At 73.6% G+C, this 57,065-nt stretch carries 48 protein-coding genes and 1 riboswitch (1 of these 49 cut by a window edge); of the genes, 15 read left to right on the top strand and 33 right to left on the bottom strand.

Annotated features, from left to right (window positions below; all coding sequences use genetic code 11):
* Together ACIPYS_RS23045 and ACIPYS_RS23040 are read left to right on the top strand one after the other, a co-directional pair.
* Positions 1-714, top strand: partial view of a FadR/GntR family transcriptional regulator gene (locus ACIPYS_RS23045; RefSeq protein WP_093861293.1) — the 3' portion only. It extends 27 nt beyond the left edge of the window; 714 of the gene's 741 nt are visible here — the last part of the coding sequence; the start codon falls outside the window, past its left edge; its stop codon occupies positions 712-714.
* Positions 715-791: 77 nt separating this feature from the next.
* Positions 792-2,138, top strand: a complete 1,347-nt coding sequence (locus tag ACIPYS_RS23040; protein ID WP_400748889.1) for a CynX/NimT family MFS transporter — start codon at positions 792-794, stop codon at positions 2,136-2,138.
* 143 nt (positions 2,139-2,281) lie between these two features.
* Here the strand turns inward: ACIPYS_RS23040 and ACIPYS_RS23035 are convergent, their stop codons facing one another.
* The 6 genes from ACIPYS_RS23035 to ACIPYS_RS23010 all read right to left on the bottom strand — a co-directional run bounded on the left by ACIPYS_RS23035 (position 2,282) and on the right by ACIPYS_RS23010 (position 7,948).
* Complete coding sequence (locus tag ACIPYS_RS23035) at positions 2,282-2,998, bottom strand: ABC transporter permease (RefSeq protein ID WP_400748886.1); 717 nt, start codon at positions 2,996-2,998, stop codon at positions 2,282-2,284.
* 84 nt (positions 2,999-3,082) lie between these two features.
* Positions 3,083-4,000 (bottom strand): ABC transporter ATP-binding protein, encoded by a 918-nt coding sequence (locus ACIPYS_RS23030; protein WP_093861290.1) that lies wholly within the window; start codon positions 3,998-4,000, stop codon positions 3,083-3,085.
* An 11-nt stretch (positions 4,001-4,011) separates the two neighbouring features.
* The gene (locus ACIPYS_RS23025) at positions 4,012-4,923 is read right to left on the bottom strand and encodes an ABC-2 transporter permease (RefSeq protein WP_093861289.1); all 912 of its coding nucleotides are present in this window, start codon (positions 4,921-4,923) and stop codon (positions 4,012-4,014) included.
* Positions 4,907-5,983, bottom strand: a complete 1,077-nt coding sequence (locus tag ACIPYS_RS23020) for an ABC transporter ATP-binding protein (RefSeq protein WP_400748881.1) — start codon at positions 5,981-5,983, stop codon at positions 4,907-4,909. The genes ACIPYS_RS23025 and ACIPYS_RS23020 overlap by 17 nt, the downstream gene beginning before the upstream one ends.
* 107 nt (positions 5,984-6,090) lie before the next feature.
* A complete protein-coding gene (locus ACIPYS_RS23015; RefSeq protein WP_093861287.1) occupies positions 6,091-6,978 on the bottom strand; it encodes an LLM class flavin-dependent oxidoreductase in 888 nt (295 codons plus the stop codon).
* A 58-nt stretch (positions 6,979-7,036) separates the two neighbouring features.
* Positions 7,037-7,948 (bottom strand): serine/threonine-protein kinase, encoded by a 912-nt coding sequence (locus tag ACIPYS_RS23010; RefSeq protein ID WP_093861286.1) that lies wholly within the window; start codon positions 7,946-7,948, stop codon positions 7,037-7,039.
* A gap of 97 nt (positions 7,949-8,045) precedes the next feature.
* Here ACIPYS_RS23010 and ACIPYS_RS23005 point away from each other — a divergent pair, with 97 nt between their 5' ends.
* The 3 genes from ACIPYS_RS23005 (at position 8,046) to ACIPYS_RS22995 (ending at position 10,248) form a co-directional block, all read left to right on the top strand.
* The gene (locus ACIPYS_RS23005; protein WP_400748876.1) at positions 8,046-8,591 is read left to right on the top strand and encodes an RNA polymerase sigma factor; all 546 of its coding nucleotides are present in this window, start codon (positions 8,046-8,048) and stop codon (positions 8,589-8,591) included.
* Positions 8,588-9,400 carry a hypothetical protein gene (locus tag ACIPYS_RS23000; protein ID WP_400748873.1) on the top strand — a complete coding sequence of 271 codons (813 nt, stop codon included), beginning with the start codon at positions 8,588-8,590 and terminating at the stop codon, positions 9,398-9,400. Before ACIPYS_RS23005 ends, ACIPYS_RS23000 begins: the two co-directional genes overlap by 4 nt.
* Before the next feature lie 95 nt (positions 9,401-9,495).
* Positions 9,496-10,248 carry a hypothetical protein gene (locus ACIPYS_RS22995; RefSeq protein ID WP_400748870.1) on the top strand — a complete coding sequence of 251 codons (753 nt, stop codon included), beginning with the start codon at positions 9,496-9,498 and terminating at the stop codon, positions 10,246-10,248.
* A gap of 444 nt (positions 10,249-10,692) precedes the next feature.
* On the opposite strand, the gene ACIPYS_RS22990 is transcribed toward ACIPYS_RS22995, so the two are convergent.
* Entirely contained in the window at positions 10,693-10,869 is a 177-nt protein-coding gene (locus ACIPYS_RS22990) for a hypothetical protein (RefSeq protein ID WP_159424953.1), read from the bottom strand.
* A gap of 186 nt (positions 10,870-11,055) precedes the next feature.
* On the opposite strand from ACIPYS_RS22990, the gene ACIPYS_RS22985 reads away from it, so the two are divergent.
* A complete protein-coding gene (locus ACIPYS_RS22985) occupies positions 11,056-11,895 on the top strand; it encodes an HAD family hydrolase (protein WP_400748867.1) in 840 nt (279 codons plus the stop codon).
* Between the two features lie 39 nt (positions 11,896-11,934).
* Here ACIPYS_RS22985 and ACIPYS_RS22980 read toward each other — a convergent pair whose 3' ends face one another.
* From ACIPYS_RS22980 to ACIPYS_RS22905, 16 genes are all read right to left on the bottom strand, one after another.
* Positions 11,935-12,870 (bottom strand): phosphate ABC transporter ATP-binding protein, encoded by a 936-nt coding sequence (locus ACIPYS_RS22980; RefSeq protein ID WP_400748864.1) that lies wholly within the window; start codon positions 12,868-12,870, stop codon positions 11,935-11,937.
* Between the two features lie 38 nt (positions 12,871-12,908).
* A complete protein-coding gene (locus ACIPYS_RS22975; protein ID WP_093861280.1) occupies positions 12,909-13,850 on the bottom strand; it encodes a class E sortase in 942 nt (313 codons plus the stop codon).
* The gene (locus tag ACIPYS_RS22970) at positions 13,847-15,778 is read right to left on the bottom strand and encodes a substrate-binding domain-containing protein (RefSeq protein ID WP_400748860.1); all 1,932 of its coding nucleotides are present in this window, start codon (positions 15,776-15,778) and stop codon (positions 13,847-13,849) included. Before ACIPYS_RS22970 ends, ACIPYS_RS22975 begins: the two co-directional genes overlap by 4 nt.
* A 65-nt stretch (positions 15,779-15,843) precedes the next feature.
* Positions 15,844-17,097, bottom strand: a complete 1,254-nt coding sequence (gene pstA, locus ACIPYS_RS22965; RefSeq protein ID WP_400748857.1) for a phosphate ABC transporter permease PstA — start codon at positions 17,095-17,097, stop codon at positions 15,844-15,846.
* A 58-nt stretch (positions 17,098-17,155) separates the two neighbouring features.
* Entirely contained in the window at positions 17,156-18,175 is a 1,020-nt protein-coding gene (gene pstC / locus ACIPYS_RS22960; RefSeq protein WP_360019201.1) for a phosphate ABC transporter permease subunit PstC, read from the bottom strand.
* A gap of 112 nt (positions 18,176-18,287) precedes the next feature.
* Positions 18,288-21,155, bottom strand: coding sequence for a hypothetical protein (locus ACIPYS_RS22955; RefSeq protein ID WP_400748854.1), 2,868 nt, complete (start codon positions 21,153-21,155; stop codon positions 18,288-18,290).
* A gap of 251 nt (positions 21,156-21,406) precedes the next feature.
* Positions 21,407-21,991, bottom strand: a complete 585-nt coding sequence (locus tag ACIPYS_RS22950; RefSeq protein ID WP_360019203.1) for a hypothetical protein — start codon at positions 21,989-21,991, stop codon at positions 21,407-21,409.
* Between the two features lie 238 nt (positions 21,992-22,229).
* Positions 22,230-23,303: a substrate-binding domain-containing protein gene (locus tag ACIPYS_RS22945; RefSeq protein ID WP_360019204.1), complete on the bottom strand. Its 1,074-nt coding sequence runs from the start codon at positions 23,301-23,303 to the stop codon at positions 22,230-22,232.
* A 376-nt stretch (positions 23,304-23,679) separates the two neighbouring features.
* Complete coding sequence (locus ACIPYS_RS22940) at positions 23,680-24,087, bottom strand: hypothetical protein (protein ID WP_400748849.1); 408 nt, start codon at positions 24,085-24,087, stop codon at positions 23,680-23,682.
* Positions 24,077-24,499 carry a DUF1508 domain-containing protein gene (locus ACIPYS_RS22935; RefSeq protein WP_093861274.1) on the bottom strand — a complete coding sequence of 141 codons (423 nt, stop codon included), beginning with the start codon at positions 24,497-24,499 and terminating at the stop codon, positions 24,077-24,079. The genes ACIPYS_RS22940 and ACIPYS_RS22935 overlap by 11 nt, the downstream gene beginning before the upstream one ends.
* 275 nt (positions 24,500-24,774) lie before the next feature.
* Positions 24,775-26,685 (bottom strand): GAF domain-containing protein, encoded by a 1,911-nt coding sequence (locus tag ACIPYS_RS22930; RefSeq protein WP_400748845.1) that lies wholly within the window; start codon positions 26,683-26,685, stop codon positions 24,775-24,777.
* Between the two features lie 102 nt (positions 26,686-26,787).
* Positions 26,788-30,318 (bottom strand): thiol reductant ABC exporter subunit CydD, encoded by a 3,531-nt coding sequence (gene cydD, locus ACIPYS_RS22925; RefSeq protein WP_400748841.1) that lies wholly within the window; start codon positions 30,316-30,318, stop codon positions 26,788-26,790.
* A gap of 4 nt (positions 30,319-30,322) precedes the next feature.
* Positions 30,323-31,348 carry a cytochrome d ubiquinol oxidase subunit II gene (gene cydB / locus ACIPYS_RS22920; protein ID WP_400748838.1) on the bottom strand — a complete coding sequence of 342 codons (1,026 nt, stop codon included), beginning with the start codon at positions 31,346-31,348 and terminating at the stop codon, positions 30,323-30,325.
* Positions 31,349-31,379: 31 nt separating this feature from the next.
* Positions 31,380-32,930, bottom strand: coding sequence for a cytochrome ubiquinol oxidase subunit I (locus ACIPYS_RS22915; RefSeq protein ID WP_093861271.1), 1,551 nt, complete (start codon positions 32,928-32,930; stop codon positions 31,380-31,382).
* 460 nt (positions 32,931-33,390) lie between these two features.
* Positions 33,391-34,782, bottom strand: coding sequence for an oxygenase MpaB family protein (locus ACIPYS_RS22910; protein WP_400748834.1), 1,392 nt, complete (start codon positions 34,780-34,782; stop codon positions 33,391-33,393).
* A gap of 122 nt (positions 34,783-34,904) precedes the next feature.
* Positions 34,905-35,852: an oxidoreductase gene (locus tag ACIPYS_RS22905; RefSeq protein WP_400748831.1), complete on the bottom strand. Its 948-nt coding sequence runs from the start codon at positions 35,850-35,852 to the stop codon at positions 34,905-34,907.
* Positions 35,853-35,909: 57 nt separating this feature from the next.
* Between ACIPYS_RS22905 and ACIPYS_RS22900 the strand changes: the two genes are divergently transcribed.
* Positions 35,910-36,593, top strand: a complete 684-nt coding sequence (locus ACIPYS_RS22900; RefSeq protein ID WP_400748828.1) for a DNA-binding response regulator — start codon at positions 35,910-35,912, stop codon at positions 36,591-36,593.
* Here ACIPYS_RS22900 and ACIPYS_RS22895 read toward each other — a convergent pair.
* The 8 genes from ACIPYS_RS22895 to hisC form a co-directional block, all read right to left on the bottom strand.
* Positions 36,571-37,155, bottom strand: coding sequence for a Uma2 family endonuclease (locus ACIPYS_RS22895; protein WP_400748825.1), 585 nt, complete (start codon positions 37,153-37,155; stop codon positions 36,571-36,573). The two genes, ACIPYS_RS22900 and ACIPYS_RS22895, sit on opposite strands and share 23 nt — an antisense overlap.
* 95 nt (positions 37,156-37,250) lie before the next feature.
* Complete coding sequence (locus tag ACIPYS_RS22890) at positions 37,251-38,837, bottom strand: sensor histidine kinase (RefSeq protein ID WP_400748822.1); 1,587 nt, start codon at positions 38,835-38,837, stop codon at positions 37,251-37,253.
* 21 nt (positions 38,838-38,858) lie between these two features.
* Positions 38,859-39,614: a response regulator transcription factor gene (locus ACIPYS_RS22885; protein ID WP_360019216.1), complete on the bottom strand. Its 756-nt coding sequence runs from the start codon at positions 39,612-39,614 to the stop codon at positions 38,859-38,861.
* Between the two features lie 272 nt (positions 39,615-39,886).
* Positions 39,887-40,540, bottom strand: a complete 654-nt coding sequence (locus ACIPYS_RS22880; protein WP_400748818.1) for a hypothetical protein — start codon at positions 40,538-40,540, stop codon at positions 39,887-39,889.
* A gap of 16 nt (positions 40,541-40,556) precedes the next feature.
* On the bottom strand, positions 40,557-41,768 hold the full coding sequence (locus tag ACIPYS_RS22875) for an ABC transporter permease (RefSeq protein ID WP_360019219.1): 1,212 nt from the start codon (positions 41,766-41,768) through the stop codon (positions 40,557-40,559).
* Entirely contained in the window at positions 41,765-42,640 is an 876-nt protein-coding gene (locus ACIPYS_RS22870; protein ID WP_400748814.1) for an ABC transporter ATP-binding protein, read from the bottom strand. Before ACIPYS_RS22870 ends, ACIPYS_RS22875 begins: the two co-directional genes overlap by 4 nt.
* On the bottom strand, positions 42,640-44,124 hold the full coding sequence (locus ACIPYS_RS22865; RefSeq protein ID WP_400748811.1) for an efflux RND transporter periplasmic adaptor subunit: 1,485 nt from the start codon (positions 44,122-44,124) through the stop codon (positions 42,640-42,642). The genes ACIPYS_RS22870 and ACIPYS_RS22865 overlap by 1 nt, the downstream gene beginning before the upstream one ends.
* Before the next feature lie 368 nt (positions 44,125-44,492).
* Positions 44,493-45,563: a histidinol-phosphate transaminase gene (gene hisC, locus ACIPYS_RS22860; RefSeq protein WP_093861262.1), complete on the bottom strand. Its 1,071-nt coding sequence runs from the start codon at positions 45,561-45,563 to the stop codon at positions 44,493-44,495.
* A 333-nt stretch (positions 45,564-45,896) separates the two neighbouring features.
* Between hisC and ACIPYS_RS22855 the strand changes: the two genes are divergently transcribed.
* The 3 genes from ACIPYS_RS22855 (at position 45,897) to ACIPYS_RS22845 (ending at position 49,476) form a co-directional block, all read left to right on the top strand.
* Complete coding sequence (locus ACIPYS_RS22855) at positions 45,897-47,054, top strand: LacI family DNA-binding transcriptional regulator (RefSeq protein WP_078879728.1); 1,158 nt, start codon at positions 45,897-45,899, stop codon at positions 47,052-47,054.
* Positions 47,055-47,202: 148 nt separating this feature from the next.
* Entirely contained in the window at positions 47,203-48,414 is a 1,212-nt protein-coding gene (locus ACIPYS_RS22850) for a metallophosphoesterase (RefSeq protein WP_400748806.1), read from the top strand.
* Between the two features lie 378 nt (positions 48,415-48,792).
* On the top strand, positions 48,793-49,476 hold the full coding sequence (locus ACIPYS_RS22845; RefSeq protein WP_093861260.1) for a hypothetical protein: 684 nt from the start codon (positions 48,793-48,795) through the stop codon (positions 49,474-49,476).
* A 21-nt stretch (positions 49,477-49,497) separates the two neighbouring features.
* Here the strand turns inward: ACIPYS_RS22845 and ACIPYS_RS22840 are convergent, their stop codons facing one another.
* On the bottom strand, positions 49,498-50,415 hold the full coding sequence (locus ACIPYS_RS22840) for a LysR family transcriptional regulator (RefSeq protein ID WP_400748802.1): 918 nt from the start codon (positions 50,413-50,415) through the stop codon (positions 49,498-49,500).
* 123 nt (positions 50,416-50,538) lie between these two features.
* On the opposite strand from ACIPYS_RS22840, the gene ACIPYS_RS22835 reads away from it, so the two are divergent.
* Positions 50,539-50,931, top strand: coding sequence for a VOC family protein (locus ACIPYS_RS22835; RefSeq protein WP_400748799.1), 393 nt, complete (start codon positions 50,539-50,541; stop codon positions 50,929-50,931).
* 105 nt (positions 50,932-51,036) lie between these two features.
* Here ACIPYS_RS22835 and thiC read toward each other — a convergent pair whose 3' ends face one another.
* A complete protein-coding gene (thiC, locus tag ACIPYS_RS22830; protein WP_400749072.1) occupies positions 51,037-52,809 on the bottom strand; it encodes a phosphomethylpyrimidine synthase ThiC in 1,773 nt (590 codons plus the stop codon).
* Between the two features lie 55 nt (positions 52,810-52,864).
* Positions 52,865-52,999, bottom strand: a riboswitch (TPP riboswitch).
* Between the two features lie 218 nt (positions 53,000-53,217).
* Here thiC and ACIPYS_RS22825 point away from each other — a divergent pair.
* The 4 genes from ACIPYS_RS22825 to ACIPYS_RS22810 all read left to right on the top strand — a co-directional run bounded on the left by ACIPYS_RS22825 (position 53,218) and on the right by ACIPYS_RS22810 (position 57,001).
* Entirely contained in the window at positions 53,218-53,424 is a 207-nt protein-coding gene (locus ACIPYS_RS22825; RefSeq protein WP_030392359.1) for a hypothetical protein, read from the top strand.
* Between the two features lie 182 nt (positions 53,425-53,606).
* Positions 53,607-55,169, top strand: a complete 1,563-nt coding sequence (locus tag ACIPYS_RS22820) for an SPFH domain-containing protein (RefSeq protein WP_400748796.1) — start codon at positions 53,607-53,609, stop codon at positions 55,167-55,169.
* A gap of 81 nt (positions 55,170-55,250) precedes the next feature.
* On the top strand, positions 55,251-56,264 hold the full coding sequence (locus tag ACIPYS_RS22815) for a 3-oxoacyl-ACP synthase III family protein (RefSeq protein ID WP_093861256.1): 1,014 nt from the start codon (positions 55,251-55,253) through the stop codon (positions 56,262-56,264).
* Positions 56,261-57,001 (top strand): glycosyltransferase family A protein, encoded by a 741-nt coding sequence (locus tag ACIPYS_RS22810; protein ID WP_400748792.1) that lies wholly within the window; start codon positions 56,261-56,263, stop codon positions 56,999-57,001. The genes ACIPYS_RS22815 and ACIPYS_RS22810 overlap by 4 nt, the downstream gene beginning before the upstream one ends.
* Positions 57,002-57,065 lie beyond the last annotated feature (64 nt).

Below are 57,065 nucleotides of genomic sequence, written 5' to 3'. Positions count from 1 at the left end.
ACGCTGCAGACCGCCGGGCGGCGCTCCCTGGTGGACACCGCGATCGACCAGCTGCGGGAGCAGCTGAGCAGCGGCGTCTGGCCGGTCGGTTCGCGGATCCCGACCGAGCACGAGCTCGCCGAACGCCTCGGGATCGGACGGAACACCGTCCGCGAGGCAATCCGGGTGCTGGTGCACGCGGGGATGCTGGTCTCCCGGCAGGGCGAGGGCACCTTCGTCCGCTCCACCAGCGACCCGGCCGCCGTACTGCGCGGGGTGCAGCGCTCCGGCGTGCGGGACGTCCTGGAGGTCCGGGCCGCGCTGGAGGCCGAGGCCGCCCGGCTGGCGGCGCTGCGGCACACCCCCGAGGACATCGTCCGGATGCGGGCCGCGCTGGCGCGCGAGGCCGAGGTGATCGCCTCGCACCCCGAGCGGGCCGGCCGCGAGGCCACCGTCGAGCACGACCTGGAGTTCCACACCGCCGTCGTCGAGGCCGCGCACAACCCGGCACTGACCGAGGTGTACCGCTACTTCGGCGCCTCGGTGCGCGAGTCGATGCGGACGGCGTTCGGCGACCACGACATGCCCGAGGTGGTCGTGGCGACCCACGCGGCCCTGGTCGACGCGATCGAGAGCGGCGACCCGGACCGGGCCGAGCGGGCCTGTCGCGAGCTGCTCGCCGAACCCACCGCGGCCGTCGAGCAGCTCCTCGCCGCCATCGCCGCCCGGAAGTGAGCGGGCCGAAGGCCCCCCTTCCGTTCCGTCCGCCTGCCCGGACGTTCTCCGAATCCCACGAAAGAGCAGCACCACCCATGGCCGTCACCCGTGCCCAGCAGCCGGTTGTCACCACCGCCGTCCCGTTCCCCGTCCGCTCCCGGCTCGCGCACCCCGCGCTGCTGCTGACCGGCATCCTGCTGGTCGCCCTGAACATGCGCGCCTGCCTGGCGGCGGTGTCGCCGATGGTGGGCGAGATCCAGCGCTCCTTCGGACTCTCCGCCACCGCGAGCGGGCTGATCACCACCGTGCCGGTGCTCTTCCAGGGCGTCGGCGCGCCGCTCACCCCCCGGCTGACCCGGCGCTTCGGCACCGAGAGGGTGGTGCTGGGCGCGGTGCTGGTGCTCGGCGCCGGGGTGCTGCTGCGGGTGCTGCCCTCGGTGGCGGCGCTGTACGCCGGGTGCGTGGTGATCGGGGTCGCGATCGCCGTGCTGAACGTCTCGATGCCCGGCCTGGTCAAGCGCGAGTTCCCGGACCGGGCCGCCGCGATGACCGGCGTCTACTCGACCACCATGCTGGTCGGCGCCACCATGGCGGCCGGTCTGTCGGTGCCGCTGGAGCACGCGCTCGGCGGCGGCTGGCAGGCCTCGCTCGGTGCCTGGTCGCTGCTCGCGCTGGTCGCGGCGGTGGCCTGGCTGCCGCAGGTGCTGCGGGCCCGGGCCGCCCGGGACGGCGCCGGTGTCTCCGGTGTCACCGCCTCCGGTGCCTCTGCCTCCGGTGCCTCTGCCTCCGGTGTCACCGCCTCCGGTGTCACCGCCTCCGGTGTCACCGCCTCCGGTGCCTCCGTCGCGCCGGCCGCCCCGGTCCGGCCGATCCGGGGGATCTGGCGCTCGCCGCTGGCCTGGCAGATCAGCCTGTTCATGGGCATCTCGTCGCTGCTGGTCTACACGCTGGTCGCGTGGATGCCGACCATCCTGGCCGACCACGGGATGGACCGCGGCGAGGCCGGCCTGGTCTTCGCCTTCTCCAACCTGGTCCAGGTGGCCGGCGCCTTCCTGGTGCCGCTGCTCGCCGGGCGGATGACCAACCAGCGGGCGCTCGCCGTCTCGATGGCCCTGCTCAACGCGGTCGGCATCGCCGTCCTGCTGATCGCCCCGGTGCCCGGTGCCTGGGTGGCGGCCGTCATCCTCGGTGTCGCCCAGGGCGGTTCGCTCGGCCTCGGCCTCGCCTTCATCGTGCTGCGGACCGACAGCGCCGCCGGCGCCGCCCAGCTGGGCGGGATGTCGCAGGCGGTCGGCTATCTGGTCGCGGCGGCCGGACCGGTCGGGGCCGGGGCGCTGCGCCAGGCGACCGGCGGCTGGACCACGCCGCTGGCGCTGATGCTGGTCCTGGTCAGCGTGGTCGCCGTCGCGGGCTGGGGCGCCGGGCGCGACCGCACGCTCTGACGGGCACGGCCCGCACGCTCTGACACGCATGGCCCGCACGGCTCGGTGAGCCGTGCGGGCCGTGTCGTTCGTACAGGCCGTGCCGTTCGTACAGGCCGTGCCGGTCGTGCGGGCCGTGCCGTCCTCGCGGTCCGGGACGCGTCCTACTCCTCCGAGGCCAGGGTGAGCCCGGCCAGCTTCACCGAGGCGAGCACGGTCGCCGCCACCGCGACCACCACCAGCAGCACCACGGCCGCGCCGAGCGAGACCACCGAGGTGATCGAGCCCTCGGCCGCCACCGACTCGGCCACCGCCATCCCCCACTGCTGGATGCTCAGCTTGCGGGCGCCCTCGACGAAGTTGCCGATCACCGCCTCCCACACCAGCGCGTACGCCAGCCCGGCCACCACCGCGTGCCGGGTCACCACGCCGAGCAGCAGGAACAGCGCGCTGTAGGCGGCACCGGCGACCATCGCGGCGGCCGTGTAGGCGAGCGCCAGGCCCTCCTTGGTGCCGTACATCAGCAGCCCGGACAGCAGCATCGGCACCGCCGAGAAGGCCCAGGTGATGCCGATCGCCACGGTCAGCTTGGTGGTGACGATCTTCCACCGCGGCAGCGGCTTGGCGAGCAGGTAGACGATCGAGCCGTCGTCGATCTCGGTGGCGATGGCACCGGTGCCGACGACCAGTCCGAGGATCGGCAGCAGGGTCCCCAGACCGAGCTTGCCGAGGATGTCGACGACCAGGTCGTGGTGGTTGCCGCTGGACGCGGCGGCGAACGCCGAGACGAGCAGCAGCAGGACGGGGACCACCAGCAGCAGCAGGCCGCGGCGGCGGCCGAGCAGGCCGCGCAGCGTCAGCCTGGCGACGGTCGGGTTCATGGTGGGTCGGCCTTCCTGGGGTTCCTGGTCCTGGTGAGGGGTGCCGGTCGGCGGTCGATGGCCCTCGCGGGGCCGGTGCCGGGACTACGCGGAGACGAGGTAGGAGAACACGCTCTCCAGCGACTCGTCCGCCGGGGCCACGGTGTACAGCCGGATCCCGGCCCGCTGGGCGACCTGCGGCAGCAGGGTGGTGAAGCCCTGGAAGTTCACCGCCTGGATCCGCAGTGCCTTCTCCTGCCAGTCCAGCTCGATGCCGGCCGTGGACGGGTCCGCGATCAGCGCCGACGCGAGCTTCCGGTCGTCGCTGGAGCGGACCAGGTAGCGGTGCGGGCGGTCGGTCATCAGCCGGCGGATCCTGCGGAAGTCCCCGGAGGCCGCGTGCCGGCCGGCCACCACCACCTCGATGTGCCGGGCCAGCTGTTCGACCTCCTCCAGGATGTGCGAGGAGAACAGCACCGTCCGGCCGTCCTCGCCGAACCGCCGCAGCAGGTCCATCAGCTGGAGCCGCTGGCGCGGGTCCATGCCGTTGAACGGCTCGTCGAGCAGCAGCACCGCCGGGTCGTGGACCAGCGCCGAGGCCATCTTGACCCGCTGCTTCATGCCCTTGGAGTAGGTGCCGGTACGGCGCTCCTGGGCGTACTCCATCTCCACCAGCGCGAGCGCCTTACGGGCGGCGGCGCCCGGGTGGGGCAGGCCGTGCAGCTCGGCGTTGGCGAGCACGAACTCCCAGCCGGTCAGGTAGTCGTACATCGACTCCCGCTCGGGGACCAGGCCGATCTGCCGGTACACCTCCTGGTTGCGCCAGATCGGCGCGCCGTCCAGGGTGACCGTGCCAGTGGACGGTGCCAGGAAACCGCTCATCATGTGGATGAGGGTCGACTTCCCGGCGCCGTTCGGACCGAGCAGGCCCGTGATGCCGGGCCCGATCGCCATGCTGACGTCGTTGACGGCGACCACGTTCCCGAACCAGCGGGAGACCTTGTCGATGGTGATGGTGGCCATGACGCCCTCTCTCAAATGCTCCGGTAGCGGCGCAGCAGCAGCCGGTACGAGCCGGCCACCATCGCGACGGCGACCAGGGTGAACACCAACAGACCGAGCCCGCCCGGCGCGTGCATCCGCTCCGGACCGGAGCCGAGGTCGAACAGCTCGTTGGTCAGGCTCTCCACCAGCCCGTCCGGCGACAGCAGCACGACCCACTGCGGGTAGGTCGGCAGCGGCTCGTCGAAGCCGACCGTGGTGCTGGCCATCCCCACCACGACCCCGACCACCGCGGTGCTCACCGCCAGGTAGCCCATGATCGCGGCCACCCCGAAACCCCGCCGCGGTGTGGTGGCGGCGATCACCACGGCGACCGAGGTCGGCACCAGGGCGTACAGCACGGCGGCCGTCAGACCGTAGAAGAAGTGCGCGGTCTGGTCCCCGAACTTCAGCCCGACCAGCAGCGAGCCGATGTAGAGCACCAGCAGCGGCGCGAGCATCAGCAGCAGCTGGGCGCAGGCCATCGCCCCGAACTTGGCCCGGACGTAGTCGGTGCGGGTGATCGGCCGGGAGAAGTACAGCGGCACGGTGTGGTGGCGCAGGTCCCGTGAGAACAGCACCGGCGCCTGCGAGGCGAGGAAGATCGAGACCACCAGCCCGATCGCGCTCAGGTACTGGGCGTAGTCCACCGGCAGCTTGTCGACCCCGGTCACCACGGCGACCGCGACGATGATCAGGGCCGGCACGGTGGCCACGCCCAGCACCAGCATCGGCAGCACCTTGGACTTGCCGGACCGTCCGAGGCCGTACGCGGCGCGCAGGCTCTGGGTGAACAGCGAGCGGGCGGCGTAACCCCGGCCGAGCCGGGGCCCGGTGTAGCCGCGGTAGCCGATGTCGTGGATGACGCCGGCGTCGGCCGACCGGAACTCAGGAGGAAGCGACATCTGCGGTACTCCCCTCGTTCTCCGTCGTCCGGGCGCGGTCGGCACCGTCGGCGCCCTGCGTCGTGCCCGTGTCCGTGCCCGTGCCCGTGCCCGTGTCCGTGCTCCCGGTGAACAGCTCCGCGACCCGGTGCCGCCGCTGCTCCAGCCGGACCAGACCGAGCCCGAGCCCCGCGACCGCGTCCCGGATGACGTCGTAGGTCTCGTCGCCCGCCAGCCGGACCAGCAGGATCCGCGTCCCCTCCGTCTCCACCGACAGGCCCGCCGCCACCAGCCGCGTGCGCACCGCGGCGCTCGCGTCCAGGCCGTGGTCCTCCGGGTGGTCCGTCACCTCGACCGCCAGGGTGGCCGTCGCGCCGGTGAAGGAGGCGGTCGACGAGGAGCGCAGCAGCTTGCCGCCGTCGATGACCACCAGGTGGTCGCAGGTGCGCTCCAGCTCGCCCAGCAGGTGGGTGGTGACCAGCACCGAGATGCCGAAGTCGCTGTACACCCGGCGGATCAGCGCCAGCATGTCGTCCCGGCCGACCGGGTCCAGACCGTTGGTGGGCTCGTCCAGCAGCACCAGCTTCGGGTCGTGCACCAGCGCCTGCGCCAGCTTCACCCGCTGCTTCATACCGGTCGAGTAGCCGCCCATCGGACGGTACCGCTCCTCGTACAGGCCGACGTGCCGCAGCGTGTCCGCCGTCCGCTCCCGGGCGGCGGCGGCCGGCAGCCCGGCCATCCGCGCCATGTGGACCACGAACTCGGTGGCCGAGACGTCCGGCGGCAGGCAGTCGTGCTCCGGCATGTAGCCGACCTGCTCGCGGATCTCCGACCCCTGGGTGGCGATGTCCAGCCCGAGCACCCGCCCGGTCCCGGAGGTCGCCGGCGAGAGTCCGAGCAGGATCTTGATGAGTGTGGACTTGCCCGCGCCGTTCGCTCCCACCAGGCCGACCACCCCGGGCTCGACCTCAACGGTCAGCTGATCGAGGGCGGTCACCCGGGGGAACCTCTTGGTGAGGCCGTCCGTCTTGATGACAGTGGGCACGGGCCCAACGTAGTGGGCGCGCGGCTCCGTAACCATGAGCTGGGATGACGAGCCCGCATGCTGCTGGGGTATGACGCCGCCCCGCCCGTCCCCTAAGGGATCACGGCGCGGGCGGTCCCGGGACCGCCCGCGCACCGCACCCCTCAGCCCAGCTGGGCGAGACCCTCGGTGGCGATCCGCTCGAAGACGGCGAGGTCGTTGGCGAAGATCGAGTCGGGCACCGGCCAGTGCACCACCAGCTCGGTGATGCCCAGCTCCCGGTACGTCCCGGCCCAGTCCACGAAGGCGTCCAGCGACTGCAGCGGCTTCTCCGCCGTCGACCCCTGGAGCAGCAGCTTCTGCAGCTCGCCGACGTCCCGGCCCCTCTCCTCGCAGGCCGCCGTCAGCTTCGCGATCTGCTGCGCGACCACCCCGGGCGCCTGCTCCACCGGCACGTCCGCCGGGCCCTTCGGGTCCCCGTAGGTCACCCAGCCCTGCCCGTGCTCCGCCGCCAGCCGCAGCCCGCGCGGCCCGGTCGCCGCCACGTAGAACGGCACCCGCGGCGACTGCACGCAGCCCGGGACGTTCCGCGCCTCCACCGCCGAGTAGTACGTCCCCTCACGGGTCGTCGCCTCGCTGCGCAGCAGCTCGTCCAGCAGCGGCAGGAACTCGGCGAACCGGTCCGCCCGCTCCTTCGGCGACCAGGCCTCCTGCCCCATCGCCGTCGCGTCGTACCCCGTCCCACCGGCCCCGATGCCCAGCGTCAGCCGCCCGCCGGACACGTCGTCGAGGGTGATCAGGTCCTTCGCCAGCGTCACCGGATGCCGGAAGTTCGGCGAGGTCACCAGCGTCCCCAGCCGGATCCGCCCGGTCGCGGCGGCCGCCGCCGTCAGGGTGGGGACCGCCCCGAACCACGGCTCGTCCCGGAACGACCGCCACGACAGGTGGTCGTAGGTGTAGGCGGCGTGGAACCCGAGGTCCTCGGCCCGCCGCCAGATCTTCTGCCCCTCGCTCCACCGGTGGATGGGGAGGATCACCGTACTCAGACGCATGGCGTCGACCCTACGGGAGCCGTCGTCGGCCGGTGCCCCGCGACGTGACGGCTCGCCCTCACCGCCCCAGCCAGCTCAGCAGGGCCGTCGCCGCGAACACCGCGCCGGAGGCCAGGGCGACCGCGCGCGGGGTCAGCCGGCGGCGGCCTGCCGGGGGCCGAGGCTGCGGGGCCGGGGCCAGCAGCGCGTCCGCGAAGGCCCGGGCGGTCGGCGGCCGCTCCGCCGGGTCGACGGACATCGCGGCCCGCAGCAGCAGGGCGATGTGCGGCGGGAGTTCCGACCCGGCGGGGAGCTCCGGCAGTGTCGAGGCGGTCGGCGCGTCGGTCATCAGGGCCGTGGCGCGCCCGCCCGGGCCGAACGGCTTCTGACCGGTCAGCAGCTCGTAGGCCACGACGGCCAGCGCGTACACGTCGGCCCTGTTGTCGAACCCGCCGGTCTGGAAGGCCTGTTCCGGTGCCATGTACGCGGGCGTGCCGGTGGTCACCGTCAGCCCGGAGGCGTCGGCCAGCTGCTTGGCGCTGCCGAGATCCGCCACCAGCACCGCGCCGGGCGCGGGGTCGGTGGCGAGCAGCAGGTTGGACGGCTTGACGTCGCGGTGCACCACACCGGCCTCGTGCAGGACCTGGACCGCGTGGCCCGCCTCGGCGGCCAGCCGCAGCGCCTCCTGCGGGTCGCACTGCCCGACCCGGTCCGCCAGGGTGCCGCCGCGGACGAGGTCCATGACGAAGTAGGGCCGCTCCTCCTGCACCCCGACGTCGTGCACCCGGACCACGCGCGGGCTGGCGATCCGGCGCAGCAGCCGCGCCTCCGCCAGGAACCGCTCGCGCACGTCGGCGTTGGCGGCCCAGTTCTCGGCCAGCACCTTCACCGCGACCTCGGTGTCGAGCTCCGGGTCGTAGGCCTTCCAGACCGTGGCGAAGGAGCCGGCGCCGAGCCGCTCCAGGAGGAGGTAACGGCCGAGCTTGCGCATGTGGCAGCATTCTGCCGGAGTCGGGCGGAGCGCGGAACTCCCGTTCGGCGGGCGCGATGCCGGGCGTGGTGCCGGGCTGACGGAACGGGGGATCCGGATGTTCGAGGAAGGCGAGCTGGAACGGCTCGTGGCGGCTGCCCGGGCGGGGGATCCGGGGGCGACGGAGTACCTGTTGGCGAAGCTGCGGCCGGTGGTGCTGCGGCGCTGCTCGCGGTTCCTGCCCCACCACGCCGACGCGGAGGAGGCCGCGCAGGACGCGCTGCTGTCCATCAGCAAGCACCTGGGCGGGTACGACGGCCGGGGCTCCTTCCTGGGCTGGGTGACGGTGATCGCCTCGAACGCCGCCCGGTCCACCTACCGTTCGATGCGCCGGCGCGCCGAGGACAGCCACGCCGAGCTGCCCGAGTCGGTCGACCCGCGCACCACCAGCGTCATCGCCGGGACCAGGCTCGACGTGATGGAGGCGCTGGCGGCGCTGGAGCAGCAGCACCCCGCCCTGGTGGAGTCCTTCGTGCTGCGCGATCTGGGCGACCTGACCTACGCCCAGGTGGCCGAGGAGCTGGACACCCCGATGGGCACGGTCAAGGACCGGATCCAGAAGGCCCGCCGCTTCATGCGCGAGCACCTGGTCGCCGGTCCGTGAGCGGCGCTCCCGCGACCGGCGGGCGCCGCGTCGCCGTCCGGACCCGGTCCGCCGTCGCCGCCCTGGTGGCGGCCGCCGTGCTCGGGCTGGTGACCGGCCGGTTCGTGCTGCCGGCGCCTCCCGGCGACGACGCGCACCCGGCGGGGCGGTCGGCTCCGGCGACGACGCCCGCCTCGGCCTCCGCCTCGCCGACCGGTACGCCCGATGCTTCCGGTGCTCCCGGCGCTCCCGGGCCGGTGACGACCGCGAACCTGCTGGACCCCTTGGCGTTCCGCCCGGAGGTCGCCACCAGCCGGATCCACGTCACCGACCGGTACGGCGACGGGGACTACGCCAACCCGGCCTGCACCGGCGAGAAGACCCTCGTGCAGACCCTGGGCGGGCCCGGCGCCCACTTCCGCGGACTGATGACCAGCCCCCGCACCGACCCGAGCGACCCCACGTGGGCCGCCGACCTGGTCGACCAGGTCGCCCGCGAGGTCGCCGCCGAGGCCCCGAGCCCGTCCCTGGCGGAGGGCTTCGCCGAGCGCCTGCTGCAGGAGCAGGTGTCCTGCCAGCAGCAACCGCCCGGTCACTGGGTCTACGGAAGGACCACGACGGTGCGGTTCGCCCCGGACGTCACCGCGAGCTGGATGGGCCTTTTCGAGGGGCTCCTCAACACCACCGGCAGGGCGCCGGAGGTCGAGGAGCCCTGCGGCGGCGTCGCCGTCCTGCGCAGCGGCAGCCACTACGGGGTGCTGGACGTCCACGCCTGCCTGGGCACGGCCGCGATGGACCGTGTCGTCAGGACCGCTCTGTCACGGCTGTGAAACAGCCCGCCCGGGACTCCGACTTTCTCCTCCCGGGCGGCATCTCCCCGGTTGTACGAGGACGCAACGGGCGTCCCGACCAGCAGGGGGACCAGATGACCGAGAACCGCGCCGTCCAGCAGAAGTCCGTCCGCCGCAACCGGGTCGCCGCCGCGGCCTGCTTCGCCGCCGCACTGATCACGGTCGGCGTGGTCGGCACCCAGTCGGCCAACGCCGACGGGGCCGCCCAGCCGGCCGCGCAGCGCACCGCGGCCGCCGCCGGCCAGGCTCCCGCCGCCCACCCGGGCCCGGTCGCGAGCGCCGCGACCACCACCGCCCCCGCGACCGCCACCGCCGGGCTCGGCTCGGCCGGCCTCGTCCAGAGCGAGGACGCCGTCCGGCAGGGCCTGCACCCGGTCGGCGCGACCGTCGTACTGAGCGGCCGCCAGGCGCTGTCCGCCTGCTCCGGCGAGCAGACGATGCGCGACCTGACCAAGGGCGGGGCCACCGCCTACGCGTCCGTGGCCTGGACCCTCGATGCCGCCGGTCTGCTGAACGAGTCGGCCGCGAGCGCCCCCACCGCGGCCGCGGCCACCGCCTGGGAGCAGCAGCTCGTCGCACTGGTCGAGGACTGCCAGGACGAGCCGGCCGGCCACTGGCGCTACGGCGCGGCCCACACCCTGACCGCCGCCGGCGGCACCGCCCGCTGGTACCCGGCCTACAGCGGCGACGGCGTCCCCGGCGGCGGCGTCGCCGTCCTGCGCAGCGGCACCAGGGTCGCCGTCGTCGAGCTGGCCGGCCGGCCCGCCGGCACCCCGGCCGACGTGGAGGGCATCACCACGGCGGCACTGAAGCGCCTGGCCTCCTGAAGGACGGCCCGCTCCCGCCCGCGCCGGCGGGCGGGAGCGGGCCCACCACCGTCCGAAGCTCCGGAGAGACTCGGGGCCGTTCGCCGCCTCGGCGCTGGCAGGACCGGAGTCACCAGCATCTCCCTGCGTGCGGAGACCTCGGCGGCGATCCGCGAGCGGGCGGGGACGCAAGGTGCCTCCTCGTCCATCGAGGAAGCCGTCCGGCGGCAGTTCCAGCGCGAGGCCGTCGACGAGTACATCGCGGCCGCCGAGGCCGAGCACGGACCGGTCGGCCCGGCCGAGGGGCGGCGAGGGCCGACCGGATCCGTGCGCACCACGCCGCCCTGGACCGCGGCCGTGACCTCGACCGCCCTGCGGTCCACCGCCTGCCGCCACGGCGACCGCCCGAGCCGGTGCGCGCCGGGGCTCGGGGGCGGCCCCGCGCTCAGGGGTGCGGGCCGGACCTCAGGGGTGCGGCCGTTGGGCGGGGAGCCGGAGGGGCTGGGCGGGGGCGGTGCGGCGGGCGAGCTCGGCGAGGGTGTCGAAGAGGATGTCACCGATCAGGACCGGCTCGCGGGACGGCGGCGGGACGTCCTCGGGGTCGGTCGGGGGGCTCTCGTCTCGGACCTGGCGAGTTGGCATGGCTCTTCCTGCCGACGGGGTGGCCGAGGGGAGTCCTGCCCGGTCGGGGGCGGTGGGACACCCCGGGGGCGGGGTGATCGGCCGGAAACCGGTGCGGCCGGGGCCGAAACGTGCCGCAAAGATCGCTCCGGGACCCGGCCGCCCGCCCCGGTGACCGCCCGCCCGTGCGTGGGCGAAGATGGGTCGGTGACCACACCGCGCACCGCTCCCCCGATCCGGCTGATCGCCTCCGACCTGGACGGCACCCTGCTCTGCTCCGGCGGCACCGTCACCGGGCGCACCGCCGCCGCCCTGGCCGCCGCCGAGGCGGCCGGGATCCAGGTGGTGTTCGTGACCGGCCGTCCGCCGCGCTGGATGCAGCAGGTGAGCGCGCACATCGGCGGCCACGGGGTGGCGATCTGTTCGAACGGCGGCGCCGTGGTGGACGTGCACCGCGGCGAGCTGCTGGAGTCGTTCCCGCTGGGGGAGGCGGAGGCGCTCGCCGTGGTCGGGCGGTTGCGGGCCAAGCTGCCGGGCATCGCGTTCGCCTTCGAGTACCCGGCCGGGTTCGCCCGCGAGCCCGGCTACGAGGTCCGGATGTGGGGGCAGGACGAGAACCACCCGGTCGGTCCGGCGGAGCGGCTGCTCGGCGCCGGCGGGCCGGTGCGCGGGCTGTTCAAGCTGCTCGCCAAGCATCCGGACCTGGACCCGGACAAGCTGCTCGGCGAGGCCAGGGAGGCGGCGGGGGATCTCGCCGAGATCACCCGCTCGGCACCGATCCCGCTGCTGGAGATCAGCGCGCCCGGCGTCACCAAGGCCAGCACGCTGGCCCGTTGGTGCGCCGGGCGGGGGATCGACCGGAACGAGGTGGTGGCCTTCGGCGACATGCCGAACGACCTGGAGATGCTGGCCTGGGCGGGTACCGCGTACGCCGTGGCCAACGCCCACCCGCAGGTGCTGGCGGCGGTGGCGCTGCACACGGTGAGCAACGAGCAGGACGGCGTCGCCGCGGTGCTGGAGGAGATCCTCCAGCACCGCGGCGAGTAGTCGGGCGGGCGGGCGGCCCGGCAGCCGGGCCCGGTCCGGTTACCCGAAGCGGCCGTTGACGTAGTCCGAGGTCCGCTGGTCGCGCGGGTGGTGGAAGACCTGCTCGGTCGGCCCGTGCTCGACGATCCGCCCCGGGGTGTCGTGGGTGGCCAGGAAGAACGCGCAGCTCTGCGAGACGCGCTGGGCCTGCTGCATGTTGTGGGTGACGATCACGATGGTGAGCTGCCCGCGCAGCTCCGCGATGGTCTCCTCGACCCGGCGGGTGGAGGTCGGGTCGAGCGCCGAGCACGGCTCGTCCATCAGCAGGATGTCCGGCGAGACGGCCAGCGACCGCGCGATGCACAGCCGCTGCTGCTGGCCGCCGGAGAGCGAGCCGCCCGGGGCCTCCAGCCGGGTGGCCACCTCGTCCCAGAGGCCGGCCTGGCGCAGGCTGGTCTCCACCAGGTGCTCGCGCTCGTCCTTGCCGACCTTGATGCCGGCGAGCTTGAGCCCGCTGGCGACGTTGTCCTTGATGGACATCGCCGGGAACGGGTTGGGCCGCTGGAACACCATGCCGATCCGGCGGCGCACCTCGGCCGGGCGGCGGCCGGGGCGGTAGACGTCGTCGCCGTCCAGCAGCACCTCGCCGGAGAGCGCGGCGCCGCGGACCATCTCGTGCATCCGGTTGAGGATCCGCAGGTAGGTGGACTTGCCGCAGCCGGACGGCCCGATCAGCGCCGTCACCTCGCCGGCCGGCATGGCGAGCGAGACCCGCTCCAGCACCTTGCGGGCGCCGAACCAGGCGGAGACGTCGCGGGTCTCCAGCCCGGCCAGCCGGGGCTCCTCGGCGTAGCCCTGGTAGTGCGCGTCCTGCGGGTAGAGCAGCTGCCCGTCGGGTCCGGCGTGGCTGCCGTCGACGCCGGCCGGGACGGCGGGCAGGGTGATCGTGGTCTCGGCCGGGTCGCCCGGCCCGTGGCCGGTCGGTACGTGGGTCATCGGTGCATCCGTCATCGGTACGGTCCTCCGGGCGCGCGTCAGTAGAGATTGGGCAGCAGGGCGGCGGCGTTCTCGTAGACCGCCCAGAGCAGCGCGCCGACGACCGGTGCGAGGCTCAGGTAGGCGGCCGAGCGGTGCCAGTACCGGGCCAGCACGACGACGGCGACCACCGCGCCGAGCAGTCCCAGCGTCCACAGCTGCAGCGCGGCCAGCGCGCCCTTGTCGGCGGCGAGCGCCTTGTCGTACGGCACGGTGGCGGGACGCCCGCCCGGGTTGACCACCGGGTCCCCGTCCAGCCGCGCCCCGATCATCACCGTCGACTCCGGGATCCAGTCGGAGTCGCTGGTCACCAGCACCAGCCGGTTGCGGACCGGGTCCACGATCGGGTGGTCCTCGTCGCCGTACACGTTGACGGTGTAGGTGAACTTGCCCTGGCCGGTGGTGGCCTCGATCCGGTCCCCGACCCGCAGCTTGTTCAGCTCGCCGAACGGCGCCCCGAAGGTGGCCCCCCGGCCGAACAGCACCGCCACCCCGGTCTGGCCGGGCAGCGCGGTGTCCCGGCGGTGGCCGGGGCCGCGCATGAGGTCCCGGCCGGTGGTGCCCTCCACCACGACCACCTGGTGCAGCCCGATCGCCGGGATGTCCAGCAGCGCGACGGGGGAGCCGTCGGCGGCCTTGCCGGTCGGGGCGACCGCCCGGGCGAGCTGGTCCCGGAAGGACTTGTACGCGGTGGACTGGAAGTGCTTCTGCTGGACGTGCGACAGGGTGAACAGGTAGCCGACGAAGCCCATGGTGATGGCCGCGAGCAGGCTCACCGCCCAGGCCGCCTGCAGGAACCTGACCCGCTTGGCCGTCCGGCCGGAGCCGTCGGACCCGGCCGGAGCGGTCCGCGGCGCCGGGCCGGCGGGCGGGGCCGCGCCCGCCGGGGCGGGCGCGGCCGGCGCCGGACCGGCGGGCTTCTCCAGCGCGGGCGCCGTCATGACCGGCCGCCCGTCTGCGAGCGGCGGCGCAGCAGCCGGCGGCCGAGCAGCGGCGGGACGACGACGACGGCGAGCAGTTCGAGCGCGGTGAGCGTGCTCAGGGTCCAGTCCTCCGGGCGGCCCGCGACCTCGACCACGTCCGCGGTGACCTCGGTGGCGGTGCCGCTGCCGCGGCCGCGTGCGACCACCTGGCCGGTCTGCGGGTCGACGACCTGCTCGGCGGCCTGGTCGTCGGTCCCGTCGACCGCCGCGTTCGGGTCGTCGGCGGCCGGGGCGTTGGGGTCGGCCGCGGCGCCACCGGTGCCGGCGTCACCGCCGGTGCCGCCCGTGCTGCCGGCGCCGCCGGTGGTGGCCGCGCCGCCGGTGGTGCCGGTGCCGGTGGAGCCGGGGGTCTTGGTGGTGGTGGCCTTGCCGGTGCCCCCGGCGCCGCTCGTCGTGGCCGCGCCGCCGGTCGCGCCGCCGGTGGAGCCGGAGCCCCCGGTGGCCGCACCGCCCGCCGCTCCGGCGCCGCCGGTGGCGGCACCGCCCGAGCCGGAACCGCCCGCTGCCGCGCCACCGGTGGTGCCGGAGCCGCCCGAGGTGGTTCCGCCCGTCACCGGCTTGCCGTTCTCGACCTTGCAGTCCAGCGGGGCGCCCTTGGCGTCGCAGGGGCTGGGCTGCGGGGCGTTCTTCAGAACGGTGAGCTCTTCACCGGTGAAGGTCGGGTTGGGGCAGTTGGCGAGCGTGTTGGGGTCGACCGTGCTGGCGTTGCCAGGGATGTGCTGGGTCTGCAGGATGCCGCCGCGGACCAGGTTGCGGGGGATCGGCGAGTACCCGAGCTCGTCGGCCTTGCCCTGGCCGGCGCAGAGCACGTACGAGATGAAGCGGCTGAGCGCGCTGCCCTTGTCGTCGTTGAAGCGCGGCGGCGGCGGGAGCGCGGCGTCCTTGCGCGGGACGATCAGGTAGCTGTAGCTGGAGACCGGGTAGGACCGCGGGTCGTTGTTGACGTAGACGCCGTCGAGGTTCTGCTGCAGGAAGTTCGGGTCGCTCGGCGAGGTGCTGTCGTCGACGCCGCGGATCTTGGCGGCGGTCAGGGCGACGGCGACGTTGGAGGCGGTGGGCAGGGTGTAGTACCCGGCGGGGTTGAGCACCTTGACGACGGGCCAGTTGCTGCCCTTGGCGAAGGCGTACTCGTCGTAGCCGATGGTGCCCTCGCCCGCGGAGCCCATGATGTAGTTGGCGACGACGTCGGAGCCGTTCAGCGCCTTCGTCTGGGCGGTCCTCGGAAAGAACTCCGTGTAGTCGCCGCAGGAGACGTTGTTGATGCTCCGACAGTACTCCTCCCACTCGGCCTGGAAGGTGTGCTGCATCCACCGGGTGAACTGGGCGGTGGCGCCCGAACCGTCCGATCGGACGATCGGGATCATCGGGATCGAGGGCAGCGCCTTGCCGTAGTCGGCGGTGATCCTCGGGTCGTTCCAGTTGGTGATCTTACGGGTGAAGATCTCGACGATGGTCTTGGGCGAGAGCCGCAGGTCGCGGACCTGCTTGCCGGCGACGGTCAGGTTGTACATGAACGCGGTGCCGCCCGCGGTGATCGGGACGTAGGAGTACCCGTACACCGGGTTCTCGACGTTGCCCGAACCGCCCTCGTGGCCGCCCGCGCCGACGCCGGTGTCCGGCTGGGTCCGGAAGGGGACGTCGGAGGCGGTGAAGTCGTTCTGGCCGATCGCCCACTGGTTGCGGCCCGCGGCGGAGCCCGACGGACTGAAGTTGATCTTGATGCCCATCGGATTGACGTCGTTGCGCCACTGGTCGATGGCCGGACCGGCCCAGCTCGACCCGTCGGCGTTCAGCGAGGTGGCCGCGAACGCCGGGACGGCCTGTCCCAGCAGCAGTGCCGCCGCGGTCAGGCACAGGGTGAGCAGCATGGCGGCGGTACGTGCCACGGGTCGGCGAACAGCCTCCCACGACATGGGAACTCCTCTGGTTCGGTGGGTGGTTGTTACGGACATCAGCTCGCTCCTGCCACGGTGGTACCGGAGGTCGTCCGGTGGGCTCCGGCAACAGCGGGTCCGGCGGCCGCGACCGTCCGGCGCTCGTGGGCGGACCGCTCGGCGGCCCGGGCGCCCCGCTCGATCCGGCGGCGCTGGCGACGGGTCAGCTGCCCGGGACGGCGGCCGCCGAGCACGCGCGCGGTGACGAAGAGGATCAGCACCATGAGCATCAGGGCGAGGGCCGCCGCGAAGGCCCGCGCGACCATGTCGGGGTAGGGCTGCTTGACGTAGTTCCAGATGTAGAGCGGCAGCGACACCTGGCGGTCGCTGAACGGGTTGGCGTTGAGCTGGGTGGTGAAGCCCGCGGTCAGCAGGACCGGCGAGGTCTCGCCGACACCGCGCGCCATGCCGAGCACCACCGCGGTCACCAGACCGGGCCGGGCGGTCGGCAGCACGACGTTCCACACCGTGCGCCACTGGCTGGCGCCGAGGGCGAAGGAGGCTTCCCGCAGCGTGCCCGGCACCAGCCGGATCACCACCTCGGCGGCGCGGGTGACGATCGGCATCATCATCACCGTCAGGGCCAGCGAGGCGGCGAAGCCGCTCTTCTCGAATCCCAGGGTGATGATCACGACGCCGAGGATGAAGAGGCCGGCCACGATGGACGGCAGCGCCGTCATCGCCTCCACCAGGGTCCGCACCGGGCGGGCCATCCGGCCCCCGACCTCGGACATGAAGACCGCCGCCGAGATGCCCAGCGGCACCGCGAACAGGGTGGCCAGGCCCAGCTGTTCGAGCGAGCCGAGGATCGCGTGCACCGCGCCGCCCGAGGTGATCGGCGAGAGCGCGGAGGTCGTCTCCATCGACTCGGTGAAGAAGTTGAGGTGCTGGGCCGCCTCGTAGCCGCGCATCGAGACGTAGCCGATCTGGTCGGCGATCAACGCCACCACCGCGAGGCCCGCGCTCCAGGCGATCACCGCCACCAGTCGCTCGCGCACCAGCAGCGGCCCCCACTGGAGCCGGCCGAGGAGGCTGTAGCCGACGAGGAACAGCAGGTACCAGCAGAGCAGGAAGCCGAACGCACCGCTGAACGGCATGACGCGCTCGTAGAGGATCCAGTCCAGCGCCAGTGATCCGGTCGCGGCGCCGAGGACGGTCAGCACGTCCTCACGGGTCACCCCGCCGATCCTGATCCGGCGCTCGGCCGGCGGCGCGGCCTTCGGCGGGGCCGGGGCCGGGGCGGTTTCGGCCGGCAGATCGAGTGTGGTCATCGGGTCGTCCCTTCACAACGGGGCGGCAACGGGCGGGGGCGGGGGATGCGGTTCACGGTCAGTCCGCCGTGGCCGCGCCGGAACGGGACCGGTTGATCACGAACCCGGCCGCCATGTTGACCAGCAGGGTGAGCCCGAACAGCACCAGGCCGGCCGCCATCAGCGCCGAGAGCGAGAGCGGGTCCGACTCGCCGAAGCGCAGGGCGATCAGCGCGGAGATCGAGTTGGCGCCGCTCTCCAGGACGTGGCTGATCCGCTCGAAGTTGGGCGAGATGATCAGCGCCACGGCGATGGTCTCGCCCATCGCGCGCCCGAAGCCGAGCATCACGGCACCGATCACGCCGCCGCGGCCGAAGGGCAGCACCACGGTCCGCACCATGCCCCAGCGGGTCGAGCCGAGCGCGTAGGCGCCCTCCCGCTCGCCCTGCGGCGCCTGGGAGAACACCTCCCGGCTGAGCGAGGTGACGATCGGGATGATCATCAGCGAGACGACGACACCGGCGATGAAGGTCGACGAGGTGTAGGAGCTGGCGATGTCACCGGTGCGCACCTTGAGGAAGGGGATCGTGCCGCCCAGGTGGTCGGACATCCAGCGGACGAAGCCGATGATCCGCGGCTGGAGGAAGAACAGGCCCCAGAGGCCGTAGACGATGCTGGGGATCGCGGCCATCAGGTCGACCAGCGAGATCAGGGTCGCCCGGAGCCGGACCGGCACGTACTCGGAGATGAACACGGCCGAGGTCAGCGCCACCGGGACGGCGATCAGCAGGGCGATGACGGCGATCAGCAGGCCGTTCGGCAGCACGGCGGCGATGCCGAAGCTGTGCGCCTGGGTCAGCCACTTCTGCTCGGTGATGAAGGAGAAGCCGACCTCGCGGAGCGCGTCGGCGCCGCGCAGGACGAGGAAGAAGGCGATCAGGCCCATGATCGCGAAGACTGAGAGCCCGGCCGCCCGCAGGAAACCGCGGAACACCCGGTCACCGGGCGTGGACGGGGCGGTGATGGTGCGGGGTGTGTCGTGGTCCGGCTGGCCTGGAGTCTCGGCGAACGGTGTCGCGGGCTCGGCGGCGGCTGTCATGGTCTGCTCTCCGGCGCGCTCGGTACGGGACAGGTGCGGGGGGACTGTCGGGGACGGGGAAGGCACTCGGCGGGGCCGGGACAGCGGCCCCGCCGAGTCGGAACGTGCGCCGTCAGACGCGGCGGCCCGGACGCAGGCGCGCCCAGACCCCGGACGCCCCGGCGGCGATCCTCGCGCCGGCCGGCGTACCGGCCAGGACGAGCGCCAGCGGGCCTCCCACCAGCAGGACCGCGCCGGCGATCAGCGCGATCGGCAGCAGCAGCCGGGCGCCGCCGGAGCGGTCGGCGGCCGGCGTTCCGGCGGCGACCGGAGCGGCGGCGAGCGGACCGGTGGCGGCCGGAGCGGCGGCCGGGGTCGACTTGGCCGGAGCCGGGGTCGACTTGGCGGGCGCCGCGGCCGCGGGTGCGGTTGCCGCGGGAACCGCGGCGGTGCCGGAGCCCGAACCGGTACCGGCCGCACCGGTCGTGCCCGAGCCGGTGGACGTCCTGCTGCCGGTGGAACCCGAGGTACCGGTGGAGCCCGTCGAACCCGAGGTACCGGTCGAGCCGGTGGAGCCCGTCGACCCCGTCGAACCCGAGGTACCGGTCGAACCCGTGGACCCCGTCGAGCCGCCGGTGGTCCCACCGTCGCTCCCGCCGGTGGTCCCGCCCGTGGTCCCGCCGGTGCTCCCACCGTCGCTGCCGCCGGTGGTCCCGCCCGTGGTCCCGCCGTCGGTCCCGCCGGTGGTCCCGCCGTCGGTACCACCGGTGGTTCCGCCGTCAGTACCACCGGTGGTCCCGCCGTCGGTCCCGGGGCCGCCGGTCTGGCCGCCGTTCTCGCCCCCGGGCTCGGTCGGCTTCGGGCCCGGCTGGTTGCCGGGGTAGGTGCCGTCCTGCGCCGCCACGTGCGCCGCGGCGGACCGGGCCTGTGCCTGCTGGTCGCCCGTCAGGGCGAGGAAGCCGGCGGTCAGGAAACCGGGCTCGTTCCCGTACCGCTGGCCCTCGGCCGGGTCGGTCACCCGGCGCAGGAAGTCCGAGGCCGCCTTCGCCTTCGCGGCGGAGAGGCCGCCGGTCGGCATCATCGCGTACTGCACGACCGACAGCGGGTACGCCTGCGCCGAACCCGCGAACGCGGTTCCGGCGACGCCGTACGGCAGCGTCTGGGTGCCGGTGGCGGGGTCGACGGGCATGGTCGCGACGGCGGCCCCGAGCGAGTCCTGGGTCGGCTTCACGAACTGCCCGGCCGGGTTGCGGAGCGCCGCCTCCGGCATGCCGTACGCCTTTGCCTGACCGCTGTCCATGATCGCGAACAGCCCGCGGCGGCCGGGGTCCACCGGCGCGCAGCCGGGGTGCTTGCCGTCCACGTCGGCGTACGGGGACTGGCAGGTCGGCTTGGCCATCAGGAGGTTGCGCGCGACCTGGGCCAGACCGTTGTTGAGCGGGTTGATCTCGTACATCTTCCAGTCGCCGGGGCCGGAGTAGTCCTGCACCCTGATGGCGTCCACCGGGTAGCCGGCGAACGCGGGCTGCCGGTAGAAGGTGTTGACGTGCATGCCGTTCGGGTCCGGCTCGCCCCGCAGGAAGGCCGCGGCCTCCGGGTCCGCGGCGATCCACGAGGTCAGCTGGTAGATCAGGTCGGTGGTGCCGCCGAGCACGATCGGCGCCGAGTCGGCCAGCCAGGCCTGGTCGGTGCACTTGGGCCAGCGCTGGCCGCCCGCCGGGTCCAGCTGGTTGAGGTCGAGGAAGTCCTTGTCCTCGAAGATGCACACCGGGTTGTTCGCGACCGAGTCGATCGTGACGCCCTTGACCATCGCATAGGACTGGGTCAGCATCTTCGCCAGCAGTCGCGGGGTCAGGTTGAGCGTCTTGATCTGGCCGGAGTTGGCCACGTCGTCGACCACGTAGGCGACCGAGATCGCCGTGGTCGCCAGCGGCGCGTAGACGTACGGGCGGTTCGCCGGTTCGGTCTCCGGGAGTGCGGTCAGGGCGACGTCCGGCCCCGTCTGCTTCCGGAAGTTCGCCCTGGCCTGCGGCTCGCCCTGGTTCGCGATGTAGTCCACCCCGAGCGCGTTCGAGCCCTGGCACAGACCGGCGCGCCACTGCTGCATCGCGCGGTTGGCCATCGCCAGGCCGGCGACCAGCAGGTCCTGCGAAGCACTGGGGCAGTCGCCCGCGGTCGGCGCGAAGGAGAGCGGGATCACGACCCGGTTCGCCCAGGCGCAGCTCTCGCCCGGGTTCCAGGTGTCGTTCTCCGCGCCGTTCATGGCGAAGATCGACTCCGAGGCCGCCGCGAAGAACCCGCTCTCGACCGGATTGTCGAGGGTGTGGTTCGCGCAGTCGAGCTGGTAGTTGTCGGTCGTCCAACCGAGCGAGTCCCCACCGTAGTTGGCCTCAACGACCAAGGAGCACGGGTGGGTGGAGTCGCAGCCGAGGCTCTGGCTCTCCTGGGAGGTCCACACCTCGATGTCCGCCTCGCCGCGGCCGTCGGGGCCGGTGACCCGGACCGCGCCGTTGAAGGGGTACTCCGGCGTGGTGGTTCCCGGCGGGGGCGCCGGCTGGAGGAAGCCCTTGGCCGGGTCCTGGTTGAACTTGGTGCTGCCGTAGCAGTCGTGCACGGTGGGGTCGGTGCCCCGGCACTGGTAGATCCGGACGGGGTAGAGCTCCTGGCCGGTGGGGCTGTTGAGCTTGACGAACTTCACCGGCTGGCCCAGCGGGTCCACGGTCGGGGTGAAACCCTCCCAGGAGACGTGGACGACCTCGTTGCTGAGGTTGGCGGTGGAGGAGACGGTGATCTTTCCCTTGGGGCCGTAGTCCTGGCTCGCGGGGCGCCAGACGGCCGGCCCGTCCACGGTCGTCGCCGTGGCCGCCGCCGCCTGCGGAACCGTTCCCGCGCCCAGCGGCAGGATCGCCGAGACTCCTACGACCGCCCAGGCCGTCCCCAGTGCCAGCAGTCCCCTCCTCCACCTCCCCAGGGCTCTCGAACCCGGTGGACGGACTCTCATGACGTGCACCTCCAGGGACGCGCTTCGCGCGTAGACGGGGAACCGGCCGGACCCCGGCGCGAGTTGGCCAGATGCCGCCGATGGTCAGTCACCATTCGGCCAGCCGTACATGGACGCCGTGGATCGCCAGGGTGTACGAGGCCACAACTCGCCTGCGAACAACCCCTTTTGATCACTCCGCCGGCCGTTCCCCGGAGCGCGGAACAGCGGGGCCCGGACATCCGGACCCCGCCGCCGTTACCTGGTGCGTGTCAGCTGCCGGCCTTGAAGGTGAAGTTCAGCGAACCCACCGACTGACCCGCGGTGAAGAAGGTGGTGTTCAGCTTGGTGTCGAGGTACTTCGCACCCTCCTCGTCCACCTGGAGGTCGCTGGCGGTCAGCGTGCTGGCGGCGGCGTTGCCGGAGACCGTGGTGTCGCCGGCCGGGTCGAGCAGCGCGACCGGGGTGGTGCCGCCCTGCGGCACACCGGTGATCTGCCAGTTGCCCACGTTGAAGGACAGGTTCTTGAAGACGGCGGTCTTGCCGGTGCGCAGGTTGATGAAGAGCAGCCCGCCGCCCAGCTGGACGTCGCCGTAGTAGCCGGGGAGGTTGGCGGAACCGCCGGTCACCGGGAACGCGGCGGACAGGCCGGTGGCGCTGTCGTAGGAGCCGGTGGCCGTCGGGAGGGCAAAGACCATGACGCCCGCCGAGAGGGAGTTGATCAGGAAGGTGTTGCTCTCGTTCACCACGGCGCTGCCGGTGGCCGGGGTGGCGGCGGAGGCCGAGGTGGCCGCGCCGGTGGTGGCGAGCACAACAGCGGTGGCAACGGCGGCAAGACGGGCGCTGGTGCGGGACATACTGCTCTCCTAGGTGTGCAACGTGGAACGGTTCGGCCATGAGGCCGTGGGTCGGGCTTTCGCGCGGTGTTGCGGTGGAGCGGTGCCGCGTTCGTACGGTGCTGTGTGCGTACGGCGCCGCGGCGGTGGTGCGGTGGTGCGGTGGTGCCGCCGGCCCGCCCGGAGTCGCTCCGGGCGCCCCGGCGTGGCCCGGCGGCCAGGGGCGCAAGCCCCCGGCCGCCGGAAGTACGGGGTGTGATCAGACCGCGTGGGTGGTGCTGCCGCAGGCGCCGACCGGGAGGGTACGGAAGCCGTAGCTCTTGATGTCGGCGGTGGCGGTGGCGTTCTTGCAGATCCAGCCGTTGGTGCCGAAGATCGCGCGCAGCGCGGTGCCCTGGGTGTCGGTGGCGTTCCAGTTCGCCTCGCGGACGACGTTGTAGACCACGCGGCCGAAGGCGGTGTTGGCGAAGGTCGCCGACAGGGCGTTGGTGCCGTCGACCGGGGCGATGCCGTCGATCGAACGGATGGTCAGGGCGCCCGCGGCGTCGCTGCCGCTGCTGTGGCCGTTGTAGACCTGGCCGATGTAGTGGGCGGCGGAGTAGGGAACGATCGCGTTCGGGTCGTTCAGGAGCGCGTCGGTGCCCTGGTTCTCCTGGACGGTCGGGTTGGCCAGGACGCAAGCGCCACCGTTGGCCAGGCCGAGGGCCGACAGGAAGAAGGAGCGGGTGCCGGAGCCGACCTGCGGGAGGAAGGCCTTGATGGTGCCGCCGGCGCCCGTGTAGCCCGGGATCTGGTTCCAGTTGGTGTAGGTGCAGTTGTAGATGTTGATCAGGTCGTTCTTGGACAGGTTGGTCGGCGCGTTGCTGCCCGTCGTGGTGGTGGCGACGGAGACCGCGTCCTTGGCGAAGGCCACGAACAGGTCGGTGGTCGGGTCACCCGGGACGGTCGGGGTGCTGTTCTTCGGGCCGCGCGAGGAGCGGGCGAAGTCGACCGTGGTCTTGGTGGTGGCGTCCAGCGCGGAGATGCCGGCGCTCGAGCCGTTCGGGCGGGCCAGCGAGGTGGCACCGGTCTTGGTGGTGATCGGCGAGGAGCCGGTCGCGTCCCAGCTGTACAGACGCGGGAGGGTGCTGCTGGCGCCCAGGAACGCGTTGTAGTCGGTCGAGAACTGGTTCAGGACGGCCTGGGTGGTGTCCGAGCCGACGCCCACGATGTCCTGCGCGACCGGCAGGGTGGGCAGGGTCGACGGGTCGGCGACGGCGGTGCCGGCGGCGACGGTGGCGACCGAGGTGGCGATGGCGGCGGCGGCGAGCAGCTTGGCAGCGGTCTTGCGCATGTTCCTCTTCCTCCGGTGGGAGAGCAGTACATCGCTGTGCCCGGGTACTGGTGGTCAGTGACCGGGGCCGGTGGCCACGTCCGCGGTGGCCGCTCCGGCAGTGCCGATCCTGTCGGTCGGCCCGGTTCCGTCGGAAGGGCCGAGCCCGGCCGCCGGCGATTGTCGATTTCTCGGTTCGGAGAGGTTTAGCGACAGGTCAGCGCGGCCGCGGAGGGTGGGAAAGTCGCAGGTGGGAGGCCGGTGACGTTCTTCTCCAGGTGGCGACTCGGGGGGTTGCCGGATACCTGGGCTTCACCGGAAGAGGGGGAAGCCGGCCCCTGTGCGGGGCCAGCACGAACAGCCGCCCGAAGGCGGCTGCGGAACTGCGGACGGGCCGTCAGAACGGCCAGCTGTCCTCCCGGCCGGGGCGCCGCGACTCCTGGCCCAGGCGCTGGAGCCCGGACAGGAATCCGGTCACGCCGGCCTGGCACTGGTCGCGCCGGAGGTAGCCCCGGGCGCTGCGGGCCACCGGCCCGGCCGCCTCGGCGGCACCCGGACGGGTGGTGCGGACCGGCAGGTAGGCCGTCCAGACCCAGAGCCGGGCCTCGGACTGGCCGACGGTGCACCGCAGTGCCGTCCGCTCGATGATCAACTCACGGACGGCGTCGGTGAGTTCCTGCTCGTTGCGATAGGTGCGCACGCCCACGCCGAGCTGTCTGCCGTTCGCCGCTCGCAGCGCCCAGGACAGCGAACGGTCGCCGACCGGGACGGAGAGCAGGCGCGGCCCGCGTCGCTCAGTGGACATCGGACGTTCTCAACGACGGCCCCCGCTCCATCGGTTCGGGACGTTCGAGGGCCGGCTGTTTCGCCAGCAGCACCACGAAGCGCCGGAAGGCGTTCTGACAGGTCGCGTACCGCTCGTAGGCACGGCTCGACCGCACCTCCGGGAGGTTGCGGGTGCCCGGGACCACCCAGACCCACCCGATGCCGTCCCGGACGTGCGTGATCCGGGCGGTGAGCCCGTCCGCGACGACCCGTAAGCCGTCGAAGCCGCGCTCCGCCTCCGCAGCCGTCTCGTACCCGGCCGCGGTCACCGCGACAACGCGCCCGTTCGGCGCCTTCAGTTGCCAGCGGTACCGTCCGTCCGGCGCCCGTTCGGCCCGGAATCCCCCTCGACCTGCCCCTGCTGCGGTGTGACCGCGGCCAGACGCGTCCACTGCTCCCCCACGGTCCGGTTTCTCTCCGAGACGGGAGTAAAGCTATGTGTGCACACGAGAGCGCCGGAAGGCCACGAAATGCACAACTTTCTCCGTTGGCCGGGAAGTTCTCTCTCGTTAAACTTTCACCGACTGCACACCTTCCGCGCGCCAAGCACTCCCGCCGGCGCTGCGCGTCGTTCACCAACCGTTCGAGAATGTCCCGAGTCGCCCCGACCATTCCGACGCCCGGCCGGCCCCGCCGACGGGGCGTCGCCCGGCCGCCCGACGGACACTCAGAGACGCGCCGTCCAGCGCACCCTGGTACCCCGGCCGTACGGCCCCGGCTCGTGCCAGGCGTCCCCGCCCAGCGCCTCGGCCCGCCGGGTCAGATTGCGCAGGCCGCTGCGCCGCCCGCCCTCCGGGATGCCGACCCCGTCGTCGGTGACGGTCAGCAGGACCCCGGGGCGCCCGCCCCGGTCGAGCGACTCCGGGTCGCCGCCGACGGGCCGGCCGTCGTCGTCCAGGTGCACGGTCGAGTCGACCTCGACGCCGACCCGGGAGGCCCGGGCGTGCCGGGCCGCGTTGGAGAGCATCTCCCGCAGCGCCGCGAGCAGTTGACGACCGGTCTTCTCGCCGACCAGGCTCTCCACCGGGCCGACGAAGGAGACCGAGGGCTTGAAGCCGAGCGCCGCAGCGGTCTGGCTGCACTCGCGCAGCACCCGGGTCCGCAGGGTGTCCGGCGCGTCGCCGTGGTCGTCGTGCTGGAGCGCGTAGATGGTGGTGCGGACCTCCTGGATGGTGGCGTCCAGTTCGTCGACGGCCTCGCCGATGCGGACCTTCACCTCGGGGACGATGGCCCGCCGGGCGGCGCCCTCCAGCATCATCCCGGTGGCGAACAGCCGCTGGATGACCAGGTCGTGCAGGTCGCGGGCGATCCGGTCGCGGTCCTGGAAGACCGCGAGCCGCTGCTGGTCGCGCTGGCCCTCGGCGAGCCGCAGTGCGAGCGCGGCCTGCGAGGCGAAGGTCTCGGCCAGCTGCTTCTCCCCGTCGGTGAACGGCATCGCGCCCCGCGGACGCCATACGCACAGCCCGCCGAGCACCCGGCGGGCGGCGACCATCGGCACGGCCAGCGACGGGCCGAAGCTGCGGGCGAGCCGGATCACCACGGTCGGGTCGGTGGACATGTCGTCCAGGTGGACGCTCTCGCCGTCGAGCAGCCGGGCGGCGAAGCTGTCCGGCGGCAGCAGTTCGCCGCGCACGAACTCGGCCGCCTCCCCGGAGGCGTGCGCGACCCGCATCCGCACGGTGCCGGCGTCCTCGTCGGCGACCGGCAGCAGGATCATGCCCAGCGCGGCGTCCGCCAGCTCCCTGACCTGCTCGGCGGCGACGGTGAGGGCGATCTCCGCCTCGTCCCTGGAGAGCAGCGCCGTGGTGACGGCGGCCGCCCCGGCGATCCACCGCTCCCGGCGCCGGCCCTCCTCGTAGAGGCGGGAGTTCTCGATCGCGACCCCGGCCGCGGCGGCCAGCGCGTGCACCACCTGCTCGTCCTCGGGGGTGAAGGCGCCGCCGCCCTTCTTCTCGGTCAGGTAGAGATTGCCGAACACCTCGTCGCGGATCCTGATCGGCTCGCCGAGGAAGGTCCTCATCTCCGGGTGGTGCGGGGGGAAGCCGTACGAGCGGGGATCGGCGCCGAGCTCGCCGAGCCGCAGCGGCTCGGGGCGGTCGATCAGCGCCCCGAGGATGCCCCGGCCGACCGGCAGCTCGCCGATCCGGGCCGCCACCGCGTCGTCCACTCCGACATGGATGAAGTCGGAGAGCCCGTGCCCGTTGGGGGCGATCACCCCGAGGGCGGCGTAGCGGGCGTCGACGAGCTCGGCGGCGCCGGTGGCGATCCGGTGCAGGGTGGCGTGCAGGTCCAGACCCGCGCCGACCGAGACGACCGCCTCCAGCAGCCGCTGCATCCGGTCGGTGACGGCGGCGGCGGACTGCAGCCGTTCGGCCACCTCGGTGACCAGGGTGTCCAGGCCCAGCGAGGCGATCTCGGGGACGCGGTGGGGCACCTGGTCCGCCTCCGGGTCGCCGGGGGCGGAGGGCACCCCGGCCGACCCACCGGCCGCCACCGGCCCGGCGGCCCCGCCGGACGCGGCGGACGGGGCGGGCGAGTCGGTCCCGGCGGGCTCGGGCAGCTCTGGCGTGGGGTCCATGACGATGAGCGTAGTTTGTACGGTTTTCGTCAGAAGTAGCGACGCGACGGACGAGGGCCGGCGACTCCCCTCCGCCCGGGGCCAGGACACCCGGCCCCGGGGCTACCCGACCGCCAGCGGCAGGCCCTCCGCCTCCCGCTCCCGGTCGTGCAGGGCGCGCAGCCGACCCTCCGGCCGGGCCAGCAGTTCCGACCAGCCGCCCCGCTCGACCACCCGGCCCGCCTCCAGGACCAGCACCTCGTCCACCGTGCCGTCGTCCAGTCCGGCCAGCCGGTGGGTGATCAGGACGGTGCTGCGCCCGGCGGTGGCGGCGAGCAGATCGGCGGTGAGCGCGTCGGCGGTGGGCAGGTCGAGGTGCTCGGCCGGCTCGTCCAGGACGAGCACCGGGAAGTCCGCGAGCAGTGCCCGGGCCAGCGCCAGCCGCTGCCGCTGCCCGCCGGAGAGCCGGGCGCCGTGCTCGCCGACCATGGTGTCCAGGCCGTCCGGCAGCGAGTCGGTGAAGTCCAGCAGCCGGGCGGCGGCGAGCGCGGCCCGCAGCTCCTCCTCGTCGGCACCGGGCCGGGCGAGACGCAGGTTCTCCCGGAGCGAGCTGTCGAAGACGTGGGCGTCCTGCGCGCAGAGCCCGACCACCCGGCGGACGTCCTCCCCCGCCAGCGCGCGGCTGTCCACAGCCTGTGGACGGCCGGCGGCGAGGACGACGGCGCCCGCGCGCTGGTCCAGGAAGCGGAGCAGCGTGTGCGCGAGCGTGGTCTTGCCGGAACCGGACGGGCCGACCACGGCGATCCGCCGGCCGGGGGCGAGGTCGAGGTCGACGCCGCTCAGCGCGTCCACGCTCCGGCCGGGGTACCGGGCGGTCAGGCCGCGGACCGTGATCGGCAGCGGCTGCCCGGGCAGCGCGGCCGGCTCGGCGGGTTCGGCCACGGCCTCCGGCGCGTCCAGCACCTCGGCGAGCCGCTCCGAGGCGGCCAGGCCGCGCCGGCGGGCCTGGACGGCGGCGGGCATCCCGGTGACCGCCTCGAAGGCCGCCAGCGGGGTCAGCACGACCACGGCCAGACAGACCGGGGCGAGCGCCCCGGACGCCACGCCGTGCAGCCCCGCCGCCGCGGCGCCGGCCACCGTGAGGCCGGTGAGCAGGGTGATCAGCCCGGTGCCGAGCGCCGCGGTGGCGGCCGAGCGGGCGGCCAGCCCGGTCAGCGTGGCGTCGGCCGCGCGGACGGCGGCCAGCCGTCCCGGCAGGGCGCCGGCCACGGTGAGTTCGGCGGTGCCGCTGAAGGCGTCCAGGACGGCGGTGGCGAGCCGCCCGCGCGCCGGGGCCTGCCGCCGCTCGGCGCCGGCCGACCAGCGGGCGGTCAGCGCGGGCACCACCAGGCCGGCGAGCAGCAGGCCGAGCCCCAGCACCAGCCCGGCGGCGGGCAGGAAGGCGCCCACGGCGAGCGCGGTGGCGGTGGAGACCACCGCCGCCACCGCGGCCGGGAGCCGCCAGCGCAGGTAGTGGTCCTGGACCGCGTCGACGTCGGCGACCAGCCGGGAGAGCAGGTCGCCCCGCCGGAACGCGGGCAGCGCCGCCGGGGCCAGCACGGCGAGCCGGCGGTGGACGGCGACGCGCAGGGTGCCGAGGGTGCGCAGCACCGCGTCGTGCGAGACCAGCCGCTCGGCGTAGCGGAAGACGCTGCGGCCGATGCCGAAGGCGCGCACCGCGGTGACGGCCATCATCAGATGGAGCACGGGCGGCATCTCGGAGGCCCGGGAGATCAGCCAGCCGGAGGTGGCCATCAGCGCCACCGCGCAGCCGAGCGCGAGCGAGCCGAGCAGCACCGAGAGCGCCAGCCGGGGCCGGACGGCGCCCGCGGCGGGGGCCGGGGCGTCCTGGTCGGGTGGCGCCGGTGCCGGGACGGCGGGGACGGCGGGGACGGCGGCAGCGGGGAAGGCGGATGCGGCGGGGAGGGCGGCGGCCGGGACGGGAGGAGCGGCCGGGCCGGTCAGCCGGACCCGCCGGTCGGCGGCGGCCAGCAGCGCGGGCCGGTGCGCGACCACCAGCACCGTGCGCGCCGGGTCGGCGGCCAGTGCCCGGACGGCGTCGACGACGGCCGCCTCGGAGTCGCCGTCCAGGTTGGCGGTGGGCTCGTCGAGCAGGACCAGCGGGCGGTCGTCGGCGAGCAGCACCCGGGCGAGCGCGAGCCGCTGGCGCTGTCCGGCGGAGAGCCCGGCGCCGTCCTCGCCGAGACGGGTGGCGAGACCCTGCGGCAGCCGGTCGACGAAGTCGAGGGCGTGCGCGGAGCGCAGGGCCGCGCGCTGCTGCTGCTCGGTGGCTCCGGGCCGGTGCAGGGTCAGGTTGTCGGCGACGGTCCCGGCGAACAGGTGCGGGTGCTGCGGCACCCAGGCGATCTGCCGCCGCCAGCTGTCCGGCTCCAGCTCGGCCAGGTCGTGGGTCCGCCCGTCGGCGGCGGTGATCCGGACCGTTCCGGCGGTGGGCGCGGTGAGGCCGAGCAGGACGCCGAGCAGGGTGGACTTGCCGGCCCCGGAGGGCCCGGTGAGGGCGACCGTCTCGCCGGGGCGGAGGGTGAGCGAGGCGCCGTCCAGGACGGGCGTGCCGCGGCCGGGGAAGGCCACCACGAGGCCCTCGGCGGTGAGGGCGGCCCCGGCCAGGTCGGGCGCGGGCACGGTGCCGCGCGGCGGCAGCGGGGTCTCCAGCACCTCGAAGATCCGGTCGGCGGCGGTGAGTCCCTCGACGCTGGAGTGGTAGAGCGCGCCGACCTGGCGGATCGGGAAGTAGACCTCGGGGGCGAGGACCAGGATCAGCAGCCCGGTCTCCAGGTCGAGGGTGCCGTCGACCAGCCGGAAACCGACGGTGACGGCGACCAGGGCGACCGAGAGGGTGGAGAGCAGTTCCAGCGCGAAGGAGGAGACGAAGGCGATCCGCAGGGTGCGCAGGGTGGCCCGGCGGTAGTCGGCGGTGATCCGGGCGATGGTGGCGGCCTGGGCGCGGGCCCGGCCGAACACCTTGAGCGTGGGCAGCCCGGCGACCACGTCCAGGAAGTGGTGCGAGAGCCGGGACAGCCCCTCCCACTGACGGTCCATCCGGGCCTGGGTGGCCATCCCGATCAGCACCATGAACAGCGGGATCAGCGGCAGGGTGCCGGCGATGATCGCGGCCGAGGTGACGTCGGCACCGACGATCCGCAGCAGCACGGTGGCCGGGACGACCACGGCGAGCGCCAGCTGCGGCAGGTAGCGGGCGAAGTAGTCGTCGAGCGCGTCGACGCCCCGGGTGGCCAGCGCGGTGAGTTCGCCGGTGCGCCGGCCCGCCAGGTAGGCCGGGCCGAGCGCGGTGGCGTGGTCGAGCAGCCGGCGCCGCAGGGTGGACTTCACCCGGGCGACGGACCGGTGCGCGACCAGTTCGGTGAGCCAGCCGACCAGCCCGCGCCCGACCGCGGTGAGCGCCAGCAGCGCCAGCGGGGTGCCGAGTTCACCGAGCCCGGCCCGCTGCTGGAAGCCGCGGACCACGAGTTCGGCGATCAGGCCCGCCTGGGCCACCACCAGGGCCGCGTTCACCGTCCCCAGCAGGACGGATCCGGCGAGGAAGACCCGGGTGGTGCGGGCGTGGGCGAGGAGTCGGGGGTCGACCGGCTTCATGGCCTCAGCCCTGGTCGAGCGCGGCGGCCGGATCGTGCCCGGGGATGTGCTGGACACCGATCCGCTTGCGGAACACCCAGTACGTCCAGCTCTGGTAGAGCAGCACCAGCGGGGTGAACACGGCGGCCACGATCGTCATCAGCTTGAGCGTGTAGGGCGAGGAGGCCGCGTTGGTCACGGTCAGGCTCCACTCCGGGTTCAGGGTGGACGGCATGACGTCGGGGAAGAGCGCGAGGAAGAGCATCGCGACCGCGGCCACGATCGTCGCCCCGGAGAGGACGAAGGCCCGGCCCTCGCGGCCGGCCCGGTTGGCGAGCAGCGCGCCGAGCAGGGCGAGCACCGCGATCACCAGGGCGGCCAGGCTCCGGCCGTTGCCGTTGTCGGCCTGGGTCCAGACCAGGAAGACCAGCGCCAGCGCCGCGGCCGCCAGTCCGGCCTTCAGGGCCGCGTCCCGGGCCCGGTCGCGGATGTCGCCGACCGTCTTGAGCGCGGCGAACACCGCGCCGTGGAAGGTGAACAGGCTGAGCGTCACCAGGCCGCCGAGCAGCGCGTACGGGTTGAGCAGGTCCCAGAAGCCGCCGACGTAGTTCTTCTGCGCGTCGATGTCGACGCCCCGGACGATGTTGGCGAAGGCGACGCCCCAGAGGAAGGCCGGGACCAGCGAGGTCCAGAAGATCGCCTCCTCCCAGTTCCGCTGCCAGCGCGGTTCGGGCCGCTTGGCCCGGTACTCGAAGGCGACGCCGCGCACGATCAGGCAGACCAGGATCAGCAGCAGCGGGATGTAGAAGCCGCTGAAGAGGGTCGCGTACCAGTCCGGGAAGGCCGCGAAGGTGGCGCCGCCGGCGGTCAGCAGCCAGACCTCGTTGCCGTCCCAGACCGGGCCGATGGTGTTGATCAGCACCCGGCGCTCGGCGGTGTTCCGGGCGAGCGGCTTGGTGAGGATGCCGATGCCGAAGTCGAAGCCCTCCAGGAAGAAGTAGCCGATCCAGAGGACGGCGATCAGGACGAACCAGACGTCGTGAAGTTCCATGGTGTGTCGGTCCTATCGATCCTGGGTGGCCTCAGTAGGCGAAGGCGAGCGGCTTGTCGGCGTCGTCGCCGGAGGCGGGACCGCGCAGCGTCGGGTCCTCGGTGGGCGGCCGCTCGTCGGTGACCGGGCCGGCCTTGGCGTACTTGACCAGCAGCTTCACCTCGACGACGGCGAGGATCGCGTACAGCGTGGTGAAGGTCGCCAGTGCTCCGATCTGGGTGCCGATGCCCACGTTGGGCGAGACGGCACTGGCGGTGGTCATCAGCCCGAACACCGCCCAGGGCTGCCGGCCCATCTCGGTGAAGATCCAGCCGAAGCTGTTGGCGATCAGCGGGAAGCCCATGGTGAGGATCCCGATCCGCCAGCTCCACTTGGTGAGGAAGGGCCCCAGCTCCCGCTTCGGGGTGAGCATCAGCCTGGGCACCTCGGTGTCCCCGGTGCGGAACTCCGGGTGGAGGAAGCGCTTCTTCCTGGTGGTCCAGAGCCCGATCGCCCCGGCCACGAAGGAGGTCATCCCGAAGCCGATCATGAGGCGGAAGCCCCAGTAGGTGACGAAGATGCTCGGGATGTAGTCCTTGGGGTCGCCGCCGTACTTGGCGGCCTCGGCCTCGGCGGTGTCGTTGATGCCGGGGACGGAGGAGCTGAAGTCGCTGTTGGCGAGGAAGGACAGTATCCCGGGGATCTCCAGTTCCACCGAGTTGTGGCCCTTGCCGACGTCGCCGACCGCGAAGACCGAGAACGGCGCCGGCGCCTTGGTGTCCCAGAGCGCCTCGGCGGCGGCCATCTTCATCGGCTGCTGACGGAACATGACCTTGGCGAGCGAGTCGCCGCTGAGCGCGGTGCCCAGGCCGAAGACCACCGCGAGCACCAGACCGAGCCGCAGCGAGGTCCGCATCACGGCGACCTTCTCCGGGGCGGCGGCGGGGCTCTCCGGCTTGCGCTTGGCCTTCCAGAGGTGGAAGGAGGCGATGCCGACCATGAACGCCGCGCCGGTGAGGAAGGCCGCGGTCAGGGTGTGCAGGACGACGGTGACGGTGGTGTCCTGGAACAGCACCTTGGCGATGTCGGTCAGCTGGGCCTTGCCGGTGGCCGGGTCGATCGTGTAGCCGACCGGGTGCTGCATCCAGGAGTTGGCCGCCAGGATGAAGTAGGCCGAGAGCACGGTGCCGAGCGCGACCATCCACATGCAGGCGCAGTGCAGCTTCCGCGGCAGCTTGTCCCAGCCGAAGATCCACAGGCCGATGAAGGTCGACTCGAAGAAAAAGGCGATCAGCGCCTCCATCGCGAGCGGGGCGCCGAAGACGTCACCGACGAAGCGGGAGTAGTCGGACCAGTTCATGCCGAACTGGAACTCCTGCACGATGCCGGTGACCACGCCCATCGCGATGTTGATCAGGAAGAGCTTCCCCCAGAACTTCGTGGCGTGGAAGTACTTCTCCTTGTCCGTCCGCACCCACGCGGTCTCGAGTCCCGCCACGATCGCGGCGAGGCTGATGGTGAGCGGTACGAAGAGGAAGTGGTAGACGGTGGTGATGCCGAATTGCCATCGCGCGATGGTTTCGTGAGCGATTGCCAGTTCCACGTCGCCCTCTCTCCAACCGACCTCGATCGAGGTCACATTTCGGACAAACTTCATCTATAGCCGGGGACCGCTGCCCAGATGTGCATGCTTGCCCGCTTGTGAACGTGAACACGTTCACAAGCTCAGTATCCACCACCCTTACGCGGAAGGAGCGGGCGGGGTGGGGTTCTACCGGCGGCGATGCCGTGCGCACAGTCTGCGAAGCGGGCCGCCGGGCCACAACGAGCAGCCGGGAAGGTGGGGCGGGAAATCTGGACGGTCCGTAGCATTGACAGCTACTGCCCTGACAGAAAGGCATGTTCACCGTGCACGCGATCATCGAAGCGATGGCCGACCGGCTGGCCGGGGTGCCGGGCGTGGTCGGCGTCGTGGTCGGCGTCGTGCTCGGCGGCAGCGGTCGGGGCCGACGGCGGTCGGGGCCGGGGCCGCACGTCCGGCAGCCGTCGGGGCCCGACAGCTCTCAGGCCCGGCCGAGCAGCTGGGTGCCCGGGGCCGAGGGGGCCCGGGCGGTGAAGTAGTCCACGAAGCCGCGCAGGAACTCCGCCGAGGTGATCACCCCGTCCCCGTCGGTGTCCAACTTCCGGAACCCGTGCGCGAGTTCGGCCGGGTGGACGCGCCGTCCGCCGAACAGCACCCGGTACTCGGCGAAGTCCAGCAGGCCGTCCCCGTCCGCGTCGGCCGCATCGAACACCGCCCGGAGCGCGGGCAGCAGCCCGCGCTCGAGGTACGCCGGGTCGCGGTCGCAGCCGGCCAGCGTGGCGGCGACGTACTCGGCCCGGGCCACCCGGCCGTCGCCGTCGGTGTCCATGCCCGCCCGCAGCTCCTCCCACCAGCGCTCGAAGGCGTCGTACACCCGGGCCTCCCCCTCCTCGGAGAGCTCCAGCTGCCGGCACACGTCGTGCGCCATCGCCCGGAAGTCGTGGGCAGTGAGGTGGCCGTCCCCGGTCCGGTCCAGCACCTCCCGGAAGAACCGGTCCAGCCGGGGCGGCCTGGTGTCCTGCCGCCCGGTGTCCCGCCGCGCGGGCCGCCGGGGCCGGGACGGGGAGCCCGCCCCCGGCGCCCGGTAGCGGTGGCGGTCCGGCAGCCCGGTGACCAGCACCCGGGCGCCGCGGTGCAGCAGCAGCGAGAGCAGCCGTCCGCGCCGGGTGGGCACCAGGCCGAAGCGCTCGCGGAAGACCGCCGGAAGGTCCGCCACGGTCAGTTCGGCGGCCAGCCGGCCGGCCACCGCGCGCACCGCCCGCCAGCCGGCCGGCCCGAGGAAGCGCAGCCGGCGCGGGCACGGCACCTCGCTCAGCAGGTCGTACAGCAGACGGCGCGCCGTCGCGGTGAACTCCAGCTGCTCGGCCACCGCCCGGCGCAACCGGCCGCGCAGCTCGGCCGCGGTGGCGGGCAGCTCCCCCGAGGACAGTCCGAACACCGTCGCGATCCCGGCGAACTCCCGGTACGAGGACTCCAGTTCCTCCGCCGTGTACGGATCGCCGCTCAGCTCCCGCATCGCGACGACGCTCTCGAAGAGGGTGAGCAGCACCCAGGCCCGGGCGTCCGGGTCCCGGGCGTCGTAGCCGCACCCGTCCTCGGCGGCGCCGACGATCCGCCGGTGCGCCCGGTCGAGCCGCTGGACCTCCCGCCACAGCTGCTCCTCGTCGGCCTGGAACAGCCGCCGGCCGCTGGCCATGGTGTGCTCGATCCGGCGCCAGGGGCGGCCCCGGTAGGTGGAGTGCTCGGCCGTCCCTGCCCCGACCACCGGGTGGGCGGCCTGCAGCACCATCAGCCGCCAGGCGACCAGCACGATCCGCCACTCCGAGAGGTCCCGCCCGAAGGTCCCCCCGGAGCCCGCTGCTGACGCTGCCATCCGGACTGCTCCTGGGAGTTGGGGAACCTTCGGGTACGGCCGGGGCTCTTCCCGGCCGGCCGACGGGGAAACCAGGAGCAGGATTCATCGGACAGTCCTACAGCCTCATCTGTCAGGCACCGTCAGACATTTTCGGAGACCGTCAGCTTCTCCAGGTCCGCGAGGTCCTCGGCGTCCAGCCGCAGCGCGGCGGCGGCGACGTTCTCCTCCAGGTGCGCCGGCGAGGAGGTGCCCGGGATCGCCAGCACCGACGGCGAGAGCGCCAGCAGCCAGGCCACCATCACCTGGGCCCGGGTGGCGCCGTGCCGCTCGGCGACCCGGCGCAGGGCCGGGTGCTCCGGCACCCCGGAGCCGCCCAGCGGGTAGAACGGGACGAAGGCGATGCCCCGCTCCGTGCAGTCCGCCAGCAGCCGGTCCTGCTCCGGCGTCCGGTCCAGCACGCTGAACTTGTTCTGCACCGTCACCACCGGGGCGATCGCCTCGGCCTCGGCGAGCTGGGCCGCGTTCACGTTGCTGACGCCCAGGTGCCGGATCAGGCCCTCCTCGCGCAGCTCCGCCAGCGCGGCGAAGGGCTCGGCGATCGAGGACTGACTCGGCATCCGGCGCAGGTGGACCACGTCCAGCCGGTCCACCCCCAGCTCGCGCAGATCGCGGTGGACGGCGGCCCGCAGCGCCTCCCGGTCGGCCGGCTCCAGCCAGCGGCCCTGCGGGTCGCGGCCCGGGCCGACCTTGGTGGCGATCACGAGTCCGTCCCGGTAGGGGTGCAGGGCCCGCCGGATCAGGCCGTGGGCGGAGACCTCCCGGAAGAAGTAGAACCAGGCGGTGTCGATGTGGTCCACGCCCAGCTCGACGGCCCGGCGCAGCACCCGGACGCTCTGCTCGGGGTCGCAGGCGGGCCCCTGCCAGTCGCGGGAGGGCAGCTTCATCGCGCCGAAGCCCATCCGGGACACCGGCAGGTCGCCGCCGAGGAGGAAGGTGCCGGCGGCGCTCGCCGGGGCGGCGTCGTTCGCGGACGGGGCGGTGTCGGCGGAGGAGGCGGCGTTCGCGGAGGGTACGGGAGTCGTCGTCATGGCCCCAAGCCTCGGCCCGGCTCGCGGCGGCCCCGACCGATCTGGCAGTTTGCTGCCATGACCACCGATCGGATCATCACCCTGCACGGCGAGCAGGAGCTCGTCCAGCGGGCCGGGCACCTCTTCGTCGCCTCCCGCGAGGAGTTCCTGGTCGCCGCCACCGATCTGATGACCTTCTCCGCGGGCGTCAACGCGGCCTTCCGCGAAGGCAAGCGGCCGCACGTCGTCCCCGGCCTGACCATGCGCAAGATGTACAGCCGCCGGGCGCTCGCCGACCCCGAGTCGCTCCGGCGGCTGCGGCGGATCGCCGCCTCCGGCATCGAGATCCGGATCTCCGACGGGCCGATCGCCCGGGAGGCGATCGTCATCGACCGGCGCACCGCGATCCTGGCGGGCGCACCGGTGCGGGGCGTGCGCGCGTACACCGTGGTGCAGGCGCCGGACGTCGTCGACGGCGTGCGCTCGCTGTTCCGCGCCACCTGGGAGACCGCCACCGACCTCGCCGACTGCGCCGCCCCGCCGCCCCCGCTGGACGACCGCTCCCGGCGGATCCTGCGCGCCCTCGCCGCCGGCCACACCGACGAGACCGGCGCCCGCCTGCTCGGCGTCTCGCTGCGCACCTACCGCCGCGGGGTCGCCGACCTGATGACCGCCCTCGGCGCCGCCTCCCGCTTCCAGGCCGGCCTGCTCGCCCAGGGCCTGCTCGCGGAGGAGGAGGTCAGCCCCGCCGCTCCCCGGTGATGCCGGGCCCGATCGCGAAGCCCTTCGCGGGCCCCTCCGGGATCACCGCGTCCTCGCCGTAGGGGGTGCGCTCCGAGCGGGCGTAGGCGCCGCGTTCGGGGTCGGGCCCGGAGAGGACGGTGACGGCGCCGCCACCGTAGTCGTAGTCGTCGATGATCACGTAGACGGGGATGCCGGCGGTGGCGTAGGCGCGGGGCTTGTCCACGAGGTCACGATGGCGGTGCTCGCTGTCCGGCGAGACCGTCTCGACCACCAGGGCCACGCCCGAGGCCAGCACCCCGAGATCCTCCGGGCCGGCGATCGCGTCGATGTCCTCGGGCACCACGAGGACATCGGGTGCGGACACCTCGTGCCCGTGGAGAACGTGGCCCGCGTCGGCCGGCCACCAGCCACTGCCGCCGAGGTGCTCGGCCAGTGCGTCGAGGAGCCTCGTACCGATCCTTCGGTGCCGAGGGCCGCCGACGTGGGACACCATGAGGACTCCGTCCTTGATCTCCGTACGGAAGTGCTCGGGTACCTCCAGAGAGGCCCAGGCGTCCCACAGTCGCCGATCGGTGTCCATCACGTCCCACCCTTGAAGGAGATCACCGCCGTACGGTCCCACCGGGACGACGGTCGAGCGGGGTGAACGAAGCAGCTTCACCCGATCGGGCGGTTTCAGCGCTGGTGGGGGAGTTCCAGGCGGAAGGTGGCGCCGGTGCCGGGGGCGGTGTGGAGGGTGAGCGCGCCGCCGTGGGCGTGGGTGAGGGCGGTGGCGATGGCGAGGCCGAGGCCGGCGCCGCCGCGCTGGTCGTGGCGGCTGCGGGAGGCGTCCACGCGGTAGAAGCGGTGGAACACCAGCGCGGCCTGGTCGGCGGTGAGGCCGGGTCCGGAGTCGGCGACCTCCAGCAGGCAGAGGCCGGCCTCGTGGCCCACCCCGATCCGGACCGGGGTGCCGGGCGGGGTGTGCTTGACCGCGTTGCCGACCAGGTTGGTGACCACCTGGCGGAGCCGGGCCTCGTCGCCGAGCACGGGCGCCGGGCCGGGCGGGCCGCTGCCGGCCGGGCCGGTGAGGGCGACCGGGCGGCTCGGGTCGAGGGCGGTGAGGTCGTGCAGGGCGTCCGCGGCGAGGGTGCGCAGGTCCATCGGCGCGAGGTCGAGCGGGCGCTCCTCGTCCAGCCGGGCGAGCACCAGCAGGTCCTCGACCAGGGTGCCCATCCGGATCGCCTCGTTCTCGATCCGGTCCATGGTGCGGCTGACGTCGGCCTCGGCGGGCAGGGCGCCCATCCGGTACAGCTCGGCGAAGCCGCGGATGCCGGCCAGCGGGGTGCGCAGTTCGTGCGAGGCGTCGGCGACGAAGCGCCGCATCCGGCCCTCGGACTCCGCCCGGGCGGCGAAGGCGGCCTCGATCTGCGCCAGCATGCCGTTCAGGGCGATGGAGAGCCGGCCGACCTCGGTGTTCGCCGGGAGCACGGGCATCCGGTGCGAGAGCTCGCCGGCGGCGATCCGCTGGGCGCCCTCCTCGATCCGGCGCAACGGCCGCAGCCCGGTGCGGACGGCGAAGAAGCCGAGGGCCGCGATCACCACGAGGACGGCGCCGCCGATCGCCAGGAAGGCGGTGCGCAGCCGGTTGACGGTGGCGTCGATGTCCTCGCGGGAGACGGCGACCATCACGTAGGCGGGGCTGGCGGTGGGCGCGGCGAAGACGCTGGCCGGGGCGCTCGGCCGCTGGACCGGCACCACGATCGCCCGCCAGCTGCCCCGGCCGAGCCGGTCGGGCAGGTCGACCGGGCTGTCGGGGGCGACCGCGGCCGGGTCGAAGCCGTCCAGCTGCGGCGCCGGGTCGTTCTCCGCCATCGGCTGGCGCACCACGAACTGCACCTTGCCGTCGGCGGACAGGTACTGGACCAGGTACTGGCTGGGCAGCGCGGCCAGGTACTGGGTGGCCCGCTTGCCGCCGACCGAGGGCTGCTGCTGCTTGGGGTCCGCCCAGCTGTTGCGGGTCGGCGCGCGGCGGGCCAGCGGTTCGCCGAAGCGCTGCAGCTGCTCGTCGAGCCGCTGGACCAGCTGGTGGCGGACGGTGCCGAGCACGACGGTGTCGCTGACCACCAGGCCGGTGGTGACCAGGGCGAGCACCAGCACCAGCAGCCGGGCGCGCAGCGACAGCCGGCGCAGCGACAGCCGGCCGGGCGGGCCGCCGGGACGGCGGCCGGACGGACGGGCGGAGGGGCGCGCGAAAGCGCGGCGGGGGAGCGGGAGGGGCATCGGGGCGGCGGGGGTCCGGGGTCAGCCCTGCGGGGGGCGGCGCAGGGCGTAGCCGATGCCGCGCACGGTGTGGATCAGCTTGGGCCCGTGGCTGGGCCCGGAGTCGAGCTTGCGGCGCAGGTAGGAGATGTACGACTCGACGATCGAGAGGTCGCCGCCGAAGTCGTAGGCCCAGACGTGGTCGAGGATCTGCGCCTTGGAGACCACCCGGCCGACGTTGGCCATCAGGTAGTGCAGCAGCTTGAACTCGGTCGGGGAGAGCGCGACCACGACGCCGCCGCGGGTGACCTCGTGGGCCACCGGGTCGAGCACGAGGTCGGCGACGATCAGCCGGCCGTCCTCGGCCGGTCCGCCGGAGCGGCGCAGGATGGCGCGGATCCGGGCGATCAGCTCCTCCAGGCTGAACGGCTTGGTGACGTAGTCGTCGGCGCCCGCGGCGAGCCCCTGGACCTTGTCCCCGACGCCGTCCTTGGCGGTGAGGAAGAGCACCGGCAGGTGGTCGCCGGGGTGGCCGTGGCCGGGGCCGGCGATGAGGCCGCGGCTGGTCTGCTCCCGGAGCCGCTCGACCACGGCGAAGCCGTCGAGGTCGGGGAGCATCACGTCCAGGACGACCAGGTCGGGACGGTCGACGGCGATCAGCTCCAGTGCCTCGGCGCCGCTGGCGGCGGAGGCCACCCGGAAGCCGGAGAAGCGGAGCGAGGCGGACAGCAGCTCGCGGATGTTCGGTTCGTCGTCGACGACGAGCAGGTAGGCCTCCCCCTGGCCGCCGTTGTTCACCGCCGAAGTTCCTGTCGACACACTGCCTTGCACGGGGGTTCCGCCTCCCGGTCGGACGATGGCGTTCAGCTCGAGGCTAGCTCGGGGAGGCTAAGGCCCATCGATGAATGTTGGATTAACACCTTATCGGGCGGTTTTGTACGGAGGGACCCCCAGGTCGGGCCTCGATGGTGTGCGCACCGCCCTGACAGTACTCCGGCGCAGGTCGGCGGGGGGATGCGCGGCCCGGCCCCCGGAGGAGGTCGGCCGGGCCGCGCGCGTCCGGCGGCCGGTCAGCCGCCGGACGGGTTCCGGGTGGCGCCCGCGCCGGGGCCGCCGCCGAAGCCGCCTCCCCCGAAGCCGCCGGCGGCGGCGCCCTCGACCAGCTGGGTCGCGGCGTAGCCCCCGTCGGTCGGGGTGCCGACCACGGTGACGCTCTGGCCGGGCTGGAGGTCGCCGACCTTGCCCTCCTTGTTGAGCTGCACCTTGGTGGAGTCGCCGGTGGTCACCTTGACGGTGTTGCCGTTGGCGTCGGTCAGGTAGACGGTGGTGCCGTCCACGGCCTTGACCGTGCCCCGGGTGAAGCCGCCCTGGCCGCCCTGGCCGCCCTGGCCGCCGGCGCCCTGGCCGGCGCCGTTGCGGCGGTTGCCGTTCTGGCCGCCGCCGGTGCCGGTCGCCCCCGGCCGCGGCTGCTGCGCGCCGCCGCCCGCGGCGACGGTCCGGCCGGAGCTCCGCTCGGGGGCCTGGTCGCGCTGGTACCAGACGCCGCCGGCGAAGGCCGCCGTGGCGATCACCGCGCCGGACAGCACCAGCGGCACCCAGGGCAGCCGGCGCCGCGGCGGCGCGGCCAGCTCGGCGGAGACGTCCCTGCCGTCCGGCGCGGTGGAGAGCAGGACGACCTGCTCGGCGGGGGTGGACGGAACGGACGGCTCGATCTCGTTGCTCATGGTCTGCGGTCCTTGGTCACTCGTGCCGGAGGGCGTCGATCGGGCGCAGCGAGGCGGCCCGGTTGGCGGGGTAGCTGCCGAAGAACAGGCCGATGGCGACGGCGATCCCGAAGGCGCCGAGCACCGATTCGGGGATCACCACCGGTTCGATGCCGACGATCCTGAAACGGGAACCGGCGATCCCGGCCAGCACGCCGAGTCCGGCGCCCACCACCGACAGCAGGGTGGCCTCGGTGAGGAACTGCCCGAGGATGACGCCGCGGGGGGCGCCGAGGGCCTTGCGGATGCCGATCTCCCTGGTCCGCTCGGTGACGGTGACCAGCATGATGTTGGTGATGCCGATCCCGCCGACCAGCAGCGAGATCGCGGCCACGGCGCCGAGCAGCACCGTGAAGGTCTTCGTGGTCGACTCCCGGGCGCTGAGCAGCGAGGTCTGGCTGCTGATCCGGAAGTCCGCCTTGCTGGGGTCGGCGATCGCGTGGGTGCCGAGCAGGATCCGGGTGATCTCGGACTGGGCCTGCGCGGTGCTGTCCGCCGAGGCCGCCTGCACCATGATCTGGTTCACCGAGCCGAAGCCGGTGAAGGCGTTCTGCACGGTCGGCAGCGGGGCGATCAGCACGTCGTCCGGGTCGGTGAAGCCGGTGCCGCCCTTGGCCTTGAGCACGCCGACCACGGTGAACGGGGTGCCGCCGACGACGATCGGCTTCCCCACCGGGTCCGCGGTGGCGAACAGCTGCTTGGCGGTGGTCGCCCCGAGCACCGCCACCTTGCGGGAGGCCAGCACGTCGTCCTGGGTGAAGTACTCGCCGTGCTCGACCTTCTGGTTGGCGGTCTCGAAGTACGCCGGGTAGGTGCCGACGATCGAGCCGGGGCTGTACGAGATGTCCCCGTTCAGCGCGGTGCCGCTGGTGGTCACCACCGGCGCGACCGAGCGGACGGCGTGCGGGTCGGCCTCGGTGGCCAGCGCCTTGGCGTCGGCGACGGTCAGCTTCTTGGCGCTGCTCGCGGAGCGCGCGCCGCCGAAGGAGGAGCCGGAGGTGACGGTGAGCGAGTTGGTGCCGAGCGAGGTGATCGACTCCTTGACCGCGACCGAGGAGCCGTTGCCGACCGCCAGCAGCAGGATCACCGAGGCGACGCCGATCAGCACCCCCAGCATGGTGAGCGCGGAGCGGACCTTGTTGGCGACCAGGCCGCCGGCCGCGAAACGGAGGGTCTGCCAGAGGATCACGCGGGCACCCCCGCCCGGTGCGATGCGGGCGGGGGCCCGTCCACCGGGGCCTGCCGGACGTCCGAGACGATCATGCCGTCCACCAGTCGCAGCACACGCTTGGCGTGCCGGGCGACCTCGTCCTCGTGGGTGATCAGCACCACCGTGCGGCCGGTGGCGTTGAGGCCGTCGATCAGCCCGAGCACCTCCTCGGTGGAGCGGCTGTCCAGATTGCCGGTGGGCTCGTCGGCGAGCAGCATCGCGGGTGCGGTGACCAGGGCCCGGGCCACCGCGACGCGCTGCTGCTGACCGCCGGAGAGCTCGTTGGGCCGGTGCCCGGACCGCTCGGCCAGGCCGACCAGGGAGAGCGCGGCGAGCGCCCGCCGGCGGCGTTCGGCGGCCCGCACGCCCGCGTAGGCGAGCGGCAGCTCCACCTGGGCGAGCGCGGTCGTGCGCGGGACCAGGTTGAAGGACTGGAAGACGAAGCCGATCTTGCGGTTGCGCACCAGGGCGAGCTGCCGCTCGTCCAGGTGGCCGACGTCGATGCCGTCCAGCAGGTAGCGGCCGGCGGTCGGGACGTCGAGGCAGCCGAGGATGTTCATCAGCGTGGACTTGCCGGATCCGGAACTGCCCATCACGGCGACGTAGTCGCCCTGCTCGATGTCCAGGTCCACGCCCAGCGGGGCGCCGGTGGCGGGGTCGTCCGGGCCGCGCAGCGCGTGCACGGTGGCGTCGCCGTGGCCGTAGGACTTGGTGAGGCGGCGGATCCGGATCACGGGCGGCGCCGTCCCCGGGCCGGCCGGCCGGACCGGACCGCTGCCCGTACGGGCGGGATCGGTGCCCGGACGGAGGTGGCCGGTGCCCGGACGGGCGGGGAGGAGTCGGCGGGCCATCAGCGGCCACCGCCCCGGCCGGCGCCCGCGCCGCCCGCGGCTCCTCCGCCGCCGACCCCGGCCACCCCCGCGCCGACGCCCGCGCCGCCGCCGTTGCGGCCGCCCTGGCCGCCGTTGGCGCCCGGGAAGGAGCCGTTGGGGAAGCCGTTGGACCCGCTGGTGGAGGCCAGTTCGACCTTGTCGCCCTCGTTCAGCCCGGTCAGCACCTGGACCGTGGTGTCGCCCTCGACGCCGACCTCGACGGTCACCCGGTCGGTGCTGCCGTCCTGGTGGACCAGGGTCGCGGTACGGCTCGAGCCGGTGCCGGACAGCGCCGAGGTGGGCAGCGAGAGCGCGTTGTCCGCCTCGCCGGTGACCACCGAGACGGTCGCGCTGAGGCCGGTCCGCAGCTTGCTGGTGTCGCCGGAGATCTGGAGCGTCGCCGAGTACTGCACGGCGGCCGCACCGCCGCCGGAACCGCTCACCGGCAGCGGGCTGACCGACAGCACCGAGGCGTTGAACCTGCTGTCGGACTGCGCGTTCAGGGTGACGGTGGCCGCCTCGCCCTTCTTGAGCTTGAGCGAGTCCAGCTCGGAGAAGTTCGCGGTGACCTGCATGCCGGTCGGATTGGTCAGCACGATGAAGCCGCTGGGAGCGGTGGCGGAGCTCCCGGTCGACTTGGTTCCGCCGCTGGAGGAGGCGCCGCCGGTCGCGCCGACCGTGTCGCCCGCCTTGCCCGCCACCGAGGCGACCGTGCCGTCCACCGAGGCGGTGAGGGTGGTGCCGGCAAGCGCCGTCTGGGCGTTGGAGAGGTTGGTCTGCGCGGTGGCGAGCTGCTGCTCGGCCTGGGCGACCGCCGCCTCGTCCACCTTGGTGGTGGAGATGGTGGTGGTCTGCGGCTCGGGGACGGCGGCCGGCGCCGACGGGACGGTGGCCTGCGCGGACGGGGCGGTCTGCCCGGACGGGTCGGCCGAGGGGGCGGACGCGCTGCTCCCGCCCGCCCCCCGGCTGCCCGTGCCGCCCGAGCCGTTCCCGCCGGACGTGCCGTTCCCGCCGGACGTGCCCGACGAGCCGTTGGCCTTGGCCGGCAGCTGCTGGACGGTCGTCGTGGTGACGCCGGCCCTGGCCTTGGTCAGATTGACCGAGGCGGTGTTGAGCGCCGCCTGCGCGGCGTCCACCTGCTGCTGGGCGGCCGTGGTGTCGACGGTGGCGAGCACCTGCCCCTTGGTCACCTGGTCGCCGACGGCGACCTTGACCGCGGTCAGCCGCCCACCGGTGGTGAAGTCCTGGGCGGCGTCGGTGGGCGAGGCCAGGGTGCCGGTTCCGGACACCGTGGCCAGGACCGTGCCCTTGGTCACGGTCGCCGTCCGGACGGGGGCCTTGGCGGCCGTGGTGCCGGAGCCGTCGTCCAGCACGGTGTACGCCAGGGCGGCGGCACCGAGCAGGGCCACGCCGAGCGCGGAGTTGACGAGGACGGCACCTCGCCGTCGCGGGAACACCTTCATGGCGGACAGCTTCCCGGGGCGCTCTTGCACCGTCCTGGGCACCGACTGGGAGAAGGCTGACCGGCCGAACCGGGCATTTGCCGCGCTCCGCCCGCCACCGGGGCCGGCTTGGCCGGTTCCCGACGATCCGTTGACCGTTCTCCCAGCCGTCTCCCAGAAAACCCCAGGCACTCCTGATCGTCCGGAGCCCGTCGCGGTGCCGCCGTCGGCCCCGCAAGGGACCCGGGAGGGCCCCGGAAAGGACCCGGAAAGGACCCGGGAGGGCCCCGGAAGGGCTCCGAGGGCCCCGGAACGCGCCGCGGCGGAGCGGGCGGCCGGTACGGACCGGGCCGCCCCGCTCCGCCGCGGGGCCGGACTGCGCGCGGGGGCTACAGCTCCTTGCGGAACGCCTCCGCCACCGAGAGGAAGATCGAGTTGCCCTCGACCTCGCCGATCGAGATCCGCACGCCCTCCGGGAACGGCCGGACGATCACACCGGCGGCCGCGCACGCGGCCGCGAAGTCCTGCGAACGCTCGCCCAGCTCCAGCCAGACGAAGTTGGCCTGCGAGTCCGGGATCTCCCAGCCCTGGGCCCGCAGCCCGGCCACCACCCGGGTCCGCTCCTCGACCAGCGCGTCCACCCGGACCATCAGCGCGTCCTCGGCCCGCAGCGAGGCGACGGCCGCGTCCTGGGCGATCTGGACGACGCCGAACGGCACCGCGGTCTTGCGCAGCGCGTTCGCGACCGGCTCGTGCGCGACCGCGAAGCCGACCCGCAGACCGGCCAGGCCGTAGGCCTTGGAGAAGGTGCGCAGCACGCAGACGTTCGGGCGGTTCCGGTAGAGGTCGAGGCCGTTGGGCACCTCGGGGTCGCGGATGAACTCGATGTACGCCTCGTCGACGACGACCAGCACCTCGGCCGGGACGGCGTCCAGGAAGCGCTCCAGCTCGGCGCGGTGGATCACGTTGCCGGTGGGGTTGTTGGGGTTGCAGACGAAGATCAGCCTGGTCCGCCCGGTGATCGCGGCCAGCATCGCGTCCAGGTCGTGGTCGCCGCCCGCGGTCAGCGGCACCGGGACCGGGGTCGCGCCGGCGACCTGGGTGATGATCGGGTAGGCCTCGAAGGAGCGCCAGGCGAACATCACCTCGTCGCCGGGGCCCGCCGTGGCGAGGATCAGCGACTGGGCCACACCGACCGAGCCGGTGCCGGTGGCGATGTGCTCGACCGGCACGTCGAAGTGCTTCGCCAGCTCGGCGGTCAGCCCGGTGACGGCCATGTCCGGGTAGCGGTTGAGCTTGCCGGCCGCGGCGACCGCCGCCTCCAGCACGCCCGGGAGCGGCTCGTACGGGTTCTCGTTGGACGACAGCTTGTAGGCGTCGGGGCCTGCCGGCTTGCCGGGCTTGTAGGTGGGAATGCCGTCCAGGCTCGGCCTGAGGCGGGGGCCCTGTGCTGCGGTCACGGTCGGTCTCCTTCTGTCTTTCCGCTGCGTTCGCCCGCCACGGCCGGGGTCGCCGCCGTGCCCGGGCAGTCCGAACGCGTGCGGTTCCACCCCGGTCGGGTGCCCTGAACGATACCGATCGCACTCACCCGTAGGGGTGAGATGCCCGGTCGGGTTACAGACGCGGATCAGCCATTCTGCTGGGTTCCTTTGGCACATGTCAGAGGTAAACCAGCTGGTTTCGTACGGGGATCGAAGGGGCGCACACGGGCTCACTCACGGAGAAACGTATCTCCACAGGCTCCCAATGCGCCGGTCACAGACCCTTGTCAGGAGCCATACGATCGGTCCGCCATGACAGCAGCAGCCAACCAGAGCGGTCGGCGGCCCACCACCTCACGGCGTCTGGAGCGGGCCGGCATCCGGGATGTGGCAGCAGCCGCCGGAGTGTCGATCACCACCGTCTCCGACGCGCTGAACGGGAAGGGCCGCCTGCCCGACGAGACCAGAAGCCGGGTGCGCGAAGTCGCCGAGCGCCTCGGATACCGCCCCTCGGCGGCGGCCCGCACCCTGCGCACCGGACGGTCCGGCCTGATCGGGCTGACCGTCACCACCTACGGCGAAGAGCCGTTCACCTTCACCGAGTTCGCCTACTTCGCCGAGATGGCCCGGGCCGCCACCAGTGCCGCCCTGGGCCGCGGCTACGCCCTGGTGGTGCTGCCCGCCTCGTCCCGGCACGACGTCTGGGGCAACATCGCCCTGGACGGCACCGTGGTGATCGACCCGCCCGACCAGGACCCGCTGGTCAGCGAGCTGTACCGGTCCGGCGTCCCGGTGGTCAGCGACGGCAAGCCGGGGAACTGCCCGGTCACCGCCTGGGTCGACAACGACCACGAGGCCGCCGTGCTCGGCATCCTCGACCACCTCTCCGAGGCCGGCGCCCGCCGGATCGGCCTGCTCACCGGCACCAGCACCGACACCTACACCCGTCTCTCCACCGAGGCCTACCTCGGCTGGTGCGCCAAGGTCGGCCAGGAACCGGTCTACGAGACCTACCCCGCGCACGACCCGGCCGCCGGCGCCGTCGCCGCCGACCGGCTGCTCGCCCGACCGGACCGGCCGGACGCCGTCTACGGCCTGTTCGACCCCAACGGCACCGACCTGCTCGCCGCCGCCCGCCGCTACGGCCTGCGGGTGCCGGACGACCTGCTGCTGGTCTGCTGCAGCGAGAGCGACGTCTACGCGACCACCGAGCCGCCCATCACCACCCTGTCGCTCAAGCCCCGCCGGATCGGCACCACCGTGGTGAACCTCCTGATCGACGCCATCGAGGGCGTGGACTCCGGCACCGGCGTGGACATCGCCCGGCTCTTCCCGCCCCGCTTCCGCACCGCCGGCACCGGTCCGCCGCCCGGCACCCTGATGCCGACCGAGCTCATCGTCCGCGCCTCCTCGCAACGACGGAGCCCGCGCACCACGGTCAGCCCGCCCCGCCCGCCGGGTGAGGTGTGACCCCCGGGACCGCACCCCAGCGGGCTGTGGCCCGGACCATGCCGAGTCGGGACAAATCGGACCTGACGGACCGCCCGGCTGACGCTCCGGAGGATTGGATACCCACCAGGTGACGACGCCGGGAGAGTGGTCTTCCTATGATGGGCGAATGACACCCGAGGACCGCTTCCCCGGGCCTGAACACCCGGACTCAGGCCCACGCCACCAGCCGGACCTCGACGTGCTGCCGTACGGCACCTATTACGAACCGGACCCCAACGGCGGGTACCCGGCGACCGGCTACGAGGCCGAGACCTACAGCGGTTACGGCGGCGCCCGGTACCTCGAACAGCACTGGCCGGCCACCGGCCCCGAACAGGGCCACACCGTGCACGCCCAGAACGGCCCCCACGAGCAGGCCGGTTACGAGCCCACCCTGCCGGACCACCCCTCCCCCGCCCACGGCGGCCACCCCGGCCGGCAGAGCGACGACCCGCCGACCATCGAGCTCGGCCCCCCGCTCCCCGAACCCGGCCAGCCCTACCACCCGTACCCGGCGCCCGGCCCCGGCGAGCCCCCCGGCCCGCTCTACGTCGTCGGCGACGTGCACGGCTACCTCGACGAGCTCCGCACCGAGCTGCGCCACCAGGGCCTGATCGACCCCGACGGCCACTGGTCCGCCGGCCGGTCCCGGATCTGGTTCCTCGGCGACTTCACCGACCGCGGCCCGGACGGCATCGGCGTCATCGACCTGGTCATGCAGCTCGCCGCCGAGTCGGCGGCCGCCGGCGGCTACTGCCGGGCCCTGATGGGCAATCACGAACTCCTCTTCCTCGGCGCCGCCCGGTACGGCGACGAGCCCGTCCAGTCCACCGCCGGCACCGCCTCCTTCCTCGCCGCCTGGCGGCTCAACGGCGGACAGCAGAGCGACCTGGAGCGCCTGGAGGCGCACCACATCAGCTGGCTCTCCCGGCTCCCCGCCATCGCCCTGGAGGACGGCCACCTGCTGCTGCACTCCGACACCACCGCCTACCTCGAGTACGGCGAGTCCATCCCCGAGGTCAACGACGCCGTCCACGACCTGCTCGCGGACGAGGGCGTCGACGAGTGGTGGGACTGCTTCCGCCGGTTCACCAAGCGCTTCGCCTTCCGCGGCGACGCCGGCCCGACCGCCGTCCGCGAACTGCTGGAGACCTACGGCGGCGCGCGCGTCGTGCACGGCCACAGCCCGATCCCGTACCTCACCGGCGCGGTGCACGCCGACGACGGCATGCCGCCGCACGTCCCCGGACCGTACGTCTACGCGGAGGACCTCGCCGTCGCCATGGACGGCGGGGTGACCATGGAGGGCAGGCTGCTGGTCTCCCGCCTGCCGATCTGAGCCGCCGGACACACCGGCGCGAACGCCGCACACACCGGCGGGGGCCGGACCGCACCCGGTCCGGCCCGCCGCCGTTCCGGCACACCCCCGCCGCTCCGGCACACCCTCGTGGCCCCGGCACACCCACGTGCCCCCGGAACACCCTCCGCCCACGGCAGGTGACGGACCGTCGACCGAACGGGCGTTCCCGGCGCCCGGACCGTCGCGCACGCGCATCCAGGGGCGCGAAATTCCGGAAAGCCACTGTCGACCCGGCCGCACCCACCCCTACCATCGGGGGCACACCACACCCGGCCGCCCCCGCGGCGGCCCGACTCCGCGCCGCGCCCCGTGCACGTCGGGACGGAGAGCGCGGGGGTCCGCACGAACGGGGTCCCCATGAACGACGCCCCGCACCTGCTCGCCGAGGACCGCCCGGACTTCGAGCGCCTCCTCGACGAAGCACTGCGCGACGACACCCTCCGCACCGTCCTGCGCGCGCCCGGCGCGCCACCCCCCGACGACCTGCGCGCCCACGCGCTCGCCTCGGCCGACAGCGTCGCCGCCCCGGCGGCCACCGAGTACCAGCACTACCTGCGGCTGCGCGAGAACCTCCGCGCCACCCCGCCCGCGCCCGGCGAACCCGCCGCGCCCGGACTGCTCACCCAGCTGCGCTCGGAGAACGGCGGCGCCGGACTGCTCCCGGTGCTCACCGTCCTCACCCCCATCCTCGCCTGGACGGCCGCCGTGGTCCTGCTGCTGCTCGGCTACGCGCTGCGGGCCGCCGACCCGGACAGCGCCCTGGCCCGCTCGCTGCTCACCGCCGGGTGGCTCGCCCTCGCCGCCGGGGTGGCCGCGATGGCCGTCGGCATCGTCGGGCTGATCCTCACCGCCCTGCGGGACGGCTCGGCCCCGCCCACGGTGCCCTTCCCGCCGGGCACCGACCCCGAGCTCGCGGCCGAGCTCGACGACGCCCGCCGCGACTGGCAGCGCGCCCTGCGCGAGCGGGCGCTCGTCCCGCACCTCACCGCCGCCGCCCGGGCCGGCAGCGCCCCGGCCCTCACCGGGCCCGACGACAGCTGACCGGCGACGGCCGACCGGCGCCTAGTCCGCCGCCGCCCGGTGCGCCGCAGCCCGGTCCGGCGCCGCCGAGTCCGCCGCCGCCCGGACGAACTCGCGGACCCGCTCGGTGGTGTTCCCCTCCCGCCAGACCGGACCGCGCTCGATCAGCGGGGCGTCCTCGATCGGCACATAGACGAGGTCCGGACGCGGGTGGTACCGCCGCGAGAGCTCGCCCACCGGCAGCACGCCCCGGCCCAGCGCGACCAGCGTCAGCATCTCGGAGAAGGTCGCGCCGACCGGGCCGGGCGGCACCGGCCGCCCCGAGGGGGTCCGGTCCGGGGTGCGGTCCCGCTTGAAGGCCGCCGAGGTCACGGCCGGGTACTGCACCACCGGGTGGTCGCCCAGCACCTCCAGGGACACCGAGGAGGCCCCCGCCAACGGATGCCCGGCCGCCACCGCGAGCACCCGGCGCTCGGTCATCAGCACCGGGCCGTTCGCCATCCCGTCGAACGGGAAGGCGGCGATCAGCACGTCCACCGAGCCGTCCAGCAGGCTGGAGCGGGTGTTCGCCAGCTGGGCCTCGCGGACCTCCACCCGGCAGTCCGGGTGCCGCTCGCCGAACAGCGCCACCGCCCGGAGCAGCACCGGTGCCGTCCCCTCGCCGAGGAACGCCACCCGCAGCTCACCGGCGACACCCCGGTTGGCCTCGGCCGCCCGGCGCACCGCCGCCGCGATGCCGGCCACCAGCGGCGCCAGCTCCTCCGCCAGCCGCAGGCCCACCGGGGTGACCCGCACCGACCGGCTGGTGCGCTCGAACAGCGCTCCCCCGAGCCGCCGTTCGAGCTGTCGCACCACCTGGCTCACCCGGCCGGTGCTGAGCCGCAGGCGTTCGGCGGTACGGCCGAAGTGCAGCTCCTCCGCGAGTGTCAGGAAGACCTCGATCTCCACCCGTTCCAGCACGCTCCACCCCTCCACCGTTCACCGGGGCTCAATGATCGTTGACGGATGCCGTCTTGATGACACCGGCCGCCTGGCGGATCGTGGAACACGTCACCGGCAGCACCCCTCCCGACTGGAGCCACCATGACCGCCATCCGCGTGAAGGCCTTCGACCACCTCGTGCTCAACGTCCGCGACATCGAACGCTCGCTGGACTTCTACGGCGGACTGCTCGGCCTGGAGCCGGTCCGGGTCGAGGAGTGGCGCGCCGGCAAGGTCTCCTTCCCGTCCCTCCGGGTCACCCCCGAGACGATCATCGACCTGATGTCCCGCCCGCGCGGCGAGTCCAACGTCGACCACATCTGCCTCACCGTCGACCCCCTCGACTGGCAGCAGGTCGTCGACTCCGGGATCTTCAAGGTCCTGGAGGGCCCCGTCCCCCGCTACGGCGCCCGCGGCAACGCCACCTCCATCTACGTCCAGGACCCGGACGGCAACACCGTCGAACTCCGCTGGTACCCCGAGGACGCCGCCTGACCGGCACCGCCCCCGGCCGGACGCCGGGCCGGGACGCCGGCGCACGCGTGCGCCGGGCCGGGAGGCCCCCTCCACCCCCCGGTCCGGCGCGTTCGTGCGGCGTGCTCAGTCCGCCAGCGGCAGGTAGACCCGGTTGCCCTGGGCCGCGAACTCCGCAGACTTCTCGGCCATCCCGGCGAGCGCGTCCTCCCCGTAACCGGACTCGACGGCGCTCGAACCGTCCCCGTGCTCCTCGCGGATCTTCTGGGAGATCTTCATCGAGCAGAACTTCGGACCGCACATGGAACAGAAGTGGGCGGTCTTGGCGGGCTCCGCGGGGAGGGTCTCGTCGTGGAACTCGCGGGCCGTCTCCGGGTCGAGGGCCAGGTTGAACTGGTCCTCCCAGCGGAACTCGAAGCGCGCGTCGGAGAGCGCGTCGTCCCAGTCCTGGGCACCGGGGTGGCCCTTGGCCAGGTCCGCGGCGTGGGCGGCGATCTTGTAGGTGATGACACCGGTCTTCACGTCGTCCCGGTTGGGCAGGCCCAGGTGCTCCTTGGGCGTGACGTAGCAGAGCATCGCGGTGCCCCACCAGGCGATCATCGCGGCGCCGATGCCCGAGGTGATGTGGTCGTAGCCGGGCGCGACATCGGTGGTGAGCGGGCCCAGGGTGTAGAACGGGGCCTCGTCGCAGATCTCCTTCTGGAGATCCATGTTCTCCTTGATCTTGTGCATCGGGACGTGGCCCGGGCCCTCGATCATCACCTGGACGTCCTTGGCACGGGCGATCCGGCCCAGCTCGCCCAGGGTCTGCAGCTCGGCGAACTGCGCCTCGTCGTTGGCGTCCGCGATCGAGCCCGGGCGCAGGCCGTCACCCAGCGAGAAGGTGACGTCGTAACGCGCCAGGATGTCGCAGAGCTCCTCGAAGTTCGTGTAGAGGAAGTTCTCCCGGTGGTGCGCCAGGCACCAGGCCGCCATGATCGAACCACCGCGGGAGACGATGCCGGTCTTGCGGCGGGCGGTCATCGGCACGTAGCGCAGCAGCACGCCCGCGTGCACGGTCATGTAGTCGACGCCCTGCTCGCACTGCTCGACGATCGTGTCCCGGTAGACCTCCCAGCTGAGGTCCTCGGCCCGGCCGTCGACCTTCTCCAGCGCCTGGTAGAGCGGCACGGTGCCGATCGGCACGGGGGAGTTGCGCAGGATCCACTCGCGGGTGGTGTGGATGTTGCGGCCGGTGGAGAGGTCCATGACGGTGTCGGCGCCCCAGCGGGTGGCCCAGGTCATCTTCTCCACCTCCTCCTCGATCGAGGAGGTGACCGCCGAGTTGCCGATGTTGGCGTTGATCTTCACCAGGAAGTTGGTGCCGATGATCGCCGGCTCGACCTCGGGGTGGTTCACGTTGACCGGGATGACGGCGCGGCCGCGGGCCACCTCGTCCCGCACGTACTCGGGCGCCAGGCCCTCGCGCAGGGCGACGAACTCCATCTCGGGGGTCACGATGCCGCGCTTGGCGTAGCCGAGCTGGGTCACCGCGACGTCGCCGCGCCCGCGCAGCGGCCGGCGCGGGCGGCCGGGGAACACCGCGTCGAGGTTGCGGAGGTTCCCGCCGCGCGGCGAGGTGTGCTTGATCCCGTCGTCCTCGGGGCGCGCCTCGCGGCCGTCGTACTCCTCGACGTCGCCGCGCTGGCGGATCCAGGCGTCCCGCAGCGCCGGCAGCCCGCGCCGGACGTCGGGCTCGTAGGCCGGGTCGGTGTACGGTCCGGAGGTGTCGTACAGCGGGACGGTCTTCTCGTTGGTCAGCACGACCTCGCGGTACGGCACGCGCAGGTCGGGGCGGGACCCCTCGCGGTAGGCCTTGCGCCAGGCGGGGGTGGGGTAGCCGGTGCCGGCGCTGGTCACGGCGGCGCCGTGCGCGGACGGCGACTGGGCAGACTGCGGCTGTGCCTCAAAGGTGGTCAACGGACCTTCAACTCCCTACGCCGGCATTACCCGGTCAGGTTCCTGCGGTCGACGCAGCCTCCGGTCCGTCGTCCGACGTCCCGTTCAGCGCCCTCTCAGCCCGGTGCTCCGAGCTCCCGCGTCCGCAGGCGGTGTTGCCCGCGCATGACGTCCAACACCGTAGCGAGCCGACCGCCGGAGGTCCAGAGGGGGGTCGGCGCGGGAGAACGGCGAGGTCCGGCGGGTGAAGGGTGGGGCGCGGAGGCCTTCCGGCGGGCAGACTGGCCCAGGGCGTGTCCTCGGACCCCCGCCCCGCAGGCGCGGGTCCGGAGAGACGCCCCAGGAGCCGACGAGTCGAGGGAGGCCGGCGTGATCGGGAGCACGGGGCGGGTCACCGGAGCGGTGGGTGCGGGGCTGGTCGGCGAGGTGATGGTGCACGTGCCGGAGCGGCGGGGCGCCGAGGCGTTCCTCGCCTACCTGGCCGTTCCCGGGGACCGGCTGGTGGTGGGGACGCCGGTGGTGGTGATCGAGTACCAGCCGCCGCGGACGGTCTATGTGGCGCCGATCGGGCCCTGACGTCCGGCGGACCGGCCGACCGGTGACCGTCCCTGCCGGTCCGCCGGCCGCCCGTGACGATCCACGGACCGTCCCGTGACGACCTTGTGACGGTGCGTCATGTCACTTCCCTTTCCCCGCACCGAGCCCCGGCGGACAATCCGTTTCGGCGCATCTCCTGCGCCGGAAGGGGGAGTTGAACCATGGGATTCATCATCGCCGGGGCGGCCGCCGCGGCCGTGCTGGTCATGATCACGCTCTTCAAGCTCATGTGGCGGGTGGCCGAGCCGAACGAGGCACTGATCATCTCCGGTTCCCGCCACCGCACCGAGGGGGTCGGTGACGGGCTGGGCTTCCGGATCGTCACCGGCCGGGGCACCCTCGTCACCCCCGGCCTCCAGGGCGTCCGGCGGCTCTCGCTGGACCTCAACGAGGCCGAACTGAACGTCGAGTGCGTCACCACGCAGGGCATCCCGGTCCGGGTCAAGGGCGTGGTCATCTTCAAGGTCGGCGACGACGACGTCTCCATCGCCAACGCCGCCCGCCGCTTCCTCGACCAGCAGAAACTGATCAGCCAGCGCGTCCACAACGTCTTCGCCGGACACCTGCGGTCGATCGTCGGCGGACTCACCGTCGAGGACATGATCCGCGACCGGGAACGGCTCACCGGTGAGACCAGGGCCGCCTCCGGACTGGAGATGGAGAAGCTCGGCCTGATCATCGACACCCTGCAGATCCAGGAGATCATCGACCCGACCGGTTACATCAAGAACCTCGCCATCCCGCACGCCGCCGCCGTCCAGCGGGACGCCAGGATCGCCCAGGCGGCGGCGGACCGGGTGGCCACCGAGGCGGAGCAGGAGGCCGCCGCCCGCAAGGCCGAGGCGACCCGCAACAGCGAGATCCAACAGGCCTCCTACCAGGCCGAGATGGACACCGCGACGGCCCGCGCCCGGCAGGCCGGACCGCTCGCCGACGCCGCCTCCCGGCAGGAGGTGGTGGTCCAGGAGACCCGGGTCGCCGAACTGGAGGCGCGGCGCAAGGAGCAGCAGCTCCAGATCGACGTCCGCAAGCCCGCCGACGCCCGCGCGTACGACACCCGCACCACCGCCGAGGCGGCCCGTGACGCCCGGATCTCCGCCGCCCAGGCGCAGGCCCAGGAGACCGAGCTGGCGGCCGCGGCCGAGGCCGGACGGGTGCGGATCGCGGCCGAGGCGGACGCCGACGCCACCCGGGTGCGCGGTCTGGCGCAGGCCGAGGCGACCACCGCCACCGGGCGGGCGGAGGCGGCCTCGGTCGAGGCGCGCGGCCTGGCCGACGCCGCCTCCGCCCGGGCGGTCGCCCTGGCCAGGGCCGAGGGCATCAAGGCCCGGGCAGCCGCCCTCGCCGAGAACCAGGAGGCGGTGGTGGCCCAGGAGTTGGCCGAGCAGTGGCCGCAGATCGTGCGGGCGGCGGCCGAGTCCTTCGGCAACGTGGAGCACATGGTGCTGCTCAACGGCGCCGACGGGATGGGGGAGCTGTTCGCCAAGGCGCTCGCGATGGGCGGCACCGGGCTCGGGCTGGCCCGGCAACTGCTGTCCACCGTCGGCGCGGACGGCGGGACGGCAACCGCTGCTCCCGGCTCCGCCGCCCCCGCCCCCGCGGCCGGTGCTCCCGCGACCGCGGCAGCGGTCTCCGTCCCGGTACCGGTCGACGCCGTGCCGCCCGCCTTCCTCCACCGCGACGGCACGGACCGCCGCGAGGACGAGGAGCCCGGGCGGGACTGAACCGGTCCGAGTAGCCCGGCGGCGCCCGCCTGAGTACGAGTACTCAGGCGGGCGCCGCCCGGTCCGCAGCACGATGGGACCATGCACCCAGCAGCCACCGCGCGGATCGGCATCACCGCCGTCGGATCCCAGCTCCCCGCCCGACGACTGACCTCCCGGCAGCTCCAGGACGAGATCACCGCGGGCGGCCGGCTGCGCCTGCCGGAGCGGACCCTCGAGAAGGCCACCGGCATCGTCACCCGGCACTTCGCGGCCGACGGCGAGTACGCCTCCACCCTCGCCCTGGGCGCCGCCCGGCGCGCCCTGGACAGCCGCGGCCTGGACCCACTGGACATCGACCTGCTGCTGTTCGCCTCGGCCACCCGGGACGTCGCCGAGCCCGCCACCGCGCATCTGGTGCAGTCCGAACTCGGCTCGCGCGCCCACGCCCTGGACGTCAGCAACGCCTGCAACAGCTTCCTCAACGGGATCGACCTGGCCCGCTCGACGATCCTGGCCGGCCGGGCCCGGCGGGCCCTGGTGGTCACCGGCGAGACGCCCAGCCGGGCGATGCGGCGGGACCCCGGCGGGGCGGAGGAGTTCCGGGCGGGCTTCGCCGGCTACACCTTCGGCGACGCGGGCGCCGCCGTCGTGGTGGAGGCGGTGGAGCGCGGCGGCATCCTCGACGTGGAGACCGAGACCGCCTCCGAGCACTGGCGGACCGGCGGCATCCCGGGCGGCGGCTCACGCCACCCGCGCGGCGACGAGTACAGCTACTTCCGCGGCGGCGGCACGGAGCTGCGGGGCGTCTTCGAGAAGATCGGCCTGGACATCCTGACCCGGGTGGCCGCCCGCACCGGCCTCGGCTGGGAGGACTACGCCCGGGTGCTGGTGCACCAGGTGACCGTGCCCTACCTGGAGCGCTTCGTGGAGGCCACCGGGGTGCCGGAGGAGAAGCTGGTGGTGACGGTGCCCGAGCTCGGCAATGTCGCCAGCGCCACGATCGGGGTCCAACTCGACCGAATACATGAGGAGTTGGAACCGGGCGACCGGGTGCTGATGCTCGGTCTCGGCGGCGGTGTGAGCCTGATGACGATGGTCTGGGAGGCGTCGTGACCGCGCTCTGGGTGATCGTCCCCGCCTACCGGGAGGAGGCCAGGATCACCGCCACCCTGAACGCCCTCGCCGCCCAGCGGGACCGGGAGTTCACCCTGCTGGTCGCGGACAACGGCTCCACCGACGGCACGGTCGGGGCCGTCCGCGCCTTCGCCGCCCGGGCACCCTTCCCGGTCGAGGTGCTGGTGGAGCCGGAGAAGGGCGTCGGCTCGGCGGTCGACACCGCGTTCCGGCACGCCATCGCGAACGGCGCCACCCTGCTCGCCCGCACCGACGCCGACTGCCTGCCCGCCCCCGGCTGGACCGCCGCCGCCCGGGCCGGCCTGCTCGACGGCGGCGGACTGGTCTGCGGCCGGGTCACCGCCCGCCGGGACGAGCACGGACCGGCCGGGCGCGCCGTCTTCCTGGTGCTGGTCGCGCTCGGCGCGTTCTTCGGCCGGATCCGGCCCGCGCACCACCGCCGGCACGGATACCTCACGCCGTACCGGATGCACGCGGGCAACAACATGGCGATCACCGCCGAGCTCTACCTGGCGGTCGGCGGCATGCCGCGCCGGCCCTCGCCCACCGACCGGATGTTCATCAACCGCGTCCGCCGGCACACCACCGCGATCATCCGCCGCCGCGACATGGTGGTGCAGAACTCCACCCGCCGGATCCGCGCCTACGGAGTGGTCGGCACCGCCCGCTGGTACCTCGACCGCGGCCCGGGCACCCGGGCCGTCGACATCCGCTGAGTGCCGAATCCGTCGACATCGCCTTCCCTTCCGCCACCGCAGAGCACTTTGCAAAGTCCTGGCA

It is taken from the genome of Kitasatospora sp. NPDC089913 (assembly GCF_044748625.1).
In the GTDB taxonomy this organism is placed as follows: Bacteria; Actinomycetota; Actinomycetes; order Streptomycetales; family Streptomycetaceae; genus Kitasatospora.
Note: the sequence above shows the minus strand (reverse complement) of the source record. Positions and strands in the feature narration are given on the sequence as shown.

Coding starts and splice junctions, on each gene's coding strand:
- ACIPYS_RS23040 (WP_400748889.1), top strand. CDS start 792: ATGGCCGTCACCCGTGCCCAGCAGCCGGTTGTCACCACCGCCGTCCCG.
- ACIPYS_RS23035 (WP_400748886.1), bottom strand. CDS start 2,998: ATGAACCCGACCGTCGCCAGGCTGACGCTGCGCGGCCTGCTCGGCCGC.
- ACIPYS_RS23030 (WP_093861290.1), bottom strand. CDS start 4,000: ATGGCCACCATCACCATCGACAAGGTCTCCCGCTGGTTCGGGAACGTG.
- ACIPYS_RS23025 (WP_093861289.1), bottom strand. CDS start 4,923: ATGTCGCTTCCTCCTGAGTTCCGGTCGGCCGACGCCGGCGTCATCCAC.
- ACIPYS_RS23020 (WP_400748881.1), bottom strand. CDS start 5,983: ATGGTTACGGAGCCGCGCGCCCACTACGTTGGGCCCGTGCCCACTGTC.
- ACIPYS_RS23015 (WP_093861287.1), bottom strand. CDS start 6,978: ATGCGTCTGAGTACGGTGATCCTCCCCATCCACCGGTGGAGCGAGGGG.
- ACIPYS_RS23010 (WP_093861286.1), bottom strand. CDS start 7,948: ATGCGCAAGCTCGGCCGTTACCTCCTCCTGGAGCGGCTCGGCGCCGGC.
- ACIPYS_RS23005 (WP_400748876.1), top strand. CDS start 8,046: ATGTTCGAGGAAGGCGAGCTGGAACGGCTCGTGGCGGCTGCCCGGGCG.
- ACIPYS_RS22995 (WP_400748870.1), top strand. CDS start 9,496: ATGACCGAGAACCGCGCCGTCCAGCAGAAGTCCGTCCGCCGCAACCGG.
- ACIPYS_RS22990 (WP_159424953.1), bottom strand. CDS start 10,869: ATGCCAACTCGCCAGGTCCGAGACGAGAGCCCCCCGACCGACCCCGAG.
- ACIPYS_RS22980 (WP_400748864.1), bottom strand. CDS start 12,870: ATGACCCACGTACCGACCGGCCACGGGCCGGGCGACCCGGCCGAGACC.
- ACIPYS_RS22975 (WP_093861280.1), bottom strand. CDS start 13,850: ATGACGGCGCCCGCGCTGGAGAAGCCCGCCGGTCCGGCGCCGGCCGCG.
- pstA (WP_400748857.1), bottom strand. CDS start 17,097: ATGACCACACTCGATCTGCCGGCCGAAACCGCCCCGGCCCCGGCCCCG.
- pstC (WP_360019201.1), bottom strand. CDS start 18,175: ATGACAGCCGCCGCCGAGCCCGCGACACCGTTCGCCGAGACTCCAGGC.
- ACIPYS_RS22955 (WP_400748854.1), bottom strand. CDS start 21,155: ATGAGAGTCCGTCCACCGGGTTCGAGAGCCCTGGGGAGGTGGAGGAGG.
- ACIPYS_RS22950 (WP_360019203.1), bottom strand. CDS start 21,991: ATGTCCCGCACCAGCGCCCGTCTTGCCGCCGTTGCCACCGCTGTTGTG.
- ACIPYS_RS22945 (WP_360019204.1), bottom strand. CDS start 23,303: ATGCGCAAGACCGCTGCCAAGCTGCTCGCCGCCGCCGCCATCGCCACC.
- ACIPYS_RS22940 (WP_400748849.1), bottom strand. CDS start 24,087: ATGTCCACTGAGCGACGCGGGCCGCGCCTGCTCTCCGTCCCGGTCGGC.
- ACIPYS_RS22930 (WP_400748845.1), bottom strand. CDS start 26,685: ATGGACCCCACGCCAGAGCTGCCCGAGCCCGCCGGGACCGACTCGCCC.
- cydD (WP_400748841.1), bottom strand. CDS start 30,318: ATGAAGCCGGTCGACCCCCGACTCCTCGCCCACGCCCGCACCACCCGG.
- cydB (WP_400748838.1), bottom strand. CDS start 31,348: ATGGAACTTCACGACGTCTGGTTCGTCCTGATCGCCGTCCTCTGGATC.
- ACIPYS_RS22910 (WP_400748834.1), bottom strand. CDS start 34,782: ATGGCAGCGTCAGCAGCGGGCTCCGGGGGGACCTTCGGGCGGGACCTC.
- ACIPYS_RS22905 (WP_400748831.1), bottom strand. CDS start 35,852: ATGACGACGACTCCCGTACCCTCCGCGAACGCCGCCTCCTCCGCCGAC.
- ACIPYS_RS22900 (WP_400748828.1), top strand. CDS start 35,910: ATGACCACCGATCGGATCATCACCCTGCACGGCGAGCAGGAGCTCGTC.
- ACIPYS_RS22895 (WP_400748825.1), bottom strand. CDS start 37,155: ATGGACACCGATCGGCGACTGTGGGACGCCTGGGCCTCTCTGGAGGTA.
- ACIPYS_RS22890 (WP_400748822.1), bottom strand. CDS start 38,837: ATGCCCCTCCCGCTCCCCCGCCGCGCTTTCGCGCGCCCCTCCGCCCGT.
- ACIPYS_RS22880 (WP_400748818.1), bottom strand. CDS start 40,540: ATGAGCAACGAGATCGAGCCGTCCGTTCCGTCCACCCCCGCCGAGCAG.
- ACIPYS_RS22870 (WP_400748814.1), bottom strand. CDS start 42,640: ATGGCCCGCCGACTCCTCCCCGCCCGTCCGGGCACCGGCCACCTCCGT.
- ACIPYS_RS22865 (WP_400748811.1), bottom strand. CDS start 44,124: ATGAAGGTGTTCCCGCGACGGCGAGGTGCCGTCCTCGTCAACTCCGCG.
- ACIPYS_RS22855 (WP_078879728.1), top strand. CDS start 45,897: ATGACAGCAGCAGCCAACCAGAGCGGTCGGCGGCCCACCACCTCACGG.
- ACIPYS_RS22850 (WP_400748806.1), top strand. CDS start 47,203: ATGACACCCGAGGACCGCTTCCCCGGGCCTGAACACCCGGACTCAGGC.
- ACIPYS_RS22845 (WP_093861260.1), top strand. CDS start 48,793: ATGAACGACGCCCCGCACCTGCTCGCCGAGGACCGCCCGGACTTCGAG.
- ACIPYS_RS22835 (WP_400748799.1), top strand. CDS start 50,539: ATGACCGCCATCCGCGTGAAGGCCTTCGACCACCTCGTGCTCAACGTC.
- ACIPYS_RS22820 (WP_400748796.1), top strand. CDS start 53,607: ATGGGATTCATCATCGCCGGGGCGGCCGCCGCGGCCGTGCTGGTCATG.
- ACIPYS_RS22815 (WP_093861256.1), top strand. CDS start 55,251: ATGCACCCAGCAGCCACCGCGCGGATCGGCATCACCGCCGTCGGATCC.